The organism is Pseudomonas sp. P7548, assembly GCF_013386585.1.
Taxonomy (GTDB): domain Bacteria; phylum Pseudomonadota; class Gammaproteobacteria; order Pseudomonadales; family Pseudomonadaceae; genus Aquipseudomonas.
The window spans coordinates 1-55,710 of sequence record NZ_JACARO010000078.1; the positions used below are offsets into that span (position 1 = coordinate 1).

General features: G+C 62.3%; 54 protein-coding genes (1 of these 54 only partly in view). 28 read left to right on the top strand and 26 right to left on the bottom strand.

Annotated features, from left to right (window positions below):
• Positions 1-73 precede the first annotated feature (73 nt).
• From HX803_RS26270 to HX803_RS26280, 3 genes are all read right to left on the bottom strand, one after another.
• Entirely contained in the window at positions 74-841 is a 768-nt protein-coding gene (locus tag HX803_RS26270; RefSeq protein ID WP_094952746.1) for an SDR family oxidoreductase, read from the bottom strand.
• 9 nt (positions 842-850) lie between these two features.
• On the bottom strand, positions 851-1,918 hold the full coding sequence (locus tag HX803_RS26275; protein WP_178924726.1) for a phosphotransferase family protein: 1,068 nt from the start codon (positions 1,916-1,918) through the stop codon (positions 851-853).
• Between the two features lie 129 nt (positions 1,919-2,047).
• On the bottom strand, positions 2,048-3,001 hold the full coding sequence (locus HX803_RS26280; RefSeq protein ID WP_178924728.1) for a 2-hydroxyacid dehydrogenase: 954 nt from the start codon (positions 2,999-3,001) through the stop codon (positions 2,048-2,050).
• 456 nt (positions 3,002-3,457) lie between these two features.
• Between HX803_RS26280 and HX803_RS26285 the strand changes: the two genes are divergently transcribed.
• Positions 3,458-3,778, top strand: coding sequence for a hypothetical protein (locus HX803_RS26285; protein ID WP_178924730.1), 321 nt, complete (start codon positions 3,458-3,460; stop codon positions 3,776-3,778).
• Here the strand turns inward: HX803_RS26285 and HX803_RS26290 are convergent.
• Entirely contained in the window at positions 3,775-4,320 is a 546-nt protein-coding gene (locus HX803_RS26290; RefSeq protein WP_178924732.1) for a cysteine hydrolase family protein, read from the bottom strand. The two genes, HX803_RS26285 and HX803_RS26290, sit on opposite strands and share 4 nt — an antisense overlap.
• A 183-nt stretch (positions 4,321-4,503) precedes the next feature.
• Complete coding sequence (locus HX803_RS26295) at positions 4,504-5,118, bottom strand: TetR/AcrR family transcriptional regulator (protein ID WP_178924734.1); 615 nt, start codon at positions 5,116-5,118, stop codon at positions 4,504-4,506.
• Between the two features lie 284 nt (positions 5,119-5,402).
• Here HX803_RS26295 and HX803_RS26300 point away from each other — a divergent pair, with 284 nt between their 5' ends.
• The 3 genes from HX803_RS26300 (at position 5,403) to HX803_RS26310 (ending at position 9,860) form a co-directional block, all read left to right on the top strand.
• Positions 5,403-6,680 carry a serine/threonine transporter gene (locus tag HX803_RS26300; RefSeq protein WP_178924735.1) on the top strand — a complete coding sequence of 426 codons (1,278 nt, stop codon included), beginning with the start codon at positions 5,403-5,405 and terminating at the stop codon, positions 6,678-6,680.
• Between the two features lie 929 nt (positions 6,681-7,609).
• Positions 7,610-8,227 (top strand): ParB-like protein, encoded by a 618-nt coding sequence (locus HX803_RS26305; RefSeq protein WP_178924737.1) that lies wholly within the window; start codon positions 7,610-7,612, stop codon positions 8,225-8,227.
• Complete coding sequence (locus HX803_RS26310; protein WP_178924739.1) at positions 8,217-9,860, top strand: SulP family inorganic anion transporter; 1,644 nt, start codon at positions 8,217-8,219, stop codon at positions 9,858-9,860. The genes HX803_RS26305 and HX803_RS26310 overlap by 11 nt, the downstream gene beginning before the upstream one ends.
• A gap of 51 nt (positions 9,861-9,911) precedes the next feature.
• Here HX803_RS26310 and acnB read toward each other — a convergent pair whose 3' ends face one another.
• On the bottom strand, positions 9,912-12,521 hold the full coding sequence (gene acnB, locus HX803_RS26315; RefSeq protein WP_178924849.1) for a bifunctional aconitate hydratase 2/2-methylisocitrate dehydratase: 2,610 nt from the start codon (positions 12,519-12,521) through the stop codon (positions 9,912-9,914).
• Positions 12,522-12,915: 394 nt separating this feature from the next.
• On the opposite strand from acnB, the gene HX803_RS26320 reads away from it, so the two are divergent.
• Positions 12,916-13,386 (top strand): DUF1289 domain-containing protein, encoded by a 471-nt coding sequence (locus tag HX803_RS26320; RefSeq protein WP_178924741.1) that lies wholly within the window; start codon positions 12,916-12,918, stop codon positions 13,384-13,386.
• Positions 13,387-13,433: 47 nt separating this feature from the next.
• Here HX803_RS26320 and HX803_RS26325 read toward each other — a convergent pair whose 3' ends face one another.
• Complete coding sequence (locus HX803_RS26325) at positions 13,434-14,297, bottom strand: universal stress protein (protein WP_178924743.1); 864 nt, start codon at positions 14,295-14,297, stop codon at positions 13,434-13,436.
• A gap of 153 nt (positions 14,298-14,450) precedes the next feature.
• On the opposite strand from HX803_RS26325, the gene HX803_RS26330 reads away from it, so the two are divergent.
• Positions 14,451-15,053, top strand: a complete 603-nt coding sequence (locus HX803_RS26330; protein WP_105697059.1) for a tRNA-(ms[2]io[6]A)-hydroxylase — start codon at positions 14,451-14,453, stop codon at positions 15,051-15,053.
• Here the strand turns inward: HX803_RS26330 and HX803_RS26335 are convergent.
• Positions 15,009-16,208 (bottom strand): MFS transporter, encoded by a 1,200-nt coding sequence (locus tag HX803_RS26335; protein ID WP_178924745.1) that lies wholly within the window; start codon positions 16,206-16,208, stop codon positions 15,009-15,011. The genes HX803_RS26330 and HX803_RS26335 overlap by 45 nt on opposite strands.
• 157 nt (positions 16,209-16,365) lie before the next feature.
• Here HX803_RS26335 and HX803_RS26340 point away from each other — a divergent pair, with 157 nt between their 5' ends.
• Both HX803_RS26340 and HX803_RS26345 read left to right on the top strand, forming a co-directional pair.
• Entirely contained in the window at positions 16,366-17,073 is a 708-nt protein-coding gene (locus HX803_RS26340; protein WP_178924747.1) for a response regulator, read from the top strand.
• Complete coding sequence (locus HX803_RS26345; protein ID WP_178924749.1) at positions 17,074-18,351, top strand: ATP-binding protein; 1,278 nt, start codon at positions 17,074-17,076, stop codon at positions 18,349-18,351.
• Positions 18,352-18,463: 112 nt separating this feature from the next.
• On the opposite strand, the gene HX803_RS26350 is transcribed toward HX803_RS26345, so the two are convergent.
• The 4 genes from HX803_RS26350 to HX803_RS26365 all read right to left on the bottom strand — a co-directional run bounded on the left by HX803_RS26350 (position 18,464) and on the right by HX803_RS26365 (position 22,602).
• Positions 18,464-19,255, bottom strand: coding sequence for a MipA/OmpV family protein (locus tag HX803_RS26350; protein WP_178924751.1), 792 nt, complete (start codon positions 19,253-19,255; stop codon positions 18,464-18,466).
• A gap of 17 nt (positions 19,256-19,272) precedes the next feature.
• Positions 19,273-21,096 carry a serine hydrolase gene (locus HX803_RS26355; protein WP_178924753.1) on the bottom strand — a complete coding sequence of 608 codons (1,824 nt, stop codon included), beginning with the start codon at positions 21,094-21,096 and terminating at the stop codon, positions 19,273-19,275.
• 94 nt (positions 21,097-21,190) lie between these two features.
• Complete coding sequence (locus tag HX803_RS26360) at positions 21,191-21,679, bottom strand: GFA family protein (protein WP_178924755.1); 489 nt, start codon at positions 21,677-21,679, stop codon at positions 21,191-21,193.
• A 32-nt stretch (positions 21,680-21,711) separates the two neighbouring features.
• Positions 21,712-22,602, bottom strand: coding sequence for a LysR family transcriptional regulator (locus HX803_RS26365; protein ID WP_176995816.1), 891 nt, complete (start codon positions 22,600-22,602; stop codon positions 21,712-21,714).
• Between the two features lie 266 nt (positions 22,603-22,868).
• On the opposite strand from HX803_RS26365, the gene HX803_RS26370 reads away from it, so the two are divergent.
• The 8 genes from HX803_RS26370 (at position 22,869) to dctM (ending at position 31,551) form a co-directional block, all read left to right on the top strand.
• Positions 22,869-23,687: a MaoC family dehydratase N-terminal domain-containing protein gene (locus HX803_RS26370; protein WP_178924757.1), complete on the top strand. Its 819-nt coding sequence runs from the start codon at positions 22,869-22,871 to the stop codon at positions 23,685-23,687.
• 28 nt (positions 23,688-23,715) lie between these two features.
• Positions 23,716-24,879, top strand: a complete 1,164-nt coding sequence (locus tag HX803_RS26375; RefSeq protein WP_176995818.1) for an acyl-CoA dehydrogenase family protein — start codon at positions 23,716-23,718, stop codon at positions 24,877-24,879.
• A gap of 10 nt (positions 24,880-24,889) precedes the next feature.
• A complete protein-coding gene (locus HX803_RS26380) occupies positions 24,890-26,239 on the top strand; it encodes an MmgE/PrpD family protein (protein WP_178924759.1) in 1,350 nt (449 codons plus the stop codon).
• 9 nt (positions 26,240-26,248) lie between these two features.
• Complete coding sequence (locus tag HX803_RS26385) at positions 26,249-27,442, top strand: CaiB/BaiF CoA-transferase family protein (RefSeq protein WP_178924761.1); 1,194 nt, start codon at positions 26,249-26,251, stop codon at positions 27,440-27,442.
• Positions 27,443-27,511: 69 nt separating this feature from the next.
• Positions 27,512-28,327, top strand: a complete 816-nt coding sequence (locus HX803_RS26390; protein ID WP_178924763.1) for a CoA ester lyase — start codon at positions 27,512-27,514, stop codon at positions 28,325-28,327.
• Positions 28,328-28,480: 153 nt separating this feature from the next.
• Complete coding sequence (locus tag HX803_RS26395; protein WP_159956088.1) at positions 28,481-29,464, top strand: TRAP transporter substrate-binding protein; 984 nt, start codon at positions 28,481-28,483, stop codon at positions 29,462-29,464.
• 174 nt (positions 29,465-29,638) lie between these two features.
• Entirely contained in the window at positions 29,639-30,271 is a 633-nt protein-coding gene (locus HX803_RS26400) for a TRAP transporter small permease (RefSeq protein WP_178924765.1), read from the top strand.
• Positions 30,271-31,551: a C4-dicarboxylate TRAP transporter large permease protein DctM gene (gene dctM, locus HX803_RS26405; protein ID WP_178924767.1), complete on the top strand. Its 1,281-nt coding sequence runs from the start codon at positions 30,271-30,273 to the stop codon at positions 31,549-31,551. Before HX803_RS26400 ends, dctM begins: the two co-directional genes overlap by 1 nt.
• Positions 31,552-31,615: 64 nt before the next feature.
• On the opposite strand, the gene ampC is transcribed toward dctM, so the two are convergent.
• Positions 31,616-32,758, bottom strand: a complete 1,143-nt coding sequence (gene ampC, locus HX803_RS26410; protein WP_178924769.1) for a class C beta-lactamase — start codon at positions 32,756-32,758, stop codon at positions 31,616-31,618.
• Positions 32,759-32,887: 129 nt separating this feature from the next.
• Between ampC and HX803_RS26415 the strand changes: the two genes are divergently transcribed.
• Positions 32,888-33,766, top strand: coding sequence for a LysR family transcriptional regulator (locus HX803_RS26415; protein WP_178924771.1), 879 nt, complete (start codon positions 32,888-32,890; stop codon positions 33,764-33,766).
• Positions 33,767-33,839: 73 nt separating this feature from the next.
• Positions 33,840-35,024, top strand: coding sequence for a DUF2252 domain-containing protein (locus HX803_RS26420; RefSeq protein ID WP_178924773.1), 1,185 nt, complete (start codon positions 33,840-33,842; stop codon positions 35,022-35,024).
• A 125-nt stretch (positions 35,025-35,149) separates the two neighbouring features.
• Here HX803_RS26420 and yghX read toward each other — a convergent pair whose 3' ends face one another.
• Both yghX and HX803_RS26430 read right to left on the bottom strand, forming a co-directional pair.
• Positions 35,150-36,037 (bottom strand): YghX family hydrolase, encoded by an 888-nt coding sequence (yghX, locus tag HX803_RS26425; protein WP_178924775.1) that lies wholly within the window; start codon positions 36,035-36,037, stop codon positions 35,150-35,152.
• Between the two features lie 44 nt (positions 36,038-36,081).
• Positions 36,082-36,576: a PaaI family thioesterase gene (locus HX803_RS26430; RefSeq protein ID WP_178924777.1), complete on the bottom strand. Its 495-nt coding sequence runs from the start codon at positions 36,574-36,576 to the stop codon at positions 36,082-36,084.
• Between the two features lie 134 nt (positions 36,577-36,710).
• Here HX803_RS26430 and HX803_RS26435 point away from each other — a divergent pair, with 134 nt between their 5' ends.
• On the top strand, positions 36,711-37,265 hold the full coding sequence (locus HX803_RS26435; protein ID WP_178924779.1) for a YceI family protein: 555 nt from the start codon (positions 36,711-36,713) through the stop codon (positions 37,263-37,265).
• On the opposite strand, the gene HX803_RS26440 is transcribed toward HX803_RS26435, so the two are convergent.
• Positions 37,262-38,152, bottom strand: coding sequence for a DMT family transporter (locus tag HX803_RS26440; protein ID WP_178924781.1), 891 nt, complete (start codon positions 38,150-38,152; stop codon positions 37,262-37,264). The two genes, HX803_RS26435 and HX803_RS26440, sit on opposite strands and share 4 nt — an antisense overlap.
• A 91-nt stretch (positions 38,153-38,243) precedes the next feature.
• Between HX803_RS26440 and HX803_RS26445 the strand changes: the two genes are divergently transcribed.
• A complete protein-coding gene (locus HX803_RS26445; protein ID WP_178924783.1) occupies positions 38,244-39,569 on the top strand; it encodes a PLP-dependent aminotransferase family protein in 1,326 nt (441 codons plus the stop codon).
• 28 nt (positions 39,570-39,597) lie between these two features.
• Here the strand turns inward: HX803_RS26445 and HX803_RS26450 are convergent, their stop codons facing one another.
• Positions 39,598-40,029 carry a nuclear transport factor 2 family protein gene (locus tag HX803_RS26450; protein WP_176995833.1) on the bottom strand — a complete coding sequence of 144 codons (432 nt, stop codon included), beginning with the start codon at positions 40,027-40,029 and terminating at the stop codon, positions 39,598-39,600.
• A gap of 260 nt (positions 40,030-40,289) precedes the next feature.
• On the opposite strand from HX803_RS26450, the gene HX803_RS26455 reads away from it, so the two are divergent.
• Genes HX803_RS26455 through HX803_RS26465 form a run of 3 tightly spaced genes read left to right on the top strand, consistent with a single transcriptional unit; the run spans position 40,290 to position 41,732 of the window.
• On the top strand, positions 40,290-40,508 hold the full coding sequence (locus HX803_RS26455; RefSeq protein WP_178924785.1) for a DUF6434 domain-containing protein: 219 nt from the start codon (positions 40,290-40,292) through the stop codon (positions 40,506-40,508).
• The gene (locus HX803_RS26460) at positions 40,505-40,975 is read left to right on the top strand and encodes a RidA family protein (RefSeq protein WP_178924787.1); all 471 of its coding nucleotides are present in this window, start codon (positions 40,505-40,507) and stop codon (positions 40,973-40,975) included. Before HX803_RS26455 ends, HX803_RS26460 begins: the two co-directional genes overlap by 4 nt.
• Positions 40,976-40,994: 19 nt before the next feature.
• Positions 40,995-41,732, top strand: coding sequence for a CPBP family intramembrane glutamic endopeptidase (locus tag HX803_RS26465; protein WP_178924789.1), 738 nt, complete (start codon positions 40,995-40,997; stop codon positions 41,730-41,732).
• A 98-nt stretch (positions 41,733-41,830) separates the two neighbouring features.
• On the opposite strand, the gene HX803_RS26470 is transcribed toward HX803_RS26465, so the two are convergent.
• Both HX803_RS26470 and HX803_RS26475 read right to left on the bottom strand, forming a co-directional pair.
• Positions 41,831-43,540: an amidase gene (locus HX803_RS26470; RefSeq protein WP_178924791.1), complete on the bottom strand. Its 1,710-nt coding sequence runs from the start codon at positions 43,538-43,540 to the stop codon at positions 41,831-41,833.
• A 55-nt stretch (positions 43,541-43,595) separates the two neighbouring features.
• A complete protein-coding gene (locus tag HX803_RS26475; RefSeq protein ID WP_178924793.1) occupies positions 43,596-44,384 on the bottom strand; it encodes a helix-turn-helix domain-containing protein in 789 nt (262 codons plus the stop codon).
• Between the two features lie 83 nt (positions 44,385-44,467).
• On the opposite strand from HX803_RS26475, the gene HX803_RS26480 reads away from it, so the two are divergent.
• Both HX803_RS26480 and HX803_RS26485 read left to right on the top strand, forming a co-directional pair.
• Positions 44,468-44,773 (top strand): DUF2834 domain-containing protein, encoded by a 306-nt coding sequence (locus HX803_RS26480; RefSeq protein WP_178924795.1) that lies wholly within the window; start codon positions 44,468-44,470, stop codon positions 44,771-44,773.
• Positions 44,766-45,188, top strand: a complete 423-nt coding sequence (locus HX803_RS26485; RefSeq protein ID WP_178924797.1) for an MAPEG family protein — start codon at positions 44,766-44,768, stop codon at positions 45,186-45,188. Before HX803_RS26480 ends, HX803_RS26485 begins: the two co-directional genes overlap by 8 nt.
• A gap of 109 nt (positions 45,189-45,297) precedes the next feature.
• Here HX803_RS26485 and HX803_RS26490 read toward each other — a convergent pair whose 3' ends face one another.
• From HX803_RS26490 to HX803_RS26500, 3 genes are read right to left on the bottom strand one after another with little or no spacing between them, the layout of a single operon-like run.
• Positions 45,298-46,221, bottom strand: a complete 924-nt coding sequence (locus tag HX803_RS26490; protein ID WP_178924799.1) for a sugar ABC transporter substrate-binding protein — start codon at positions 46,219-46,221, stop codon at positions 45,298-45,300.
• Positions 46,222-46,264: 43 nt separating this feature from the next.
• Positions 46,265-47,398, bottom strand: a complete 1,134-nt coding sequence (locus HX803_RS26495) for a phytanoyl-CoA dioxygenase family protein (protein ID WP_178924801.1) — start codon at positions 47,396-47,398, stop codon at positions 46,265-46,267.
• Positions 47,398-48,243: an SDR family oxidoreductase gene (locus HX803_RS26500; RefSeq protein ID WP_178924802.1), complete on the bottom strand. Its 846-nt coding sequence runs from the start codon at positions 48,241-48,243 to the stop codon at positions 47,398-47,400. The genes HX803_RS26495 and HX803_RS26500 overlap by 1 nt, the downstream gene beginning before the upstream one ends.
• A 124-nt stretch (positions 48,244-48,367) precedes the next feature.
• On the opposite strand from HX803_RS26500, the gene HX803_RS26505 reads away from it, so the two are divergent.
• Together HX803_RS26505 and iolG are read left to right on the top strand one after the other, a co-directional pair.
• On the top strand, positions 48,368-49,393 hold the full coding sequence (locus HX803_RS26505; protein WP_178924804.1) for a LacI family DNA-binding transcriptional regulator: 1,026 nt from the start codon (positions 48,368-48,370) through the stop codon (positions 49,391-49,393).
• A gap of 34 nt (positions 49,394-49,427) precedes the next feature.
• Entirely contained in the window at positions 49,428-50,432 is a 1,005-nt protein-coding gene (iolG, locus tag HX803_RS26510; RefSeq protein ID WP_178924806.1) for an inositol 2-dehydrogenase, read from the top strand.
• Positions 50,433-51,037: 605 nt separating this feature from the next.
• On the opposite strand, the gene HX803_RS26515 is transcribed toward iolG, so the two are convergent.
• The 3 genes from HX803_RS26515 to HX803_RS26525 form a co-directional block, all read right to left on the bottom strand.
• The gene (locus tag HX803_RS26515; RefSeq protein WP_178924808.1) at positions 51,038-51,757 is read right to left on the bottom strand and encodes a M12 family metallopeptidase; all 720 of its coding nucleotides are present in this window, start codon (positions 51,755-51,757) and stop codon (positions 51,038-51,040) included.
• Between the two features lie 158 nt (positions 51,758-51,915).
• Positions 51,916-53,085, bottom strand: a complete 1,170-nt coding sequence (locus HX803_RS26520; protein WP_178924810.1) for a GGDEF domain-containing protein — start codon at positions 53,083-53,085, stop codon at positions 51,916-51,918.
• A 108-nt stretch (positions 53,086-53,193) separates the two neighbouring features.
• Complete coding sequence (locus HX803_RS26525; RefSeq protein WP_178924812.1) at positions 53,194-54,405, bottom strand: MFS transporter; 1,212 nt, start codon at positions 54,403-54,405, stop codon at positions 53,194-53,196.
• 98 nt (positions 54,406-54,503) lie between these two features.
• Between HX803_RS26525 and HX803_RS26530 the strand changes: the two genes are divergently transcribed.
• Positions 54,504-55,325: a helix-turn-helix domain-containing protein gene (locus HX803_RS26530; protein ID WP_176995848.1), complete on the top strand. Its 822-nt coding sequence runs from the start codon at positions 54,504-54,506 to the stop codon at positions 55,323-55,325.
• Positions 55,326-55,328: 3 nt separating this feature from the next.
• On the opposite strand, the gene HX803_RS26535 is transcribed toward HX803_RS26530, so the two are convergent.
• A protein-coding gene (locus HX803_RS26535; RefSeq protein ID WP_178924814.1) for a GAF domain-containing protein crosses the window boundary here: on the bottom strand, positions 55,329-55,710 show its 3' portion. The gene runs 122 nt beyond the window's last position; the window shows 382 of its 504 coding nt (coding positions 123-504); its start codon lies beyond the right edge, outside the window; its stop codon occupies positions 55,329-55,331.

Below are 55,710 nucleotides of genomic sequence, written 5' to 3' on the forward strand. Positions count from 1 at the left end.
AGCCCGCTCACTACAAAGCCTGGCCGCCCTTTGGTTCCTTAACTGACCATTGAGTTGGGTGATGCCCGCATTATCAGGACAAGAAACCACCGTCCACATTCAGCGACACGCCCGTGGTGTAGCTGGACGCATCACTGGCCAGGAACAACACCGCGCCGGCCATTTCGCTGGGGTCGGCCACACGCTTGAGGGGAATCTGCGCCAGGGCCATCTTCAGGATCGAGTCGTTCTTAACCAGTGCCGAGGCGAACTTGGTGTCGGTCAGGCCCGGCAGCAGGGCATTGCAACGAATGCCGAACGCCGCGCACTCCTTGGCGAACACCTTGGTCATGTTGATCACCGCGGCCTTGGTCACCGAGTAAATGCCCTGGAACACGCCTGGTGAGATCCCGTTGATCGACGCCACGTTGATGATGCTGCCGCCGCCGTTCTCGCGCATCAGTTTGCCGGCTTCCACCGACATGAAGAAGTAGCCGCGAATGTTCACGTCAACGGTCTTCTGGAACGCACCGAGGTCGGTGTCCAGCACGTTGCAGAACTGTGGGTTGGTGGCCGCATTGTTGACCAGGATATCCAGGCGCCCGAATTGCTCGCGGATACCGGCGAACACCTGGGTGATCTGTTCCATTTCACCGATGTGGCAGGCCACGGCGGTGGCTTTGCCGCCGTCGGCGATGATCGCATCGGCCACATGCTGGCAGCCTTCGAGCTTGCGGCTGGACACGATCACATGGGCGCCTTGCTGGGCCAGCAATTTAGCGATGGCTTCACCGATGCCACGGCTGGCGCCGGAAACGAAAGCGATCTTGCCGTCGAGGTCGAACAGGTGGGTCTTGGACATAGCGGTTCCTTAAAGGGACGATTTGCTGATGACGTTCAGGCTCATCTGCTCCAGCAGCGTGTTCATGTGAATGAACTGCGCAAAGCGTTTGTCCTGGGTCTGGCCATGGAAGAAGCGGTAGTAGATCTGCTGCACGATGCCGGCCAGGCGGAACAGGCCGTAGGTGTAGTAGAAGTCGAAATTGTCGATCTGGATGCCCGAGCGCTCGGCGTAATAGTCGACGAACTGGCGACGGGTGAGCATGCCGGGCGCGTTGCTTGGCTGGCGGCGCATCAGTTGCACCGGCGCCGGGTCTGCCGCTTCGATCCAGTAGGCGAGGGTGTTGCCCAGGTCCATCAGCGGATCGCCGAGGGTGGTCAGCTCCCAATCGAGTACGCCGATGATCTGCATCGGGTTGTGCGGGTCGAGGATCACGTTATCGAAGCGGTAGTCGTTGTGCACGATGCTGGAGGTCGGGTGGTCGGCCGGCATCTTGTCGTTGAGCCAGGCGCGTACGGCTTCCCAGCGCGGCGCATCGGGGGTCAGGGCTTTCTCGTAGCGGTCGCTCCAGCCACGGATCTGACGTTCCACGTAGCCTTCCGGCTTGCCCAGGTCGGCCAGGCCGCAGGCGGTGTAATTCACCTGGTGCAATTCCACGAACTTGTCGATGAAGCTTTTGCACAGGGCCTCGGTCTTGGCCGCATCCAGGCCCAGTTCGGCCGGCAGGTCGGAACGCAAAATGATGCCGTTGACCCGCTCCATCACATAGAACTCGGCGCCGATCACCGACTCATCGGTGCAATGCACGTAGGCTTTGGGGCAATACGGGAAGCCGTCCTTGAGCTGATTGAGAATGCGGTACTCGCGGCCCATGTCGTGGGCTGACTTGGCCTTGTGGCCAAAGGGCGGGCGGCGCAGCACGAATTCCTGGCCCGGGTATTCCAGCAGGTAGGTCAGGTTCGACGCGCCGCCGGGGAACTGGCTGATTTTGGGCGTGCCGCTCAGGCCCGGGATATGGGCCTTGAGGTAGGGATCGATCAGGCTGGCATCAAGTTCTTCGCCTGGGCGAATCTGGGTCGATTGGTCGTTAAGCGCCATGCTTATCCCTTCTGCTTATTCTAAAGGCCTCGGACTATTTCCTAATCTAATGCGCGCAGCCGCCAGGCGACAAGGTCGGGGCGGCTTAATAGGTTAGCGTGTTGGATGATGATCAGCGTGCCTGATCGGTCATTTAGTGGGCGGGGGCAGGGCGACCGGCGTGAGCACCGGGCGGCCGGCGAAGTATTCCACCAGGTTGTCGGCGACGCGCTGCACGGTGTCATGGGCCGCTTCCGGCGACAGGCCGGCGACGTGGGAGGTGAGCACGGTATTGCTCAGCTTCTTGAGCGCGTCGGGCACCTTGGGCTCATCGTCGAACACGTCCAGTGCGGCGCCGCCGATCCGGCGCTGCTCCAGTGCCGCCACCAGGTCGGCGGTGACCACCACACTGCCACGGCCGATGTTCACCAGGTAGCCGTTGGGCCCCAAGGCGTCGAGGGCGTGGCGATCGATCAGGTGACGGGTGCTTGCACCCCCGGGGGTGGCCAGGATCAGGAAGTCCGAGGTGCGCGCCAGTTCCACGGCGGTTGCGCAATAGGTGTAGTCCACGTCATCGCGAGGCTGGCGGTTGTGATAACTCACCTCCATGCCGAACCCGAGGGAGGCGCGCTTGGCGATTTCCATGCCTACCGCACCCAGACCGAGGATGCCCAGTTGCTTGCCGCCCAAGGAAGGGCGCATCACCTTGGGCCATTCGCTGCGGCGCACGGCGGCGTCTGTCTGAGGGATACCGCGCACCAGCGACAGCAGCAGCGCCATGGCGTGATCGGCCACCGACGGCGCGTTCACCCCGGCGCCGTTGGTCACGACAATCCCACGGTTGCTCGCGGCTTGCAGGTCCACGTGCTCATAACCGGCGCCGATCACGCAGATGATCTCCAGCAACGGCAAGGCGGCGATTTCCTCGGCATACAACCCCAGTGGGCCGCGGGTCAGCACCGCCTTGATCTGCCCACCATGGGTCTTGATCGCCTGGGCGCGTTCGGCAGGCGTCGGCGCCAGAATCACATGAAAGTCATTGCTCTCGATGATTTGCAGGTATTCGTTGATGGTTTCAACCAGGACCAGAACGGTGGTGGACATCGGAAGGCTCTTCCTGAAGGGTTTGAGAGGGGCAGTATGCGTGATTTGTAAGACGGAGCGTTTTGTTGGGATAGAAAATTTTCTTCTTTCGTAAGGCCTGTCTGAATTTCAAAACCGTCCGTCCAGGGTGGGTGTACTGAGCCAGACTTTGTCGACTTTCCCACCAGCAGAGACGACATGGATGCTTGTTCCTGCGACACCCGAAGAGATCGAATGGGCGCCATACGGTTACAAACACGGCCCCTCAACGCTTGTCCCCTGGAGAACGGTCATCGCCAGCACAGTGGTCGGCCCGGCCAAATACCGGCCCGGCGTCAAACCCTGGAACGTGATGGAATGCCAGCATTGCATCGGAGCCAGTCATGGAAAACTCAGCCGCTGGGTGCGAGTAGAGCTCAGTGCAGGTGCCATTCATGGCCACCTGATTTCTGAACAGGAATTCATGAGGTTAACAAATTGATCGCGTTCAACTTTAGCGGTGGCACAGTCACCCATGACGATCTGTCACTGCTGCAGGACATTGCGGTGGCAAAACAAACCGACTTGCTGAAAGAAGATATGCTCCAGGTGGAGTTTGCCGGTGGGCTACTTCTGGATGTGGGTTGGTACCCTGAGTTTGATGCTTCGGGTGGTTTCCGGATAAATGTCATCAAGAATTTCGACTGGGATCGTCCGGTCGTGGCATTGACGGCACACGAAACCGCAGAGCTTGTAGAACAACTGAACGTAGCGCAGGACGCCATCAATGGCGAACTGCGCAAGACCTCGGCTTTTTAGTCGGCGGTAGCCACGGCCGAACGCCAGACATCCACCGCTTTGACCTGCTTCACAAATGCTCCCGCCAGCGTCGCATTGTGATGGTCGATGATCGCCTTCGCGGACAGTGCCGGGGTGTCCATGCAGGTATGGCCATCCTCCGGCAACACCACCGAAAACCCCAGCTCAACCGCCACCCGGCACGTGGTGTCGACACAGAACTGCGTTTTCATCCCCACGATCACCAACTCATCGACGTTTGCTGCCGCCAGGCGCTCCGCCAGGTCGGTGCCCAGGAAGCAGCTGGGGCGGGTTTTGTTGAACAGATAATCCCGTGCTTCATCGACCTCAAGGCCAGGCCACAGCTGCCAGAACGGGCTGCCCGCTTCGATGGGCGAGCCGGCCGGGCCGGTGTGGCGGGCGACGAAGATCGGTGCGTGGGCGGCGCGGGCGCGCTGAGTCAGCAGGTTGATGGTGTCGAGTACGCGCGCTCGTTCGAAGGGTTTTTGCGGGCCGTCGTACAGGCCGACTTGCATGTCAATGATCAGCAGGGCATTAGCCATGGTGGTGCTCCTTGTGGGTGCCAGGTGACGGAGCAATAAAAAGGCCCCGTCCATTGCTGGCGGGGCCTTGGGGTGATTCCGGGGTGTGTCTAGTTCACGCACCCACGGTCACCGCACGACCCGCCATAAGCGGTCGTGGTGGTGGTACGGGTGAGGAACAGCTGGATAAGGTTCATGGCCTGATCATGCGGTGGCGGGTAAGTGGCTGTCAACGCAAGTGTCTGTTTTCTTCTCGGGCAAAAGCGTGTTTCGGGCAGCGTCGAGGAACTCTTCTGATAAGCCGCTGCCCCGAGTCGCGCGGGCGAGCACCAAGGCGCCGATCATCATCGCGTAGTCAGCCAGCATGGCCTGGCGACTGTCATCCCGCAGTTGCTCGAAGACGTCCAGCGACTGTTCGACGCCGTTGATGAAGCTGTGCTGCAAGGCGGTGTCGGCAGGTTCATGGCACATGTCCGGGGTGAAGGCCGAGATCGGGCAGCCGTCCCCCGGGTTGTCGCGGTGGTGGGTCGAGAAATACGTGCGCAGGATCGCTTCGCGGGCCGACTGCGTGTCGGCGCTGGCGCTGATCTTTTCTTGCCAGCCGAGGTTTGATTGTTCAAATGCTTTTTGGCACGCCTCGGTGGCCAGGGCTTCCTTGGAGGCAAAGTGCCCGTAAAAACCACCGTGGGTCAGGCCGGCGGCGGCCATCACGTCCGACAGGCTGATGCCATGCAACCCGCGTTCACGGAACAGGCGCGTGGCGGCCTCGACGATGATTTCGCGGTTGAGTTCGGCTTGTTTGCGGGAGACGCGGGGCATGGCGAGGTTCTCGGGATAAAGGCGGGCACTGCGCTAAAAAGTACAGGAATGCCCGGCAATCTAAAATAGATTTGTTGGGGAATGTATTCCCGCAGCGGCGCTGGAGCCGGCGTAAACTGGCGCTTTTAGCCACCCTTGAGCGTCTGCACCGCCTAACCGTTCCTCAGCTAAGTCTTTGCTTATTCAGGAGAATCCCGGACAATCGCGCCCCTGTTATGGTCGGGGCGCTGCCTGTCAGGTTTTTCTGACTCGTCCCGGCTATGGAAATGCGGAGATCCGACCGGATGAATGATCAGGCCAATAGCGTCGACCAACGTTATGAGACGACACCTGCAACCCTCACAAGCTGGAGCCGCCAGGACACCACCTGGATGCTTGGCCTGTTCGGCACCGCCATTGGCGCCGGTACTTTGTTCTTGCCCATCAACGCCGGCCTGGGGGGCTTCTGGCCGCTGCTGATCCTGGCGGTGCTGGCGTTCCCGATGACGTTCTTTGCCCACCGTGGCCTGACCCGTTTCGTCCTGTCCGGCCGTGAAGGCTCCGACATCACTGACGTGGTCGAAGAGCACTTCGGCATCAAGGCCGGCGCGTTGATCACCCTGCTGTACTTCTTTGCGATCTTCCCGATCCTGTTGATCTACAGCGTCGCACTGACCAATACCGTCAGCAGCTTCATGGAGCATCAACTGCACATCATGCCGCCGCCCCGGGCGATCCTGGCGTTTGTGCTGATCCTCGGCCTGTTGGCCGTGGTACGTTGCGGCGAGCAAGTGATCGTCAAGGCCATGAGCCTGATGGTGTATCCGTTTATCGTGGCCTTGCTGTTCCTGGCCGTGTACCTGATCCCCCACTGGACCGGCGGCATCCTCAGCACTGCAAGTGAAGTGCCGGCCCCCTCGGCGCTGCTCAACACCCTGTGGCTGGCCATCCCGGTGATGGTGTTCTCGTTCAACCACTCGCCGATCATCTCGGCGTTCGCGGTGGACCAGAAGCGCCAGTACGGCGCCCACGCCGATGAGCGCAGCTCGCAGATCCTGTCCCGCGCCCATCTATTGATGGTCGTAATGGTGCTGTTCTTCGTGTTCAGCTGCGTGCTGACCCTGTCGCCGGCGCAGTTGGCCGAAGCGAAAGCGCAGAACCTGTCGATCCTGTCCTACCTGGCCAACCACTTCGACAACCCGACCATCGCCTTTGCCGCGCCATTGATCGCGTTCGTGGCGATTGCCAAGTCGTTCCTGGGCCACTACATCGGCGCCAGCGAAGGCCTCAAGGGCCTGGTGGTCAAGACGGGGCGCCGCCCGGCACCCAAGGCGCTGGACCGCATGACCGCAGCCTTCATGCTGGTGGTGTGCTGGATTGTCGCCACGCTTAACCCGAGCATTCTCGGCATGATCGAGACCCTGGGCGGTCCTGTTATCGCGTCGATTCTGTTCCTGATGCCGATGTATGCCATCCGTAAGGTACCGGCCATGGCCAAGTACCGTGGGCAGGCGTCCAACGTGTTTGTCACGGCCGTTGGCTTGGTGGCGATCACCGCGCTGATTTATTCGCTGCTGTCCTGATTCCAGGCGGCAACGACACAGGCCGATTCGCGCATACCGCGAATCGGCCTTTTTTGTGCGCGCAGCACGGGGGCAATCGATTCAAACGGTGGGGGCGGCGGTGCGACGATTCGACTGGCTCGCGAAGGCGGCCTGTCAGGCGATTTAGTGTTATTGGATGTACACGGTCCTAATGTGTGGGCTTGCCTGCGATGGCGGCCACTCAACCAACCCACCCCTACCTGACACCCCACATTCCAACTGTGGGAGCGGGCTTGCTCGCGAAGGCGGCCTATCAGGCGATTTAGTGTTATTGGATGTACACGGTTCTAATGTGTGGGCTTGCCTGCGATGGCGGCCACTCAACCAACCCACCCCTACCTGACACCCCACATTCCAACTGTGGGAGCGGGCTTGCTCGCGAAGGCGGCCTATCAGGCGATTTAGTGTTATTGGATGTACACGGTTCTAATGTGGGAGCTGGCTTGCCTGCGATGACTGTGGGCTGGACGCTATAGATTTTTGGTCGGAGTACATATCCGTTGCTGCGGTCACGGCGGCTTAGGGTTCCGCCCTTACGGCGGGTCACTTTCGAACAGCGCGAAAGTAACCAAAGCGCTCTTGCCCCACCACTCGGTTTCTCGCCTAGGCTCGACATGCCCGAACGAAGGCTTGAATCCGTGGGCCGCCGTCATGGGCCATCCCTGGCCCAGGAAGGCTAACCCGGCGTCCTGCCGGGTTACCCACGGATTCAAGCCTGCGTTCGGCCAGCGTGGTTAACGGGGCGCCTCAGATCCAGATCAAGATCAAGATCAAGATCAAAAGCCAAAGCCAAAGCCAAAGCCAAAGCCAAAGCCAAAGCCAATGGCTGGGGCCGGAGTGTCTATAGATACCTGCGTTGCAATGAGGGCTAAGCTTGTCGGCTTACAGGTTCCTTTTTGGAGTTGTCCATGGCTCGGCCCCGCCCGCAACTGGTCACCGGCAAGCTGGAAAAGCTGCACCCCACGCAACTCACTGTCGGCCTGGCTGAGGTCGCCGCCAAGCGCGAAGCCTGGACCAAGCTCAAGCGCAAGGAGCGCGCCGCTGCGCTGGATAAACACTGGTTCCCCTGCGTGTTGGGGCCGGACGAGCGTTTTTACATCACCGATCACCACCACTTTGGCCTGGCCCTGCTGTTGGAAGAGGTCAAGAGCGTGTCGTTGCTGATGCTCAAGGACTTGTCGTTCGTCGAGCGCAGCACGTTCTGGAATGTCATGGCGTTCAACCAGTGGGTTCACCCTTATGATGCCCGGGGGCTGCGTCGTTCCTACGAGGCTATCCCCCGAAAGATTACCGACTTGCAGGATGATCCCTATCGCAGCCTGGCGGGCCTGCTGCGTACGGCGGGCGGTTACGCCAAGGACGCTACGCCGTTCAGCGAGTTTCTCTGGGCTGATTTTTTCCGCTCCCGTATCGGTAGCGATGTGGTCAGCCAGCCGAGTGCCAAGGTGTTGGCCAAGGCTATGGTCCTGGCGCGCAGCCAGGAAGCACGTTATTTGCCGGGATGGGTAGGGCCGATTGAAAACTGAAACCAATGCCCCTGTTGTTGCATCACCCAGCCGTATCCAGGACCTGCTTGCCGGGTTGTCCATTGCCGGGTTGTTGCTGCCCGAAGCGGTGGCGTATTCCAGCATCGCCGCATTGCCACCCCAGGCTGGGGTGATTGCCCTGTTTGCAGGGCTGCTGTGTTACGGCCTGTTCGGCACCAGTCGCTTTGCGATTGTTTCGGCCACCTCGTCTTCGGCGGCGGTATTGGCGGCGGCTACGGCCAGCCTGGCCGGTGGTGATCCGGCGTTGAGGCTGTCCCTGGCGTTCGGCCTGGTGCTGATCACTGCGGTGCTGTTCCTGCTGGCGGGGTTGTTCAAGCTGGGGGGTGTGACGTCGTTCATCGCCAAACCGGTGTTGCGCGGCTTTGCCTTCGGATTGGCGCTGACCATCATCCTCAAGCAGTTGGCCAGCGTGGTCGGCGTGCACCTGACCGACAACAACCTGATCCGCTTCCTGCCGCAATTGCTCGAGCAGTTGCCTCGCTGGAACTGGCCGGCCGCGACGGTGGCCGGGGTGGCGTTGCTGGTGCTGTGGGTGTGTGCGCGGATTCCTCGCTTGCCGGGCGGGCTGTTGGTGGTGCTGCTGGGCATCGTTGCCGGGCAATACCTGGACCTGCAGGCCCACGGCGTTGCCCTGATCGGTTTGATCGATCTGCGCCTGGCGTTGGGGCACTTCCCGGATTTGCCGTTCGCCGACTGGCTGCGGTTGGGCGAACTGGCGTTTGCCTTGGTGATGATCCTGTATGCAGAGTCGTACGGCTCCATCAGCTCGTTTGCGCTTAAACACGGCGATCATGTGTCATCCAACCGCGACCTGCTGGCCTTGGGCGCGGCCAACCTGGTATCCGGGTTGTTCCACGGCATGCCGGCCGGTGCCGGGTATTCGGCCACCTCGGCCAATGAAGCGGCGGGGGCCAGCTCGCGTCTGTCGGGCATTGTCGCGGCCTTGGTGGTGCTGATGATCGTGCTGACCGTGCTGCCGTATGTGGCGCTGACCCCGGAGCCTGTGCTGGCGGCCATCGTCGTGTATGCCTTGGCGCGGGGCTTGAGTCTGCAACCCCTGGGGCGTTATTTCCTGTGGCGGCGCGACCGTTTGCTGGTGGTCTGTGCTGTGGCGGCGGTGCTGGTGTTGGGCGTGCTGGATGGTTTGCTGCTGGCGGTAGCGATCAGCGTGGTGTTGATGCTGCGTCAGATGTCGTCGGCCGACATACAAGTGCTGGGCCGCCTGGGCGATAGCCATGACTTTGTCGACTGCCAGCACCACGCCGATGCGGTGGCAGTGCCCGGTGTGTTGATCGTGCGGCCCAGCGAGGCGCTGTTCTTCGCCAATGCTGAACGTATCCTCGGCGCCGCCTTGCGCTTGATGCGCCAGTCGCCGGTGGACGCAGTGGTGTTGAGCCTGGAAGAGTCGCCGGACCTGGATGGCACCAGTATTGAAGCTCTGGCGGCGTTCTTTGCCCAGGTGCGCGGGGAGGGCAAGCGCCTGGTGCTGGCGCGTGTGCGGCATCCGGCGATGGACGTGTTGCAGGCATTGCCTGAAGCGCAGGCGCCGCAGGTTCAGCTCTGCGCCCTGAGTGTCGATGGTGCCGTGCAACTGGCCAAATCCCAGGCATAAAAAAACGCCGCGTATCGTGGAATACGCGGCGTCCTTTTACGTCAACACACCTTAGGCTTGAATCACCGGGATGTTGGCGCTTGCTGCGATCTTACGGAACTCGGCGATCTGGTCGAAGTTCAGGTAGCGGTAGACGTCACTGGCCATGGTGTCCAGTTTCGCTGCGTAGCCCATGTACTCTTCGACGGTCGGCAGGCGACCCAGAGTGGAAGCAACAGCCGCCAGCTCAGCCGAGGCCAGGTAGACGTTCGCGCCGTCACCCAGGCGGTTCGGGAAGTTACGGGTGGAAGTCGACACAACGGTCGAGTTCGGCTCTACACGTGCCTGGTTACCCATGCACAGCGAGCAGCCCGGCATTTCCATGCGCGCGCCAGCCTTGCCGTAGATGCCGTAGTAGCCTTCTTCGGTCAGTTGGTGAGCGTCCATCTTGGTCGGCGGCGACAGCCACAGACGGGTTGGCAGCTGACCCTTGACCTGCTCCAGCAGCTTACCGGCAGCGCGGAAGTGACCGATGTTGGTCATGCACGAACCGATGAACACTTCGTCGATCTTCTCGCCTGCAACGCTCGACAGCAGACGGGCATCGTCCGGGTCGTTCGGTGCGCAGAGGATAGGCTCGTTGATTTCCGCCAGGTCGATCTCGATGATTTCGGCGTATTCCGCGTCGGCATCGGCTTCCATCAGCTCAGGGTTCTTGACCCAGGCTTCCATCGCTTGAGCACGACGTTCCAGGGTACGTGCATCGCCGTAGCCTTCACCGATCATCCAGCGCAGCAGGGTGATGTTGGAGTTCAGGTACTCGGTGATGGACTCTTTGGACAGCTTGATGGTGCAACCGGCAGCCGAACGTTCCGCCGAGGCGTCGGACAGTTCGAACGCTTGCTCCAGCGTCAGGTCGTTCAGGCCTTCGATCTCCAGGATGCGGCCGGAGAAGGCGTTCTTCTTGCCTTTCTTCTCTACGGTCAGCAGGCCCGACTGGATCGCGTAGTAAGGAATGGCATGAACCAGGTCACGCAGGGTGATGCCAGGTTTCATCTTGCCTTTGAAGCGCACCAGGATCGATTCCGGCATGTCCAGTGGCATCACGCCAGTGGCTGCGGCGAACGCGACCAGGCCAGAACCGGCCGGGAACGAGATGCCCATCGGGAAACGGGTGTGGGAGTCACCACCGGTACCCACGGTGTCCGGCAGCAGCATGCGGTTCAGCCAGCTGTGGATGATGCCGTCGCCTGGACGCAGCGATACACCGCCACGGGTCATGATGAAGTCAGGCAGGGTGTGGTGGGTGGTCACGTCGATCGGCTTTGGATAGGCCGCGGTGTGGCAGAAGGACTGCATCACCAGGTCGGTCGAGAAGCCCAGGCACGCCAAGTCTTTCAGTTCGTCACGGGTCATCGGACCGGTGGTGTCCTGGGAGCCCACGGTGGTCATCTTCGGCTCGCAGTAGGTGCCAGGACGAACGCCTTTGCCTTCCGGCAGGCCGCACGCCTTGCCCACCATTTTCTGTGCCAGGGTGTAGCCCTTGCCAGTGTCGACAGGTGCTTCAGGCAGCTTGAACAGGTCGGTTGGGCCCAGGCCCAGTTCGGCACGTGCCTTGTCGGTCAGGCCGCGACCGATGATCAGCGGGATACGGCCGCCGGCACGGACTTCGTCCAACAGCACCGGGGTCTTCATTTCGAAGGTGGTGATGACTTCGTCGGTGCCGTGTTTGCAGACTTTGCCAGCATGCGGGTACAGGTCGATCACGTCGCCCATGTTCATGTTGGTAACGTCGAATTCGATTGGCAGTGCGCCGGCATCTTCCATGGTGTTGTAGAAGATTGGAGCGATCTTGCTGCCGAAGCAGAAGCCGCCGGCGCGCTTGTTCGGCACGTATGGCACGTCGTCGCCGAAGAACCACAGCACGGAGTTGGTGGCCGATTTACGCGACGAACCGGTACCGACCACGTCGCCCACGTAGGCGATCGGGAAGCCTTGGCCGCGCATTTCTTCGATCTGCTTCATCGGGCCGGTCTTGCCTTGCTCGTCCGGCACGATGCCTTCGCGCGCCATTTTCAGCATGGCCAGGGCGTGCAGCGGGATGTCCGGGCGGGACCAGGCGTCAGGCGCAGGGGACAGGTCGTCGGTGTTGGTTTCGCCGGTGACCTTGAAGACGCGCAGGCTGATCTTGTCGGCCAGGGTAGGGCGGTTGCGGAACCACTCGCCGTCAGCCCAGGACTGGATCACAGCTTTGGCGTGTTCGTTGCCGTTACGGGCTTTTTCAGCCACGTCGTGGAACGCATCGAACATCAGCAGGGTGTGCTTGAGTTGGGCGGCGGCGACAGGAGCCAGGGTGGCGTCGTCCAGCAGCTCGACCAGGGTCACGATGTTGTAGCCGCCTTGCATGGTGCCAAGCAGTTCAACGGCGCGCTGTTTGCTGATCAGGGGGGAAGAGGCTTCGCCCTTGGCCAGGGCAGACAGGAAACCGGCCTTGACGTAGGCAGCTTCGTCAACACCTGGTGGAATGCGGTTGGTGATCAGGTCAACGAGGAATTCTTCTTCGCCAGCCGGAGGATTTTTCAGCAGCTCGACCAGGCCTGCGGTTTGTTCGGCGTTAAGCGGCTGGGGAACGATACCCAGTGCTGCACGCTCTTCGATATGTTTGCGGTAGGCTTCAAGCACAGTTATTACCCTCATCAGTGGTCCCACGGGACGCTCATCCAGAAATGAACGGCACGCATGCGCTCGGGGGCTTTTTGGGCCGCAAAGCCAGCGCTGCCGGCATTCCTCACAGAAGCTGCTTTCAAAGTTTTACGCCTGCAGAGCGGAGCTGATGAGGGTTGGCGCTGGCTATTTACCGCGTAAATAACCGTCGCCAACACCGCTCTGAAGGAACGACTGTGCTCGTGACGCTTTGAAAACAGCTTCCAATGGACTATTGGCGCCTTACAAGGCCGGATGATTCTACGGCAAAAAATTTCTAAAGGTAAGTTGCCTAACCAAGTTTGCGGGGTGATAGCCGTTAGACAAAGGGCTAACATGGCGCATTGTTTCGCTGATCGGCGTGTTGTTGCCCATGTCCAACCAAACCATCAAGACCCCCTGCGTCGGCCTGTGCTCCACGGTTTACGGCGATCTGGTGTGCCGTGGCTGCAAGCGCTTCCATCACGAGGTGATCCAGTGGAATGGCTATAACGAGGAAGAAAAACGAGCGGTCTGGCTGCGCCTGGAGCAACTGCTGGTGCAGGTGATGGCCGGCAAACTGGAGGTGTTCGACCCCAAGGCCCTGCGCGGGCAGTTGGAGCAACGCAAGATCCGCTTTGTGCCGCACCAGTCCGAGTACTGCTGGGCCTACCAGTTGATCGCCCGGGGCGCGCGGGTGATTTCCAACCTGGAGGCCTATGGCATGGTGCTATTGCCGGAGTTTCGCGGGTGGACGTTGCCGGATTTGCGCGATGCCATTGACCGGGAGTTTTTCATCCTCTCTGAAGCGCATTACCAGCGCTACATCGCCCCCGGGTTTCTCAAGGATGTATTTTCCACCTGACACCACACGAAACACCTGTGAGAGCTTCACGGTTTGAAAGGGCAGTGTCAGGGCTTGCTGGCCAGTTCTTCCAGATGATCCATCAACTCCTGCGGCTTGAGCACCAATACATCGCTTTCCAGCGTATCCAGCACGACCTCTGCAGTGTTGCCGATCAATGCCCCGGAAATACCCGTGCGGCCCACGGTGCCGATGATAGTGACCGCCGCCTGCAGCGTGTGGGCGAGATGCGGTATCAACACGTCCGCCGGCCCTTCCTCGATATGCAGATGTTTGTCATCCACATCGAACTCCGCCTGAAACGCCCTGCATTGCTCGCGATAACGCGCCTCGATGGTCTCCTTGAGCTGGAAGGTCGGGTCGGCCGCTGACAGCATCGGCGACGGGTGGGCGCTGATCACATGCAGCTGCGCCTTGGCCAAATGCGCGATGTCGAAACCGTGATCGATGATCGAATTATGCAGTGAGCGGTGTTCACCGTCGTTGTTGCCCACGTCGATGGCCGCCAGGATCACCCGGCCCGCCCACGGTGTGGCGGTCTTGACCAACAGCACCGCAGTCGGGCAATAACGCAGCAACTTCCAATCCGCAGGCGTCAGCAGGGCCTTTTTCAGCGCGCTGTCAGGGAAGTGCTGCTTGATCACCAGCCCGCAGCCCTCGGCCTGCTGCACATCGATGATGGTTTCATGCAGGCTGTCATTCCAGGCCTGCTCGGTGGTGACGCTGTAGCCGTCCTCCTGCAAACCGGCCTTGAGCAGGCTCAGCAGCGCCGAGTGCTCGTGTTTCTTGTCGCACACCAGTAAATGCAAGTGCGCGCCGGTGACCCCGGCGATCAGCTTGGCACGCTTGAGGGCCAGGCTTTCCGAATGCTCGGGCTCGATGACCACCAGGAGGCTGCGGATGGCTTGCATGGTCGGGAACTCCAGGAAGAGGGTGGGCGTGCAACAACTATAGTTGCTGCCACGCTGCCGTCATGTTGATGCACATCAAGGGCGGTGGCTGGTGGTCTGCGGCGTGGTCGGTATAATCGGCGCCCTTTTGTGATCCTTTTGCCCGTGAGCCCGATGAACCTGCCCGAAATCCACGAATTCCTCGGCTGCCGCACCCCCGACGCCTGGGTCCAGGCCGCACTGGCCGATCAGGAAACCCTGCTGATCGACCACAAGAACTGCGAATTCAAAGCGGCCAGCACCGCCCTGAGCCTGATTGCCAAGTACTACAGCCATGTCGACCTGATCAACATGATGTCGCGCCTGGCCCGGGAAGAACTGGTGCACCACGAACAAGTCATGCGGCTGATGAAAAAGCGCAAAATCGAGCTGCGCCAACTGAATGCCGGGCGTTATGCCTCGGGTTTGCGCAAAGTGGTGCGCACCCATGAACCGGTCAAATTGGTGGACACGCTGGTGGTAGGCGCGTTCATCGAAGCGCGCAGTTGCGAGCGTTTCGAAGCTCTGGTGCCGCATTTGGACGAAGAACTCGGCAAGTTCTACTTCGGCTTGCTGAAAAGCGAAGCCCGGCACTTCCAGGGCTACCTGAAACTGGCCTACCAGTACGGTGACGCCAAGGATGTCGCCCAAGTGATCGAGCGGGTGAGGGCGGCCGAGCAGGAGCTGATCGAGTCACCCGACGTCGAGTTCCGCTTTCACAGTGGCGTGCCAGCCTGACGCCACGGCCACGCCGATCAGCGCGGTGATTCCGGTCAGCAGCAGGATCACCGTCTGCGTGCCCAGGGGCGCCGCCAACACGGCAATCAGCAAACCGGCCAAGGGCTGGGCCAGGTTGTTGAACAGGGTGATCACGCCCACCGTCTTGCCAAAATCCTGCACCGGGATCACCCGCTGCCGGGTGCTGCGCATGTACACGTTGAACATCTTGTCGAAGCCGGTCACCAGCAGGAACCCCAGGGTGTAGGCCCAGAGATTGGGGCTGATCGCCATGATCAGCGCGCCCACGGCAATCATCGTATACGACAGGCCGCCCAGCACCTTCAGGGGCAATGTGGCGCGCGCCAGGTAAAACAGGATGGCGATGGTTACCCCGGCACCGGCCGCCTGCAGCACGGCATAGCCATCCTTGCCCGCGCCAAACTGGCCGGTGACCATCGCCGCCGAAGTCGCCAGGGTCACGCCGATGATCAGGTTCACGCCCACCGCCAGGGTGATCACGCGTTTCAACTCCGCCAGGTTGCGGATATGCCCCAGCGCCGTGCGCAGCGGCTGCAGCCAGATATCCCGATGCTGCACAAAGACTTGCAGGTTCACTGTGCTGTTGCGTTGCCACACGCGCATCGCCACGTCGGCCATCACAAACAACCCGGCCACCCCCAGTACCACGAGGTGCCAAGGCCACACCTCCAGCATCAGCGCCGCCACCAGCGGGCCCAGCACCAGCCCGCTCTGGTCGGCGATTTGCGAGTAGGACAGGGTCTTGGCATAGCTGTATTGGGAGAATACATGGGGCATCAGCACTTCTCGGGCCATGATGCCCTGGGTGGTCAACACCCCGCACAGCGCCGAGAGCAGCACGATCCAGTGGATCCCCTCGAACAGGCCGTACAGCGTCACCGCCATCACGCAGGCCAGTGCCCGATACACCTGGCTGATATGCAGGATGCGCGCGGGCGGGTACTTGTCGCACAATGCCCCGCACACCGGAAATGCCAGGTAGCGCGGCAGCGACTCGACAAAAAATGCCAGGCCGGCCCAGGAAACGCTCCCGGTACTCTGGAACACGATCAACGGCACGATAAACAGCAGAATCTGGTCTGCCAGTCGCGACAAAAACAGCGAAACAAAGAACGCCAGGTAATCCTTGCGCATACAACTCCCTGTGAATGGCGTTAAAGAGTGCGGGGTATTTGTTAAAAACTCTTAAAAGCATGAAGCTTCGTCGGCGCGTAATGGCCAACCGCTTCTGTGCACCGGCTTGCCACCTATAATGCGCACACTTCAATTCGCGCATCCACACTGAGAATTTATGGAAAACCTGGGTCTGGGCAAGGTTCTGCTCGTCGAGGACGATGAAAAGCTGGCGGGGCTGATCGCGCACTTTCTGTCGCAACACGGTTTCGAGGTGCGTGTGGTGCACCGGGGCGATGAAGCCTTGGCAGCGTTTCTCGATTTCAAGCCGAAAATCGTCGTGCTCGACTTGATGTTGCCGGGCCAGAGCGGCCTGCACGTGTGCCGCGAAATCCGCAATGTGTCCGACACGCCCATCGTGATCCTCACCGCCAAGGAAGATGACCTGGACCACATCCTGGGCCTGGAGTCCGGTGCCGACGACTATGTGATCAAACCCATCAAGCCACCCGTGCTGCTCGCCCGTTTACGTGCCTTGCAGCGTCGCCAAGTGCCCGAGCCCACCGTGCGCGGCTTCCTGGAGTTCGGCCGTTTGTCGATTGACCGCAGCTGCCGGGTGGTCAGCCTGGGCGACGAGAAGGTCGACCTCACCACCATGGAGTTCGAGCTGCTGTGGTTGCTGGCCAGCCACTCCGGCACCATCCTGTCGCGCGACGACATCCTCAACCGCATGCGTGGCATCGCCTTCGACGGCCTCAACCGCAGCGTCGACGTGTACATCAGCAAGCTGCGCGGCAAGCTCAACGACAACCCACGGGAACCGGTGTGCATCAAGACCATCTGGGGCAAGGGCTACCTGTTCAATCCGTTTGCGTGGGAGGCCTAGATGCTACGGCTGTTTTTGCGCCTGTACGTCATCCTCGCGCTGGGGTTGGCCGGGGCGATCTGGCTGGTCAACTACACCTTCGACGAGCTGCTGCCCGAAGCCAACGAAGTCTATAACCGCGAAGCGCTGCGCGGCCCGGCTTATGGCGTGGTGGAGCAACTGCGCCCGGTGCAGGGCGCGGCCCGCGAGGCGCGCCTGGCGGAGCTGCAACCCCATTACGGCTTGCACCTCAAGCTGGTGGAACGCGATGCCATGGCCCTCAACGAGCGCGAGCAAAAGCTGCTTGCCGACGGCCAGTTGGTGGTGCGTGGCGACTTCATGGAGTTCATCACCAATATCGACGGTGGCCCGCAACTGCTGGACATCAAGTTGCCGGAAGAACCCAAGTGGTTGTACCTCTGGGCCTATAGCTTCCTCGGGGTAAGCCTGGCGATCGTGTTGTATTTCTGGGTACGCCCCCATTGGCGCGACCTGGAGCATATCCGCCTGGCCGCGCAGCGGTTTGGCGATAACGACCTGGGTTCACGCATCCTGCTGCCGCGCCGCTCCACCGTGCGCGAACTGGCCGGGCACTTCAACCAGATGGCCGAGCGCATTGAAAGCCTGATCGCCAACCAGCGTGAGCTGACCAATGCAGTCTCCCACGAGCTGCGCACGCCGATTGCGCGGTTGTCGTTCGAGCTGGACCAGCTCAAGCAACAGGCCGACCCGCGCCAGAGCCGCGAGCTGATTTCCGATATGTATGCCGACCTCGGCGAGCTGGAGGAAATGGTCTCGGAGCTGTTGACCTACGCCAGCCTGGAGCGCGGCGCCACCCAAGTCACCCGCGAAAGTATCGAGGCCCACAGCTGGCTCGACAGTGTGATCGGCAGCGTGGCGCTGGAGGCCGAGGCGGCCGGTGTGCAGTTGTCGTTACGCACCTGCGAGGTGGATTTCATCCAGATCGAGCCGCGCTTCATGGCCCGTGCGGTGATCAACCTGCTGCGCAATGCCATCCGCTATGCCGAGCGCCGCGTGGAAGTGTCGCTGGTCAAGTTCGGCAGCGGCTACGAAGTGCGGGTCAACGACGATGGCCCGGGCGTACCGCTGGACGGCCGGGCCAAGATCTTCGAACCCTTCATGCGCCTGGACGCCAGCCGCGACCGCCGCACCGGCGGCTTTGGCCTGGGCCTGGCGCTGGTGCAGCGTGTCAGCCAGTGGCACGGCGGGCAGGTGGAAGTGCTGGATTCGGAGTGGGGCGGGGCATCATTCCGCATGACCTGGGCATATGCCGAGTGAATGTGTAGACGTTCTAATGTGGGGCGGGCTTGCTCGCGAATGCGGCCGATCAGTCGAAGTATCTTTGCCTGACACACCGCCTTCGCGAGCAAGCCCGCTCCCACCTATCAGGTCAGAAGGTGTACTCGACCATCCCCATCACCGACGTCTGCAACCGCCGCTCCACAATCGGGCTCTTGCCCGCTTCATCTGCCAGGTACTGCACGTCCAGCAAGGTCGAGAACTGGGTGTGTTCGCTGATTGGCACGCTCCAGGTCAGGTTCATGCCGTTGCTGATGTTGCCCGCGCCAGCCTTGTAGGCCTTGAAGCGGCTTTGCGCGGCCTGGCCGGTGGTCACGCCGTACCAGGTCTGCAAGTACTCACGGTCGCCGAAGTGGCTGCTCAGGCCAGCATCGACTGAACCATAGCGGCCTTCATACAGGTTGGTACCCAGGCTCAGCTCCAGGTGGGTATAGGCCTTGCCGGTGTCCTTGTGATCGTTTTCCTTGAGCGCATGCTCCAGGGTCGCCCCCGCGATCACGCCGCCCAGGTTGTAGCTGGCACTGACGCCCAACTGCGGGCGTGACTTGATCTCGCCCATGCCCTTGAGGCGTTTGGAGCCTGCGTGCAGGCTGTCATTTTTATCTTTGCGTGAACCGCTGGCGCCCACGTAGGCGCTGAAGCTCAGGGCATTCCCTTCATAACCCCAACCCAGGCCTTTGTCGGTGTCGAGGAAGATGCCCCAGGGGCTGACGACTTTGCCGCCCAGCACTGGCGCGGTCATGCGTTCATCGCTGCCGCTGTAGCGCGGCGCATTGGCCACGCCCGCCTTGAGGCTGTATTCCCAGTCGTCGGCGAATGCCGTGTTGGCGCCCGCAAGCAGGCACAGCGAGGTCATCGACAGGCAAAGGTTTCTTGAGCGCATCAGGGTGGTCTTCCGTATTAAAAAATCAGAGGGTTATTGGGGGAGTGCGTGCGTTTGAAGGAGTAGCCCGAAGCGCTCAAGCCGTTGACCTGGCGGCTCACGGTGTCGCCCAGGCCATAGCCGTTCCCGGCCAATACCGCGTGGGCGTTGTCGACGGGGAGCAGGATGTAGTCGGTCAGTGGCTCGTCATGCAGTTGGCCGCGAATCACCAGGAAACCTTCTTCCAGGCGCACGCTGATCCCGCTCAAGGGCGCGTCGGGCTCATGGGTATTGAGCACTTGATAGGTGCCGATGGTGTCGGCCCAGGCCAGGGGCAGGGGCGGCGGGTCGATGCGTTCGCCAATGGCAATGCGCTGGCCGTGGCTGCGGGCGGTAAGCATCTGGCGGCCCTGTACCGTCACCACATCCAGCTGCACGCGGCCCAGTTCGCCGAGGTCCTTGAGCCAGAAGCCGAGGATTTTCTTCTGCGCACGCAGCCAACCGTGATCGTCACGCAGCAGTTCGAAATCGTACCCGGCCAACTCGCCGGTCAAGCGATCAGGCTCATCCTTGATCCGGAACACCCCCCAAGCCGTCGCATAAAACCCGGCCAGGCGCTTGCGGTCGACGGCGGCCGGCACATGGCGCAGCTTGAGTCCGTGGGTGGGCGCCTGGCAGTCGTCGGCGCACACCGGGTCGCCGGTTTGTGCCTGCAGCATCAGGCGCAGGGCATCGGTGGACAACGACACCACCATGTCCTCAGCGTTGCTGTCGTTGGCCATGATGATCACGGCCAGTTGCTGGTCGGGCAGCAGGGTCAGTTGCGCGGCAAAGTCATCACCACCGCCGCTGTGCTGGTAGGTGCGTACGCCTGCGCCAATAGGCTCGTCACCGCAAGGCGCGAGGAACCAGGCCAGGCCTATCTGGCAATCGAAGTCCAGGGCATTGCCGGTGTTTTGCTGGGTGAACATGTCGTCGATCGAGGCGCTGCTCAGCACGCGATTGCCCTTGTAGGTGCCCTGGGCGAACAGCATCTGCACGTAGTGAGCGAGGTCTTTGGGACTGGTCCACAAACCGCCCGCAGCGAGGTCGCGCACTTGGGCGTCGGTACTGGCGACGCCATCCTCGTAACCCAGCGCGCGATAGCCGAGTTCGGCGCGGGTGCCGACAAAACTCGACTGCTTCATCTCCAGCGGCTTGAGCAGGCGGTTTTGCAACTGGGCTTCAAAGCTTTTGCCGCTGCTGCGCTCGATGGCGGCGCCGACCAACGAGTAACCGAGGTTGGAATAGGCCACCTGGGAGCCGGGCGGGCTGCTCAGCCAAACCCCTGATATGCGTGCCGGCATCTGCCCCATCGCAAAGCTGCTGCGCAGGTCACGCAGGTGTTCGCTGGGCAAGCCGGATTGGTGGCTGAGCAATCGGCGCAGGGTGATATCGCGGTCAGCGGCAGCCTGGTCGGTGTGAAAGCGCGAACGCACGTAGAACTCGCGCAAGGTCTGCTGGATCGGCGCATCCAACGCCAGGCGTTGCTGTTCCACCAGTTGCAGGGCCGCCGTGGCGGTCAGCAGCTTGGAGATGCCCCCGGCGCGAAAGGCCGTATTGGGCGTGACCGGTACACCCTGGCTTTTGTCAGCCAGGCCAAAGCCACGGGCCCAGATCAGCTCCTGGCCATTGACCAGGGCAATGGACAGCCCGGGCACATTCTCCCGGGCCATGTCCCGGGGAATGCGGGTTTGCAGGTAACGGATGATCGCGCTGTAGTCACCCTTGGGAATCGGCGGCGGGGCAGGCGGTTGCCCATGGCACCCGATACTGCCCAGCAGGCAACCCAGCAGTGGAATACCGCGCAATGTGCGAAACATGAAGAGCACCCGGATGGTGATGTGGATGCTCGAATGCTAGGGCCGTGCCCGCCCACAATCTTTGAGAGCTTTGTCGGGAAACTGTCAAAGACTGTTAACGGGCCAATCCCAATCGCGCATGCCACTGGGCGATGGACTCCTCGGGGTATTCGTCGAATTGCAGGTCGCCCTTGCGCACGCTCACTTCAACCCAGGGTGCCTTGGAGCCCAGCATCAAGTGGGTGTGCTCCGGCGGCACCGGCAACGGCGTGTCGATGGCCGAGGCAAACGGGTGGATCAGCTCCGGCCACTCGGGGCTGAACAACCACAAGGCACTGGCGCACTGCGAGCAGAAGTGTCGCTCGGCCGTGCTCGCATGGGCGCGGCTGGCGCCGTCCGGCTTGAGCTTGGCGTGGTAGATCGAAATGTATTTGCGTCCGCGTACTTTCAGGCTTGAAGCGTCGCCGCCCAGGTTGATCGCGTAGCCGCCACCGCCCCCGGTCTTGCGACAGATCGAGCAATAGCAACGCTGGTAAGGGTAGGGGTGGGCGCTGGTGAGGCTGAACGTCACGGCGCCGCAATGGCAGGATCCTTCTAAGTGCATGGCTGTCTCCTTTGGCAAGGTGACTGTTGAGCTTAGGCGCTCTCGGGCATCAAGGTGGCGATCAACGCGCGGATCGTCCCCGGCAAGGCTTCCAGCTCGCGCACCAGGATGCTGCGCTCGCGAATCGCCCAGGGCTCATCCAGCTTGACCGCCACCAGTTGCATGGTCCGGCTGTGCCGCACGGCGGCAGACTCCGGAATGATCCCGATGCCTACACCGGCCTCGACCATCCGGCAGATCGCCTCGAAGCTCGACACCTGGATACGCAGCGACAAATGCTTGCCGATACGCTCCACGTGTTCACGCAAAAAACTCAACAGCGTGCTGCCTTCATGCAGGCCGATGTGCTGGTAGGCGAGGGTCTGTTCCAGGGTGACTTTGGCGTGGCCAGCCAAGGGATGATCCACGGGTACCATCAGCACCAGTTCGTCGGTGCTGAAATGCAGCACCTGCAAACCTGCCGCTTCCACGGGGCCGGCGATGATGCCCATGTCGCTGGTGCCGTCCAGCACGCCGCGCACGATATCTCGGGACAGGCGCTCCTGCAGGTCCACTGTCACCCCGGGGCGCTTGGACAAGAAACCCGCCAGCACTTCCGGCAGGAACTCGGTGACGGCCGTGGTGTTGGCGAAGATGCGGATGTGCCCGGCCGAATCCACGCCGTACTGGGTGAACTCGCTTTTGAGGTAATCCACCTGGCGCATGATCAACCGCGCATGGTGCAGCAGCCGCTCGCCGGCCGGGGTGATCTCCACGCCCCGGCTGTCACGGTAGAGCAGGCGCGTGTCCAACTGGCCTTCCAACGCCTTGATCCGCGCACTCGCGGCGGCCGGTGAAAGAAACGCCCGCTTGGCGCCCTGGGTGAGGCTGGGGGATTCGGCGATATGGATAAACAGGCGCAGGTCAGCAAGATCGAAGTGCATGGCGGCTCCAGGTTGAACATGACTCTCATCACAATGGAGATCTCATTGTGGGAGCGGGCTTGCTCGCGAAGGCGGTGTCTCAGTCAATGAATGTGTATCGGGCAAACCGCTTTCGCGAGCAAGCCCGCTCCCACAGGGAATCGCCTCGTACATAAGAGTGGCGTTCAGCATAACCGAACGCTGGTTTATTGAAATGCAAATTCTCAGAACGGGCACGCGCTTGCATGATCCGGGGCAGACACCCACTGCCAGAGGACCTGCACCTGATGAGCGCCACAGACTGGATCGGCCGAAGCGAAACCGCCCACGACCATTTGAGCCATAACCTGCTCAAACGCATTGCCGCCACGTTCGGTGAGCCAGTGCCTGAAGATGGTGCGCCCGTGCCCCCGCTGTGGCAGTGGTGTTTTTTCCAGGACCCGGTGCCAGAAGCGGCGCTGGGCAGCGACGGCCATCCGGCCCGAGGCGGCTTCCTGCCGCCGGCTGACAACCGCAACCGTATGTGGGCCGGTGGGCGCCTCGAATTCCTGCACCCCCTGCGTGCCGGCGAAGCGGCCACCCGCGTATCCACCATCACCCAGGTCGAAGAAAAGGCCGGTCGCAGCGGTTCGCTGTTGTTCGTCACCGTGCGCCACGACTACTCCCAGCAAGGTCGCCTGGCCATTCGCGAAGAACAGGACATCGTCTACCGCGAGCCCACGCCACCCAAGCAGGGCAGCGGTGAGGCGCTGGCGGCCGGCGAATGGCGTGAAGCCGTCGAGCCCACCCCCACCTTGCTGTTTCGCTACAGCGCCGTGACCTTCAACGGCCACCGCATTCACTACGACTACCCCTATGTCACCGGCACCGAAGGCTACGCCGGGCTGGTGGTGCACGGGCCGCTGATCGCTACCTTGAACCTGCGTGCCTTCTGCCGTGCCCACCCCGACAAGACCTTGCGCCGTTTCGCCTATCGCGGTGTGCGCCCGCTGATCGCGCCGCAGGCTTTTGAAGTGGGTGGGCGCCTCACTGAAACCGGCGTTGCCGAGCTGTGGGCCGGTAACGGCGATGGCCTGGCGCAGACCGCACACGTGCATTTCGAATAATCAAAGAACAACAGGCGGAGAGCCGTTAATGAACCCCCATGACAATGAAGAACTCAACGCCATCCGAGAAGGCGTGCGCGCCTTGTGCGCCGAATTCGATGCCGCCTACTGGCGTAAGATCGATGAAGAAAAAGGCTTCCCGGAAGCCTTCGTCAAGGCCCTGACCGATGCGGGCTGGCTGTCGGCGATGATCCCCGAAGCGTACGGCGGTTCCGGCCTGGGCTTGGCCGAAGCCTCGGTGATCCTTGAAGAGGTCAACCGTTGCGGCGGCAACTCCGGCACCGTGCATGGCCAGATGTACAACATGTTCACCCTGTTGCGTCATGGCAGCGAAGCGCAAAAAAGCTTCTACCTGCCCAAACTGGCCAGCGGCGAACTGCGCCTGCAATCGATGGGCGTTACCGAGCCTACCACCGGCACCGACACCACCAAGATCAAGACCACCGCGATCAAGCGCGGCGACAAGTACGTGATCAATGGCCAGAAGGTGTGGATCTCACGCATCCAGCATTCCGACCTGATGATCCTGCTGGCGCGCACCACGCCGTTGGCCGAGGTGAAGAAAAAGTCCGAAGGCATGTCGATCTTCCTGGTGGACCTGCGCGAGGCCATCGGCAACGGCCTCACCGTGCAACCCATCGCCAACATGGTCAACCATGAAACCAACGAGCTGTTCTTCGACAACCTGGAGCTGCCTGCCGACAGCCTGATTGGCGAGGAGGGCAAGGGCTTCAAGTACATCCTTGACGGCCTCAATGCCGAGCGCACGCTGATCGCTGCCGAATGCATCGGTGACGGCCGCTGGTTCATCGAAAAAGCCAGCGCCTATGCCCGCGACCGCGTGGTGTTTGGCCGGCCCATCGGGCAGAACCAAGGCGTGCAGTTCCCAATTGCCGAAGCCCATATCGAAATCGAGGCGGCCGACCTGATGCGCTGGCGTGCCTGCGAGGAATACGACAGCGGCCGCAATGCCGGAGCCAGCGCCAATATGGCCAAGTACCTGGCGGCCAAGGCATCGTGGGAAGCGGCCAACGCCTGCCTGCAAACCCACGGCGGCTTCGGGTTTGCCTGCGAGTACGACGTGGAGCGCAAATTCCGCGAGACCCGCCTGTACCAGGTGGCACCGATCTCCACCAACCTGATCCTGTCCTACGTGGCCGAGCACCTGCTCGAACTGCCACGCAGTTTCTGAGGGCCCGACCATGAGCCATACCCAAGCGCTGTGCCGGTTCCTCGCCGCATTGAATTACGAGCAATTGCCCGACGCCGTGCTGGCGCGCACCGAAGACCTGTACCTGGACTGGTTGGCCTCGGCCCTGGCCAGTAAAGGTGCGCACCCGATCCCGTTGTTCGAACGTTATGCGCAGAAGATGGGCCCTGCCAGTGGCCCAGCCCAAGTGATCGTCAGTGGCGGCAGCAGCAGCGCCTATTTCGCTGCGCTGGTCAACGGTGCGTCGTCCCACCTGGTGGAGCAGGACGACCTGCACAACAGCTCGGTGCTGCACCCGGCCACCGTGGTGTTTCCGGCGGCGTTGGCCGCAGCACAAGACCTCGGCAAATCCGGCCGCGACCTGCTGCTGGCATCGGTAGCCGGCTATGAAGCGGGCATTCGCATCGGCGAATTCATGGGGCGTTCCCATTACCGCATCTTCCACACCACGGCCACCGTCGGCACGCTCGCAGCTGCCGTGGCCGTGGGCAAGCTGCTGGGTTTCAACGAAGAACAATTCATCAACCTGCTCGGCAGCGCCGGCACCCAGGCCGCAGGGCTGTGGGAGTTCCTGCGTGATGCCGCCGACTCCAAGCAACTGCACACGGCCAAGGCGGCGGCGGATGGGTTGCTGGCCGCTTACCTGACGGCCGACGGGCTGACCGGTGCGCGCAATATCCTGGAAGGTGACCAGGGCTTGGCGGCGGGCATGTCCACGGATGCCGAACCTGCCAAGCTGTCCGGCGGCCTCGGTAGCCGTTGGGCGCTGTTGGAAACCTCGTTCAAGTTCCACGCCTCGTGCCGCCACACCCACCCGGCCGCCGATGCCTTGCTCGGCCTGATGCAACGCGAAGGCCTGCACGCTGAACAGATTGCACGCGTGCAAACCCATGTGCACCAAGGCGCCATCGACGTGCTGGGCCGCGTGAAGGTGCCGGCCTCGGTGCACCAGGCCAAGTTCTCCATGGGCACCGTGCTCGGCCTGATCGCTGTGCATGGCAAGGCGGGCCTCACTGAGTTTCACGAACTGGCGTTGAACGACCCGGCTGTCGCTACCTTTCGCGACAAGGTCAGTATGACCCTCGACCCCGAAGTCGATGGCGCCTACCCGCAGCGCTGGCTCGGCCGCGTCACCGTCACCACCACGGATGGCCGCACGCTGCGTGGTGCCATCGACGAGCCCAAGGGCGACCCGGGCAACACCCTGAGCCGGGCAGAGCTGGCGGACAAATTCCAGCGACTCATCCACTTCAGCGCTGCCCGCACCCCGGCCCAAGCCAACGCCCTGATCGAGAAGGTCTGGGACTTGCGCAACACCGCGTCCATGGCCCACTGGCTTTGAGGGATCATCATGACTAACCAACGACCACTGGACGGCATCACCGTCATCAGCCTGGAACATGCGATTGCCGCGCCATTCTGCACCCGCCAATTGGCCGACCTGGGGGCTCGGGTGATCAAGGTGGAGCGCCCGGGCGCCGGCGATTTTGCCCGGGGCTACGACGAACGCGTGCGCGGCCTGGCCTCGCATTTCGTGTGGACCAACCGCTCCAAGGAAAGCCTGACCCTGGACCTCAAGCAGGACGAGGCGGGCGCGATTCTCGAGACCCTGCTGGCCGACGCCGACGTGCTGGTGCAGAACCTGGCGCCCGGCGCAGCGGCGCGCATGGGCCTGTCGTTCGAGGCGCTGCATGAGCGTTTTCCACGGTTGATCGTCTGCGACATTTCCGGCTATGGCGAAGGCGGGCCGTATGAAAAGAAGAAGGCCTACGACCTGCTGATCCAGAGCGAAGGCGGCTTTCTGTCGGTGACGGGCGGGCCGGGCGAAGACCAGATGGCCAAGGCCGGCTGCTCCATCGCCGACATCTCGGCGGGCATGTACGCCTACAGCGGCATCCTCTCGGCCTTGTTGTTGCGCGGCAAAACCGGCAAGGGCAGCCGCATCGACGTGAGCATGCTGGAAAGCCTGGTGGAGTGGATGGGCTACCCGATGTACTACGCGTTCGACGGCGCGCCGCAGCCACCACGTGCGGGCGCCGCGCATTCGACGATCTACCCCTATGGGCCGTTTCCCACCGGTGACGGCGGCACGGTGATGCTCGGTTTGCAGAATGAACGCGAGTGGGCGGCGTTCTGCGACAAGGCGCTGCTCACGCCGGAACTGGCGACGGATGAGCGTTTCTCGGCGAACTTCAAGCGCTCGGCCAACCGCGAGGTGCTGCGCCAGATCATCGTCGACCGCTTTGCGCAGCTCGATGCCGAGGCCGTGATCCAGCGCCTGGAGGAGGCGCAGATTGCCAGTGCACGGGTCAACGACATGCAGGGCGTGTGGGAGCACCCGCAGCTCAAGGCCCGCGACAGCTGGCGTGAGGTTGATAGCCCGGCCGGGCCGTTGCCTTCGCTGCTGCCGCCGGCACGCAACGCGGCGTTCACCCCGCGCATGGACGCCGTACCGGCACTGGGGCAACACAGCCAGGCCATCCTCGACAGGCTCGGTTACAGCGCCGACGCCATCGAAACCCTGAAAACCCGCGGCGTCATCTGACCCGCATCCCCTTTGTAGGCGCCGGCAAGCCGGCTCCTACGGGGGCTGTGATAACAAGGAAATTCTGTGATGCCCAAGCCATTAGTGCGCTCTGCGCTGTTTGTACCCGGCAGCCGCCCGGAACGATTTTCCAAAGCCTTGGCCAGTGGTGCCGATGCGGTGATCGTGGATTTCGAAGACGCGGTGGAAGAACCCCTCAAGCGCCAGGCACGGGACAATCTCGGGGCCTTTCTCAGCGCCAACCCGGCGGCCCAGGTCTGGGTGCGCATCAACGCGCCGGAACATGCCGAGCACTTTGAGGACGTGGCGTTCTGTAAAGCCCACCCGAATGTGGCGGGTGTGCTGTTGCCGAAGGTCGAAAGCGCAGCCCAGGTGGCGGTGGTGGCCGCCACCGGCAAAGTGATCTGGCCGATCATCGAAAGTGCACGGGGCTTGCTGGCCGTGGCCGAGATCGCCCACGCCCCTCAGGTGGAACGCCTGTCGTTCGGCGGCCTGGACCTGGCGCTGGACCTGAACCTGAGCAGCCATTCGCCGGCCGCCCAGTTCGCCCTGGACCAGGCGCGCCTGGCGCTGATCGTACATTCCCGCGCAGCCGGGTTAGTGGCGCCGCTGGACGGCGTGCACCCGGCCATCGACGACCCCGAGGGCCTGCGCCGCTCGATCCGGCACGCCTATGAAATGGGCTTTGCCGGGGCGCTGTGTATTCATCCCAAGCAGGTGGCGGTGATTCATGAGGCGCTGGCGCCCAGTGCCGAGGATCTGGCCTGGGCTAAGCGCGTGGTGGAAGGCGGCGCCAGCGGGGCAGGGGCCTACCAGATCGATGGGCAGATGGTGGATGCACCGGTGTTGCTGCGTGCCCAAAGATTGCTGGCCGCCCAACCCTGACTGACACCACCTACTCAAAAACTGTGGGATCTCCATTGTTCTTTGGATTGGTGTTCGGCCAGGCCGAACGCAGGTATCAAAAAATCGAAATTCACTACACGCGCCACATCAGGCACCTTGCCCTACAACACAACAATAAGAAGGTGATTTCCCATGCTCAAGCTTTCCCGGGCGCTGCTGTGCGCCGCCACCTTGTTTGCCGCGGGCCTGGCCCAGGCGGCGGACCCGATTGTCATCAAGTTCGCCCACGTCGTCGCCGAAAACACCCCTAAAGGCCAAGGTGCGCTGCTGTTCAAAAAGCTCGCGGAAGAACGCCTGCCGGGCCGAGTGAAAGTCGAGGTGTACCCCAACTCGTCGCTGTTCGGCGATGGCAAGGAAATGGAAGCGCTGCTGCTGGGGGATGTGCAGATGCTGGCGCCGTCCCTGGCCAAGTTCGAGCAATACACCAAGCAAGTGCAGATCTACGATTTGCCGTTCCTGTTCAACGACCTGGCGGCCGTCGACCGCTTCCAGGCGGCCCAGGGCAAGGCGCTGCTGACCTCCATGCAGGACAAGAACATCCTCGGCCTGGCCTATTGGCACAACGGCCTCAAGCAATTGTCGTCGAACAAGGCCCTGCATGAACCCAAGGATGCCCGGGGCCTGAAATTCCGCGTGCAGGCGTCCAGCGTGCTCGAAGAACAGTTCAAGGCGATACGCGCCAACCCGCGCAAGATGAGCTTTGCCGAGGTGTACCAAGGCTTGCAGACCGGCACCGTGAATGGCACCGAGAACACCTGGTCGAACTATGAAAGCCAGAAGGTCAACGAAGTGCAGAAGTACTTCACCGAGTCCAACCATGGCTTGATCGACTACATGGTGATCACCAACGCCAAGTTCTGGAACGGCCTGCCACCGGATATCCGCACCACCCTGGAGCAGATCATGGCCGAGGTCACCGTCGAGGTGAACAAACAGGCCGAAGCGCTGAACCAGTCGGCCAAGCAAAAGATCATCGACGCCAAGACCAGCGAAATCATCGAGCTGACCCCCGAGCAACGCCAACTCTGGCGCGAAGCCATGCGCCCGGTGTGGCAGAAGTTCGAGGGTGAGATCGGCGCTGATCTGATCAAGGCGGCGGACGCCTCCAACCAGTGATTCCGGGTTGTACCGAGATCCAATGTGGGAGCGGGCTTGCTCGCGAATGCAGTCTGTCAGTTGATAGAACTGGTGACTGACACACCGCTTTCGCGAGCAAGCCCGCTCCCACATTTAGCTCCGGCTTACACCCTGAGCCTTGCACAATCCATCTCTTTTACGCGAGGTTTTGCCATGCAAACGCTAAGGCGCGTCTGGGAGCACCTGGAGGAAGGTTTTATCGCTTTCCTGCTGGCCGCCATGACCCTGGTGACGTTCGTCTACGTCATGCTCAACAACATCTACACGCTGTTCTTTGCCCTGGCTGACAAGTGGGCGTTCAGCAGCGGCTTCTTCAACGCCCTGGGCGACGGCACCATGACCTGGGCCCAGGACATGACCTGGAGCGTGGCACTGACCAAGGCCATGTTCGGCTGGCTGATTTTCTTTGGCATTTCCTACGGCGTGCGCACCGCTGGCCACCTGGGGGTGGACGCGCTGGTCAAGCTGACCAAGCGCCCGGTGCAGCGCATCCTCGGCATGCTCGCCTGCCTGTGCTGCCTGGCCTATGCCGGGCTGTTCATGCTCGCCAGTTACAAGTGGGTGAGCGCCGTGATGACCGCCCACATCGGCGCCGAAGACCTCGACCAATACGGCGTCGACGTCGGCGACATCGTGCTGATCGTGCCCATCGGTTTTGCCATGGTGTTCATCCGCTACCTGGAAATTTTCTACCGCATCTTCACCCACCGTCAGGTCGGGTTGGGGCTGGCCGATGAAGCCGGTGAGGCCAGCAAGTTGGCCGGCAGCCATGAGGAGCGTCACTGATGGCCGTGCTCTGTCTGTTTCTGCTGTTGTTCGTGTTCATGTTCCTCGGCGTGCCGATCGCGATTTCCCTCGGCTTGTCCGGCGCGGTGTCGATCCTGATGTTCAGCCAGGACTCGGTGAGTTCCCTGGCGATCAAGCTGTTTGAAACCTCTGACGCCTACACCTTCCTGGCGATTCCGTTCTTCCTGCTGTCCGGTGCGTTCATGACCACTGGCGGCGTGGCGCAGCGGCTGATCGACTTTGCCAACGCCTGCGTCGGGCATATTCGCGGCGGCCTGGCGATTGCCGCGGTGCTGGCGTGCATGCTGTTTGCGGCGCTGTCCGGTTCGTCACCGGCGACGGTAGCGGCGGTGGGCTCGATTGCCGTGGCGGGCATGGTGCGTTCCGGTTACCCGAAGGAGTTCGGCGCGGGGATCATCTGTAACGCCGGTACTTTAGGCATCCTGATTCCGCCGTCGATTGTGATGGTGGTGTATTCGGCGGCCACCGAGACCTCGGTGGGCAAGCTGTTCATGGCGGGTGTCATCCCGGGGCTGTTGCTGGGCTTGATGCTGATGGTGGCGATCTACATCGTCGCGCGCATCAAGAAATTGCCGGCCCAGCCACGGGCGACCTTCCGCGAGTGGCTGACCTGCGCACGCCGGGCGTTCTGGGGCTTGCTGCTGCTGGTGATTATCCTCGGCGGTATCTACAGCGGCATGTTCACCCCGACCGAAGCGGCGGCGGTGGCGGCGGTGTACTCGGCGTTCGTGGCCTTGTTCATCTACAAGGACATGAAGTTCCGTGACTGCCCCAAGGTGCTGCTGGAGTCCGGGCGCCTGGCGATCATGCTGATGTTCATCATCGCCAATGCCATGCTGTTTGCCCATGTGCTGACCACTGAGCAGATCCCTCAGGAAATCACCGCGTGGGTGATTTCCGAAGGGCTGACGCCGATCGGCTTCCTGATCATGGTCAACGTGGTGCTGCTGGTGGCGGGCAGCTTCATGGAACCGTCCGCCATCGTGCTGATCCTGGCACCGATCTTCTTCCCGATTGCCATGAAGCTGGGCATTGACCCGATTCACCTGGGCATCGTGATGGTGGTGAACATGGAGATCGGCCTGGTACACCCACCGGTGGGGCTGAACCTGTTCGTGACATCCGCCGTGACCGGGCTGAGCCTGGGGCAGACCATCCGTGCGGCGCTGCCGTGGCTGATGATTTTGCTGGTGTTCCTGATCATGGTCACCTACCTGCCGTTCATCTCGCTGGCGTTGCCGCACTGGCTCGGCATGTAACTCGCGCCCCAAACAATGTGGGAGCCGGGCAAGCCCGGCTCCCACATTTAGTTGTTGTTCGACGTTAGTGGTCGAGCGCGCTCAAGATCGCATGGGCCAACTTCACCCGCTCCGCATTCGGGTAGTTCTTGTTCGCCAGGATCACCACACCTATATCCTTGCTCGGCACAAACGCCACGTACGCACCAAAGCCTGCGGTGGAACCGGTTTTGTTGTACAGCACGTTGGCGGGTTGCACCTGCGGTGTCGCGAGCCAATTGGCCTTGTGCGGCTCCATGGCCATCGGCGTGGAGTTGCCATCGATCAATGCCTGCAGCGTGATCGGATAGGCGTAGTACTCCCAGCCGAGACCCTGGGTCATGTCGTTGACGGTGTAGTAACCGGTATGCGTGGTGGCGATGGCTTGTTGCAGAGGTTTTGCCAGCGTCTCAGTGTGCATGTTGACCATCACGTAGCGCGCCATGTCTTGGGTGCTGGTCTTGATGCCATAGGCTTCACTGTCCAGCGCACCGGGGCCGACACGTACAGGTTTGTGCTGCTTGTCGTAGCCCTGGGCATACTGGCCGGCCTTTTCGGCGGGGACGCTGACATGGGTGTTCTTCAGGCCCAGCTTCGGCAACAGGGTGCGTTCCATGGCCACGTTGAATGGCTGATGAAGGCTTTGCGCGGCAAGGTAGCCGAACAAGCCGATGCTCGGGTTGGAGTACAGCCGCTGGACGCCGGGTGCGTAAGTGGGTTTCCAGTGCTGGAAGTAGCCGAGCATGGCGCCCGCATTGTCGGCGGCATCCGGAAACTGCAGTGGCAGGCCCCCGGGCGTGTAGGTGGCCAGTTGCAGCAGGCTGATACGGTCAAATGCGCTGCCATAGAGGGTGGGCAGGTACTGGCTGGCGTTGTCGGTCAATTTGAGTTTGCCCGTGGCCTGGGCATAGCCGCCGAGGGTGGCGGTAAAGGTTTTGCTGACGGAACCGATTTCAAACAGGGTGTTCTCGGTGACAGGCTGTTGGGTGCTTTTAGAGGCCACGCCGTAGTTAAAGTATTGTGCCTGCCCATTTTTCACCACCGCCACCGACAGGCCGGCAATGCCTTGTTGCTGCATCAGCGGTTCAACGCGGCTGTCGACGACCTGGCGCAGGCCCGTGTCCGCCATGCAGCTGCCGCTTGCGAGCAATAACGCCGAAATCATTAAGGCGTGTACGTTACGATTCATGCTGATTCGCTTCCCTATAAAAACGCAATGAGAGGATGGCCTGCGCAGGCGCCGCAAATCTAGGTAGATTTCAGCCGTGGGGCAAACGATGATATCTCGCACCAGCCATTAGATAAATTTGGGTCAGACATGCTGCGTTCCCATCTTCCCCTCAACGCCCTGCGTGCCTTTGAGGCTTCCGCCCGGCATTTGAGCTTCACCCGGGCCGCCATCGAGTTGTGCGTCACCCAGGCCGCGGTCAGCCATCAGGTCAAGAGCCTGGAGGCCCAGTTGAACGTCACCCTGTTCAAGCGCCTGCCCCGAGGCTTGATGCTGACCAGCGAAGGCGAAACCTTGCTGCCGGTGGTGCGCGAGTCCTTCGACCGCATTGCCCAGACCCTCAGCCAGTTCGAAGGCGGCCACTACCGCGAAGTGCTCACCGTGGGCGCGGTCGGCACCTTTACCGTGGGCTGGCTACTGCCGCGCCTGGCGGATTTCCAGGCGCGCTACCCCTTTATCGACCTGCGCCTGTCCACCCACAACAACCGCGTCGACGTCGCCGCCGAAGGGCTCGACTACGCCATCCGTTTCGGCGCCGGTGCCTGGCACGGCACAGACGCCTGCCAACTGCTCGAAGCCCCGCTGACCGTGCTGTGCGTCCCTCAATTGGCCGAGCAGCTGCACACGCCCGCCGACCTGTTGAAACATACGCTGCTGCGCTCCTACCGTGCCGATGAGTGGACCCAATGGTTCCACGCCGCCGGCTTGCCCGCCGACACGCCTGTGCCGCGCAGCATCATGTTCGACTCCTCCCTGGCGATGATGGAAGCCGCGCTGCAAGGCATCGGCGTGGCCCTGGCCCCGGCGATGATGTTTTCGCGGCAGTTGGAAAACGATGCGATCCGCCAGCCGTTCGACGTGGGCATCACCACCGGCAGTTACTGGCTGACGCGTTTGCAGTCACGGGCAGAGACGCCGGCGATGTCGGCCTTCAAGGGCTGGCTGACGGAAGTCATCGGGCAGGCATGAAATTTTATTCGTGAAACAAAATGAAACATTTGTGCCGGGCTAACCTCTACCGTACCCCGACCTGAGTGCATTCATGAAAAGTCCGCGTCCCTCCGCCCGCATCCCTCACCTCACTCAACTGCGTAACCTGAAAATGGCGCGTTCCGCCCACGCCTACGTGCGTGGCAGCACCGTGCAGTTCTACGAGTGGCTGCACAGCCAGCGCGGCCGGCGCTTGCCCCATGGCCCGGCGATCTGGATCTGCGGCGATTGCCACGCGGGCAACCTGGGGCCGACCGGGGACACCAAGGGTCGTATCGACATGCATATCCGTGACCTTGACCAGACCGTGATCGGTAACCCGGCCCATGACCTGGTGCGCCTGGCGCTCTCATTGGCCACGGCGGCGCGTGGCTCGGACCTGCCCGGCGTGACCACCGCACGCATGCTTGAAGAAATGATGGTGGGTTACGAGCAGGCTTTCAAAGACAAGCCTGATGAAGTGCCACCGCGCCCGTCCCAGGTCAAGGCGGGTATGCGCAGTGCGGTAGAGCGCACCTGGAAAAACCTGGCGCGTGAACGCATCGAAAATGCCCGGCCGACGATTCCGTTGGGCAAGCATTTCTGGTCGTTGTCGCGGGCAGAAAAAAGCGCGCTGGCCAGCGTCTGCGCTTCGGACGAGATCCACCAGTTGGTCACCTCTCTCAAGGGCCGCCCCAAGGACGCCAAGGTCGAACTGCTGGACTCGGCCTATTGGGTCAAGGGCTGCAGCTCCCTGGGCCTGTTGCGGTATGCCGTGCTGTTGGGCGTGGGCGACAAGGACGATCAAGAATACTGCCTGATCGACATCAAGGAAGCCGTCGGCGCCGCTGCGCCCCGTGCCCCGCGCGCGAAGATGCCACGGGACAATGGCCGTCGCGTGGTGGAGGGCGCCCGCCAGCTGTCCCCCGGACTTGGCGAGCGCATGGTAGCCACGCGGTTCCTGGACCACGGTTTTTTCATCCGCGAACTGCTGCCCCAGGACATGAAGTTGGAGCTCGATGAGCTGAGTGAAATCGATGCCATGCACGCGGCCGGTTACCTGGCGCGAGTGGTGGGGATTGCCCATGCCCGGCAGATGGACCGCGACACACGCAAGGACTGGATGGCAGTGCTGCAGGAAAACCGCTCCAAACAGCTGGATGCGCCGTCGTGGTTATGGACCAGCGTGGTGCAGTTGGTGGGCAGCCATGAGCAGGGGTATCTCAACCATTGCCGGCGGTATGCCCTGGAACACTAATCTTGAGGACAACGACGTTCAAATGTGGGAGCGGGCTTGCTCGCGAATGCGGTTCGTCAGTCACTGAAGATGCAGCTGATCCACCGCATTCGCGAGCAAGCCCGCTCCCACATGTTTGATTGCAACTAGACCAGGTATTTGCGAAACCAGCCCAAAGTCCGTTCCCACGCCAGGTTCGCCGCCGCTTCGTCATAACGCGGCGTCGAGTCGTTATGGAAACCGTGGTTGGCCCCCTTGTAGATAAACGCCTCGTACGTGGTGCCTGCCGCCTTCAAGGCCTTCTCATACGCCGGCCAACCTTCATTGATCCGTGTATCCAACTCGCCGTAGTGCAGCATGATCGGCGCCTTGATGCGTGGCACGTCCTTGGCCGCTGGCTGGCGCCCGTAGAACGACACCGCGGCGCCCAGTTCCGGGTAGGCCACCGCCGCCGCATTGGTCACGCCGCCGCCATAGCAAAAGCCGGTGATGCCGACTTTGCCGGTGCTGCTGTCGTGGTGCATCAGCCATTCGATGGCGGCGAAAAAGTCGTTCATCAGCTTTTCGGGGTCGACTTTCTGTTGCAGTTCCACGCCTTTTTCATCGTTGCCCGGGTAGCCGCCCACCGAGGTCAGCCCATCCGGCGCCAGGGCGATGAACCCGGCCTTGGCCAGGCGCCGCGCCACGTCTTCGATATAGGGATTCAGGCCACGGTTTTCATGCACCACCACCACGGCCGGCAGCTTGCCGCTGGCCTTGGCCGGGCGCACCAGGTAGCCGCGCACCGTGCCGTTGCCCTTGGGCGAGGGGTAGGTGATGTAGTCGGCGACGATGTCCGGGTCGGTGAACTTCACCTGTTCGGCCAGGGCGTAGTTGGGGCTCAGGGCGGCGAGCAGGGCCGAGGCGGTGAGGCCGCCAAAGGTGAACAGCGCAGCGCGGTCGAGAAATTCACGGCGGTTGATCTTGCCGTGGGCGTAGCCGTCGTAGAGTTCCAGCAATTCGGGGGCAAAGTCTTTCGCGGTAAGACGAGTCATCGGTGCAATCCTCGATTAGCGGTGGCCGTCAATGTAGACCAGGTTCAACCCTCGCGGCCATGGGCAGCGGCGGCCAACTGCGCGGTGTCGACGCGCACGAACACCGAATCGCCAATGGCCGTCAGCACGTCACTGGCGTACACCTCGCAGACCACGCGGCTCTTGCGCCCCACATCGCCTTCGACGCGGGCGCGCAAGGTCAGCGTAATGCCCATGGGTGTCGGCTTGATGAATTTAATGCCGAGGTTGCCGGTCACGCAGTCGATGCGCGGCGCACTGCCGGGCTCGCGCCCCTCGGCGCGATAGTGGTAGGCCATCGCGGTCCAGTTGGAATGGCAGTCCACCAGCATGGCGATCAGGCCGCCGTAGACCAGGTCGGGCCAGCCGGTGAATTGAGCGTCCGGCAGATGCTCGGCGATCACGTGAACGCCGTCGGCATCCCAACGGCTCTTGATGTGCAGGCCGTGCGGGTTGCTCCCGCCACAGCCGTAGCAGATGCCTTCGGGTGCGGTGGTGTCCTGCAGGGAAGGGGCGTGCATGAGAGGTCCTTATCTTTCTGGGGCGACTACTCTGTTTAGCAGGACACGCGCCGGATGGGAATAAATCCATGACATGGGGTGTTAGCTCAGCACGTGTGTCCTTTTCTCTTGTGGAGTGTTCCCTGATGCGTCGAATGGCCCCAGTCGTCCTGCTGGCTCTTGTCTTCGGCTGGTTGTCCAGTGCCCAGGCCGTGGAGTACCAGGACGTCAACCGCACCGCCAGCCAGATCAGCTTCACCTTCCAGCAGTTTGGCCAGCGGGTGTACGGCACCTTCAGCCAGTTCGAAGGCACGTTGACGTTTGACACGCAAAAGCCCGAGGCGGGGCATGCCTTGCTCAAGATCCAGCTGGCCAGCATCGACGCCGGCAGCCCCGATGCCAATGACGAGTTGCAACGCGCCTCGTGGTTCGACACCGCGACCTATCCGGTGGGGGTCTACGAGTCCACCGGCGTCAAGGCCTTGGGCGACAACCGCTTCAAGATCAGCGGCAACCTGACGATCAAGGGCATCACCCAGCCGGTGGATATCGATGTGCTGCTCAAGGAGCAGAGCGGCATTGGCGTGTTCGACGGTGAGTTTGTGCTCAAGCGCGGCGACTTCAAGATCGGCGAGGGTGAATGGGCGGGGAACAGCGTGGTGTCCGACGCCATCAACATCAAGTTCAAGATGGTTGCGCCTCAGCGCTAGCGCGCAAACTTCTTGGCCCCGGCCACGCAGCCGATCACCGCAACGGTCACCAGCACCATGCCCAGGCTGACCTGCTCATGCAGCAGGCCGGCGGCCAGCGCCAGGCCAAAGAAGGGTTGCAGCAACTGCAACTGGCCAACGGCGGCAATGCCACCCTGGGCCAGGCCGCGGTACCAGAACACAAAGCCGATCAGCATGCTGAACAACGACACGTAGCCCAGGCTGAGCCAGGCGGGCAGGCTGATGCCGGTGAGGCTGTGTGGCGCCAGCACCAGGCTGAATGGCACCACTATCGGCAGCGACACCACCAGCGCCCAGCAGATCACCTGCCAGCCACCCAGGCTGCGCGACAGCTTGGCGCCTTCGGCGTAACCCAGGCCGCACACCAGCACGGCCAGCAGCATCAACAGGTCGCCGGCCGGTGCCGCGCTCAGGCCCTGGGCCAAGGCGTAGCCCATCACCAACAGGCTGCCGAGGACTGAAAACAGCCAGAACACCGGGCGCGGGCGTTCGCCACCGCGCAGCACGCCGAACACGGCGGTGGCCAACGGCAGCAGGCCGATAAACACGATGGAGTGCGCCGAGGTCACGTATTGCAGCGCCAAGGCGGTGAGCAGTGGAAAACCGATCACCACGCCCAGGGCTACCACTGCCAGGGGGACCCACTGGTGGCGTGCGGGGCGTTTTTCCTTGAAGGCCTTCAACAGCAGCAGTCCCAGCACAGCGGCGAGTGTGGCGCGGATCATGGTCAGGAACACCGGGTCGAACTCCATCACCGCCAGGCGCGTGGCCGGCAATGAGCCGCTGAAAATCACCACGCCGATAAAGCCGTTGATCCAACCCTGGGTGCGGGTGTCCAGGGTGCTGAGTTGTGAAGTACGTTCCATGGGGAGAGGCCCGAAAAAAGAAAGGTTGCGTGGCGCTCATCCTAGGATTGAAGATAAAGACAATCAAAGAATTGTCATGGATACATCGCCCATGCCTCGCGCTCGCTACAAGTCCTTGGTCGACGCCTTTGCCCAGAGCATTCGCTCCGGCGAAATGCCCCCCGGCACGCGCTTGCCCACCCATCGCCAATTGGCCGCCGACCACGGCCTGGCGCTGGTCACCGCGAGCCGGGTGTACACGGAATTGGAAGCCATGGGCCTGGTCAGCGGTGAAACCGGGCGCGGCACTTTCGTGCGCGAGATCGCCTTGCCGCCAGGGCAGGGCAGTGGGCAGATGACCCTGGCCACCGGCATGCTCGACCTCAACTTCAACTACCCCTCACTGCCAGGCCAGGCGGATCTGTTGCGCAGCGCCTTGCGCCAATTGGCGTTGTCCGGCGACCTGGAAGCGCTGTTGCGATACCAGCCCCACGCCGGCCGCTTGCATGAGCGCGCAGCGGTGGCGCGTCATCTGGTGAGTCGGGGGTTGGTGGTGGAGGCCGAGCAGGTGCTGGTGGTCAGTGGCGCCCAGCATGGCTTGGCAGTAGCGATGATGACGTTGCTCAAGCCTGGGGATGTGATCGCGGTCGATGCCTTGACGTATTCGGGGTTCAAGGTGCTGGCCGAAACCTTGCACCTGGAAATCGTCGCCGTCGCGGTGACGCCCCACGGCCCGGACCTGGACCATCTGCACAGCCTGTGTCGCAAGCGCCCGGTGCGGGCGGTCTACAGCATTCCCACCCTGCATAACCCGCTGGGCTGGGTGATGAGCCTGGAGCAGCGCGAGCGGTTGGCGGCGATTGCTCGTGAACATAACGTGACGATCATCGAAGACGCGGCTTACGCCTTCCTGGCGGAGGATGCGCCGCCGCCGATGGCGACGCTGGCACCTGAGCGCACGGTGTATATCGGTGGGTTTTCCAAAAGCGTTGCCACCGGTTTACGGGTCGGTTTTATCGCCGCGCCTTCAGCCTTGGTGAAGGGCCTGGAACGCACCATCATGGCCACCACCTGGAACGTGCCGGGGGTGATGAGTGCGATTGCCGTAGGCTGGATCGAAGACGGCACCGTCGCGCAGTTGGAAGCCCAAAAGCGCCAGGACGCTCAGGCTCGGCAAGCGCTGGCGGCGCAGGTGTTGAAGGGGGTGGATTACATCAGCCATCCATCGTCGTACTTTTTATGGCTGCCGCTGGCGGAAGACATGCGCGCCGATCAGATCACCATGGCGCTACAACGGGAAAACATCTCGGTGTCCACTGCCGAGCCGTTCGCGGTGTCGGCGACGGTGCCTCATGCGCTGCGCCTGGCATTGGGGTCGGTCACGATGCCGGCGCTGCGCGAGGCACTGCTGGCGGTGCGCAAGGTCGTGGTGTGGTGAGCCGACGGGCGCGGCTCACCCACAGGCCTCAGTACTTGTAAGCCTGACGGCCGATCAGCAGCCATTTGCCTTTCTGTTTCTGCCAGACCTGGAAGTTGTCGATGTCAGTCGGCACTTCGACGCCGCTGTTCACCGCCAGGGCGTGGAAGTGGTTGCGCACCAGGGCGGTGTCGCCATCCAGGGTGATGGTCTGGTTCTGCATCTCAAGGGTCTTGAATGCGCTGGTGTGGGTTTCCAGGTCGGCGATGAATTGCGCCTTGTTCTGCACCTTGCCGCTGGAGTGGCCATAGGTGAGTTTGTCGGAGGTCAGCGCGTGCAGTTGCTTGAGGTCCAGGTGCAGCATGGCTTGGGTCAGTTGGTCGACCGCTTGGGCCACATCCTTTTCGGCAGGGGCAGGCGCTGCTGCGACGTAGCCGGTGAACAGGCACAGAAAACCGATCAGCACTTTGACGTTTTGCATGGGTGTTTCCTTATTGTTGTGGGGGGCGACACGACGGCTTAAGTCGTCGTACAACCATGCAATATTTACCGTCGAGAAGGAAAGTGAAATTTTGAAATATCTCGAAAATATTCAGCGATAAGCTGTTCTAAGCAAAGTTTGATCTTGTACGACGTCCCAACACGTTGAGTTCTTCAGACGTGCAGTGCGTGCGGCTTCCTGCACCAGTAGCACATCGCTATGCTATGGCCGAAACAACAAACCATCCCCCGAGGGACAGTATGGATTTTGACTGGCACAGCGGGTCCATCACCCGCGCCACCCCCGTGACCCCGCGCTATAAAAACACCCAGAATGTTCGCCGCTTCATGCTCGAACACTGCGGCCCCGGGTTCAAATTCGACCGGCCATTCATGGCCTGGATTCGCAACGGCCAGCCCAAGACACTGGGCGATGTGGTGCAAGAATGGCAACGACGAAACCCGGAGATACGCCCATGACACGCGACGAAAAATACCAGGCCGCCCAGCAACGTCTCGGCTATCTGCTGGAGGCGTTCAAGGTCGGTGGCAACTACACGCCGTTGGTGCGCGACGGCAACCACCTGTACATCAGCGGCCAGATCCCGCGCGTCGGCGACACGATTGTGCTGCCGGGCAAGGTCGGCGAAAGCCTGACCCTGGCCCAGGCCCAGGTGGCTGCCGGTATCAGCGTGCTGCGCTGCCTGGGGCTGCTCAAGCAGGCGCTGGGTTCGCTCGACCGGGTCAAGGCGATTCCGCGCATTGGCGTGTATGTGCGCAGTGCCGAGGACTTCGACCAGCAAAGCGAAGTGGCCAATGGCGCCTCGGACCTGCTGCATGAAATTCTCGGCGAGGCCGGGGTGCATACGCGTACCTCGGTCGGCGTGTTCCAGCTGCCGAAATCGGCCGCCGTCGAAATCGAAATGCTCGCCATCGCCCACGCCTGACCCCAAGGATTGATAACCGATGATCACCGAAGGAATGGTGGTGCTGGTGCGGTACGCGGCTCATCTGGCCCCGGGGCTTGCGCTGTTTGGCCTGTGGTTCGCGCTCACGCCCAGAGCGCTGACCGCGATGCGCATCCTGATTGTGCTGGCGGCGTTTGTGCTGATGCGCGACGCGATGACACCTTTGGGCATGTGGCGGCTGGGCAGCGAGGTGCAGATCGCGTTCACCGCCAATGCGTTTGTGTTGGCGGCGCTGGGTGGTTTGTCGGTGCTGTTGATCCTGCTGTTGTCACGTGTGGCGCCGGAGCTGTGGCGGCTGATTCGCTGGTCCATTGGCAACCCGGTTGCCGGTCTGGCGGTCGGGTTGGCGGTGGGTGGCTTGATTGGCGTGCCGTTGCGGATTTACCAGGGGATCGACGCTGCCGATTTCCACGGTTACTGGGTGTGGTTGCCGGGCATGGTGGTGTTGGCCTATGGCGCCAATGCGTTGGAAGAAGTGCTGTTTCGCGGGTGCTTGCAGGGTTATCTGGAACAGCAGGTCTCACCCCTGCGGGCGGCGTTGATCAGCGGCGTGGCCTTTGCGGCCTGCCATGCGTTCCTGGCGTTGAGCGTGACCTCGCTGGGCTGGCCGATATTGGCCTTCACCCTGATCGAAGGCCTGGCCTGCGCGCTGGTACGCCTGCGCTACGGCGTGCTGCCCGCCACCGTGGCCCATGGCACGGCAATCCTGCTGATCGCCGTGCCGTACATGGCTTGAGGTGAAACCCGACCCAACTGTAGGCGCTGGCTTGCCAGCGATGGCGGTGAATCAGACAGACCGCAATCGCCGGCAAGCCGGCTCCTACAGGGACCGTGTTAGTCCGTGGTCAGCGCCGGGGTGCGGGGTGGGATCTGGCGTTTGCTGCCGGTGGCTTCATAGGCGGCCGCGAGGCGCAGCAAGGTGGAGTCGTCATAGGCACGCCCCGCAAACGTCAGGCCTACCGGCATGCCAATGTCCGCCATCACGCCCATCGGCACGGTCACAGTCGGCACGCCCAGGTGGCGAATGGCGAGGTTGCCGTTGGCCACCCAGATGCCGTTGCTCCAGGCGATGTCGGCGGAGGCTTCGTTGACGTCGGCGTCGGCCGGGCCCACGTCGGCCACGGTGGGGAACAACACGGCGTCCAGCCCCAGGGTGTCCATCCAGTCTTCCAGGTCCAGGCGGCGGGTTTGTTCCAGGCCGCGCAAACCGTCCGGCACGGTGCTGATTTCATTCCAGGGGGTGATGCCGCGCTGGGCCATGCGTACGTATTCGTCCATGCCCGCGGCCAGGTCGTCTTCACGGTTGGGTAGGGTGCCCGGGTCGTGGGGGAAGATCTTCGGCCCGTCCACATCCGCCAGGCGGTTCAAGGTCGGGTCGCCGTTGGCCCGCAGGAAATCATCGAACGCCCAGGCCGACAGTTCCCACAGCTCATCGTGCAGGAACTCCTTGGACACCAGGCCACGGGTGAACACCGTCGGCGCGCCGGGGCGGTCGCCTTCGCAGTTGGACACCAGCGGGAAATCCACCTCGATCACTTCGGCACCGGCCGCTTCCAGTGCCTGGCGTGCGCCTTGCCACAACGCGATCACCGATGCGCGGGTGTTGATCTTTTGCCCGGTCGGCCCGCCGATACCCGGCTTTTCGCTGGTGCCGGCTTCGGGGTCGGCATTGATGTACATGCGCGGCACGCCGAAACGCTTGCCGGCCAGGGCGGCGCTGCCAACGGCCAGTTCGGCGTAGGACGCCGGGCGTACCGAGGCCACGCTCGGGATCGGTACCCAGGGTTGCAGGCGCCACAGGTCACCACGGGTGTCGGGGTCTTCGGCGACCACCACGTCGAGCACTTCCAGCAGGTCGGCCATGGTGCGGGCGTAGGGCACCACCACGTCCATGGTTGGCGTCAGTGGCCAGTTGCCGCGTACCGAAATCACCCCACGGGACGGGGTGTAGGCGCACAGGCCATTGTTGGAGGCCGGGCCGCGACCGCTGGACCAGGTTTCTTCAGCCAGGCCGAACGCCGCAAAGCTGGCGGCGGTGGCGGTGCCGGCGCCATTCGAGGAGCCGGAGGCAAATGGTGCGGTGAGGTAATCGGCGTTGTACGGGCTTTCGGCGCGGCCATAGACGCCACGCTGCATGCCGCCATTGGCCATCGGTGGCATGTTGGTCTTGCCCAGGCAGATGGCGCCACCGGCGCGCAGGCGTTCAATGGTGAAGGCGTCACGATGGGCGGTGAGCTTGGCAAATGCTGGGCTGCCCGAAGCGGCCGTGAGGCCCTTGACCAGGTAGCTGTCCTTGGCGGTATACGGGATACCATCCAATGGCCCGAGGGTTTCGCCCTTGGCCCGGCGCGCGTCGGAAGCCTGGGCCTCTTCCAGGGCCTTGGGGTTGCGCACCACCACGGCGTTCAGTGCGGTCGCGGTCTGCGGGCCATCGTAGGCATCGATCCGCGCCAGGTACGCCTGGACCAGTTCAACGGCAGTGGTCTGGCCGGTTTCCAGCGCAGTGCGCAATTGGGCAATGGAGACTTCGGTAACTTGCATCACGTTTTTTTCGCCGCCTTCAAGTGGGAGGTATGGCGGCAGTCTACGTACAGATATTTCACAAAACCAGCGCCGCATGGTCGGCATATGCCGCACGCATGACCTGCCAGGTGTGCTCGTTGGCGGGAATCAGGTGTTCGATTCGCAGCGAGGTCAGCGTGATGTCCTGGGGCATGCCGAAGGTGGTAAAGGTCGACAGGAAGTTCAGCTCGCCCTGGGTTGAGCGGATGCGCGTCAGCACCAACGGCGGCATTTGCGCGGGCAGCTCGGTGCTGTCGGGCACCGGCAAGGTTGCCAGCAAGGCAGCCAGTTCGGGGTTGCCCAGTGCTTCGCGGGTTGCCCGTTGCCAGGCGAGGGTGCGGACCTCTTCGGCATTGATCAGGTGGTCGCCCAGGCCGCCCGTTTGCAGCAGGGTGGTGAGCAGGTTCAAGCCATCGGCCGCGTCTGGCTGCAGGCCGACCAACGCGAACAGCACGCCAGCGCTGGCATTCGCCGCCAGCACTTCCCAGTGGCTGCCCAGCAAAATCGCCGGAGCGGGGTTGTTGGCATGCAGCACGTGGTGGACCGCTTCGCGCACTGCCGCCATGGCGGGCGAGGCGAGCGGGGTGGCGGCGTAGCGCGGGGCGTAGCCGGCGGCGAGAAACACCCGATTGGCTTGTTCCAGCGGCGCATCCAGAGCCGTCAACACCCGGTGCAGCGTGCCAGGGCTTGGCGTGGCACGGCCGGTTTCGATGCAACTGAGGTGGCGCTGGGAAACACCGGTGATCAGGGCCAGGTCCAGCTGGCTCAATTTGGCGTCGCGGCGCAACTGGCGCAGCAGTTCGCCGGTAGGCGTGGGCGTGTCCATGAGGGTTTCATGACCTCCGAGGTCATTGCGAGGGTCGCCACCTTATCACTAGGGTGGGCCTCGATCACTTCAAGGACGACACCATGCGCAGACCTTATCTCGCCCTCGCTGCATTGCTCGGCTTTTCGCTGTACACCCTGGCCACGATGCTGACGGCGCAGCAATCGTTGTGGGCGTTCGGGCTGGAACTGATGTCACGGCCCGACACCGCGCAGGTGGTTATCGACCTTTACCTGATGGCGGTGCTGGCCTGTGTGTGGATGTACCGGGATGCCCGCCGGCGTGGGCGTTCGGTGGCGTCGTTGGTGCCGTACGTTGTGCTGACGGCGGTGTTCGTCTCGGTGGGGCCGCTGCTGTATCTGGTGATGAATGGAGGCCGGGATGAATGACCTGCTGAAGGTGTATGCGCTGTGTGTGCTGGCGCTGTGCCTGAAGATGTTTGTGATTTCCTGCTACCAGGGGTTCTTCCGGCTACGGGGCTTGGCGTTTACTCATCGGGAAGATGCGGCGTTTTTCAAGCGTGCGGCCCAGCCAGAAGAATTGCCGCAGGTCGCCCGGGCGGCGAGGGCTTGGGCGAATGATCTGGAGAATATCCCGCTGTTTTTTGTGTTGGGTGGGTTATGTGTGGTGTTGAACGTCCCAGACGTTGCCGGTGCCGGGTTGTTCGGCGGTTTCACCGTGGCGCGGTTGCTGCACACGCTGGCGTTCCTGGCGGGATGGCAACCCTGGCGCACGCTGGCCTACATGGCCGGCGTGGCGTGCCTGTTCGGCCTGGGCACCCTGGTGACGGCTGGGGTGTTGTAGTGAGCGGGCTTGCCCCGCGCCGGCACCCCCGAGATCCCGATTTGCCCGCTTAATGGCGGTGGCCGGGTTGACGCGGGCGCGGGGCAAGCCCGCTCACTACAGGACGCGATTATGGGTTGAGGAAGGCTTGGTAGTTGTCCTTGGTGATCTGCTGGTAAGGGATGGTCAGTTCAGCGGTGTAGGGTTGTTTCTTCACCATCTTTATCGCCAGGTCGATGGCGCCCACGGCCTGGCCCTTGTTGTCCTGGTACGCCGTCACCAGCAGCTGGCCTTTTTTTACGGCATCCAACCCGGCGGTGCCGCCGTCGCTGCCGGCGACCAGAATGTCCTTGCCCGGTTGCATGCCCGCCTGGCTGATCGCCATGGCGGCGCCAATCGCCATTTCATCGGCGTTGGCGGCCACCGCATCGATCTTGGTGCCCGAGACGATCCAGTTGTTCATCAGGTCGATCGCCTTGCTGCGCTGCCATTCGGCGCTTTGTTCCTCGACGATCTTGATGCCCGGATATTCCTTGAGCACGTTCTTCACGCCCTGGGTGCGGTTGTGGGTGGCGTTGTTGGACAGCAGCCCGAGCATGATCGCGAGGTTGCCCTTGCCGCCCATTTTTTCCGCCAGGTAGCGCATCTGGATCTCACCGGCCTTGATCTCGTCGGAGCCGACATACCCCACGCCCGCCGGCACCTCCTTGAACTCAGGGCGACGGTTGACGTACACCAGTGGCGTCTTGGCCTGCTGGGCATTGACGGTCATCTTCTGGGTGGCGGCGGTGTCCACGGCGTTGACGATAATCGCGTCCATGCCTTGGGCGGTGAAGTTTTGCACCTGGTTGAGCTGGCGCACCACATCGCCCTGGGCGTCTTCGAATTGCAGGGTCACGCCGGGCAGTTCCTTGGCGTGGGCGGCCATGTAGTCACGCATCTGCGCGAGGAACACATCGTCGACCTGGGCGATGCTCACGCCGATCCGGATATCCGCCAGCGCCCACGGGGTGATCGCCAGGGTAAAGAGTGCCGCAAGGAGTTGCTTCTTCATGGGGGTGCTCCGTTATTTTTTGTTGTTGTTCAAACAGAGTGATTCACGCCTGGCGTTTGGCGCGCAGCTGCTCCACGGCAGCGGCGAAGTGCGCCAGTGACCAGCGTTCGTTGAGGGCCTGCACCATCAGTTGCTGCCCGGTTTGCGGTGCCAACCCGTGCAGGGGTGGGTCGGTGTCGAGGTTGGTGGGGAAGGAATAGCCGTCGGCGGTGCAGGCGATCACGGCCTCTACGGCGCTGGCATCCAGCGCGGTGTTTGCCAGCAGCACCGGGTACACCGCCAGCATCATGCGGTCGCGGTCGAGGGCTTCCATGGGTTTGCCGAACGCCGAGGAAATCTGCAGCAGGTTGGCCATGCGCTGGCGGTCGGGTGTGCGGTTAGTGCCGGCCGCGTGAAACAGCGCCGGGTTGAAGAACAGCAGGTCGCCCTTGTTCAGCGGCAGTTGCACGGCGTGTTGCTGGAAGTAGTCGATGAATTCCGTACGGCGCCACGCCAGGTAGCCCAGGGCGTACTGCTGGGAAAATGGCAGCAACTGGGTAGGGCCGGTTTCCAGCGGCATGTCCGAATGGGCCACCGCGCCTTGCAACGTCAGGTACTGGGACAGCACGTGCAGGGGCAGGGGGAAGCGCTCCACCACGTCGGTGGTCTGGAAGCCCAGGTGATAATCGCGATGGGGCTGCTGCGCCTGGCCGCCGGGGTGCACCACGTTGACCTGCGCGGTGACCTGAAAGCTCGGGCCCAGCCATGCCTCGGCGATCAGTCCCAGCAACGGGTTGGCGTAGTACTCGACAAACGATTCAGGCGATTGCAACGCGGCCTTTTGCAGGGAATTCCAGATACGCCCGTTGCTGCCGGCCTTGGCGAAGTGGTCGGCGGCCACACCTTGTGCGGCTTCGTTGGCAAAGATCGCCTCGAACACCTGGCTATGGCGGTCGACCACCTCAAGGTCTTCGTAGGCGCCGCGTACCACCATCACGCCCGGGCCATCGCGGAACAGGCGGTGCAGTTCATTCATCACGCTCAGGCGGTCGGTGTGACGCAGGGTGTGCGCCTGATAGATCGGCACATTGCTCAGCACCTCAGCGCACAGCGGGTAATGCTCCTTGACGGCGCGTTGCGCGCAGAGGCGGCTGAAGTCCGCCAGTTGAACGGCGTCGCCTGTGACAAACGCCGACATCACACACCTCCCGCCAGGCTCAGGGCCTGGTGCGGTTGCGGGGTGCTGCTGTCGGTGCAACCGACCACGCCTTGCTCCAGGTCGATCACCGCGCCGGTCATCATGCCCGACTCCCGGGACAGCAAAAACGCCACGCTTTGCGCCACTTCCTCGGGCTTGAGCAGGCGGCCGAAGGGCTGTGCGCTTTCGGCCTTTTCCAGCCAGCCGTCCTCGGCACCGTGGTACTGGCGCTGGATCTCATCCTCGTGGGGCGTGTCCATCCAGCCGATGTTCAGGCCGTTGACCCGAATACGGTTGCGCAGGGCACTGAACGCGACGTTCTTGGTCAGGATCGCCAGCGCGCCCTTGGACGCCGCATACGCGCTCAAGAACGACTGGCCACCATGGCCGGTGACGCTCTGGATATTCACCACGGCGCCTTCCACGCCGGTGCTGATCATCAGCTTCAACGCTTCCTGCATCAGGAAAAACGGCGCGCGCACGTTCACCGCAAACAGGCGCTCGAACAGTTCGGGCGAAGTGTCGAGGATGGTGCCGCGGTCGGACATGCCTGCGCAGTTCACCAAGCCATGCAGGGTGCCGAAGTGGGTGCGTGCGGCCTTGATGATCGCGCGGCAGTCCTCGACGTTTTCCAGGTCGGCCTCGACAAAAAACGCCTGGCAATCGAGCTGCGCCAGTTGCCGCACCTGCTCTTCACCCTGGGCGCGGCGGCGACCGCACAGGATCAGCCCGGCGGCGCCGCGCTGTGCCAGGGTATGGGCCACCGCAGCGCCGAGGCCCTGGGTGCTGCCGGTGACGACAAAGTATTGGCCGCTGAACGAGGTGGCGAGATCGGTGTGGGGCATGGGGTTCTCCTGAAATTTTTGTTGTTGTGCATCGCCCGGCTCGACGGCGGGCAAAACTGAGACTAGCATTGCGAAACCTCAGTAACGCCCAAAAAAGACCTCAAAAACACCTCAGGCGAACCCCATGCTCGAACGCGCCAAACACTTCTCCATCAAGCAACTCGCCACCCAGGCGGGTGTGAGCAAAGCCACGGTCGACCGTGTGCTTCACCAGCGCGGCAGCGTGCACGGACAGACGCGGCGGCGTATCGAGCAGGCGTTGGATGAGTTGGAGGCCCAGGAGAAAAACGGCCTGGCGGTGGGGCGCACGTTCCATGTCGACGTGATCATGCACACGCCCCAGCGTTTCAGCGCGGCGGTGCAGGCGGCCATCGTGGCGCAATTGGCCAGCCTGGCGCCGTTTCGCATCGCGCCGCGTTTTCACCTGTTCGAAGAGATCGAACCCCAGGCCATGCATGACCAGTTGCTGCGTTGCCTCGACACCGGCAGCCAGGGCGTGGTGCTCAAGGCCGCCGATGAGCCGGCGGTGAACCAGGCGGTCAAGCAATTGATCGCGGCGGGCATTCCGGTGGTGACGCTGGTCACCGACCTGCCGCAAAGCGAGCGCATCGGCTACGTGGGCATGGACAACCGCACGGCAGGGCAGACCGCTGCCTACCTGATGTCGCGCTGGTTGCCGGTGCAACCTCAAGACGTGGCGGTGGTGATCGGCAGCGAGTTGTTCCGGGGTGAAGAAGAGCGCGAGATGGGCTTTCGCGCCTGGCTGCGCGGTCGTGCAGCGCACCTGCGGGTGATGGATATCAGCGGTGGTTACGGCGTGTATGACCGCACGTTCGAGCGCGTCACCCAGGCCTTGAAACTCAACCCTGAGCTGAAAGCGGTGTACAGCGTGGGCGGTGGGAACCGGGCGATTGTCGACGCGTTCGCCGCGCTGGAACGGCCGTTGGAGGTGTTCATCGGCCACGACCTCGACGAAGAAAACCGCCAGTTGCTGCTCGAAGAAAAAGTCGCCGCGATCATCGACCACAACCTGCAGATCGATGCCCGCAGTGTGTTCCTGCACATCCTGCAATACCACCGGCTGTGGAAGGCCGGGCCGATTGCGCCGTCCCAGGTGCAGATCGTCACGCCGTTCAATCTGCCGGACTAAGCACTCCCTCAATAACAACACCAGGAGTTCGACCATGCTGAGAATCGCCGTTCTGGGTGCCGGGCGCATCGCCAAGATCCACGCCGCCAACGTCGCCGCCCACCCGAATGCCACGCTGGTACTGGTGGCCGACCCCTGGCGCGAAGGCGTCGATGCGCTGAGCACGCAGTTGGGCTGCGAGGCGGCCTACGATTGTGCGGCGGTGCTGACCCGCAAGGACATCGACGCGGTGGTGGTCGGCACGCCCACCGACACCCATATCGACCTGTTGCTGGCAGCGGTGGCCGAAGGCAAGGCGGTGCTCTGTGAAAAACCCATCGACCTGGACATTGCCAAGGCCCGCAGCGCCGCCCAGGCTGTCGAGCGCCAGGGTGGGCGGGTGATGCTCGGCTTCAACCGGCGTTTCGATCCCGACATGCTGCGCCTGCGCCAGGCCCTGGATGCCGGGCAGATCGGCGCGGTTCGCCAGGTGATCATCACCAGCCGCGACCCCGGGCTGGCCCCGCGTGACTACCTGGCACACTCCGGTGGCATCCTGCGGGACATGACCATCCACGACTTCGACACCGCCCGCCACCTGCTCGGCGAAGAACCTGTGGAAGTCAGCGCCATCGCCAGCCGCCTGGTGGACCCGAGCCTGGCCGAGATCGACGATTACGACAGCGTGATGGTGCTGCTGCGCACCGCCTCCGGCAAGCAATGCCACATCAACTGCTGCCGCCAGGCGGTGTATGGCTATGACCAGCGGGTGGAAGTGTCGGGGACCAGCGGCGTACTGCTCACCGACAACCACCGGCCCAGCACCTTGCGCCACTGGAGTGCCAAACACACCGAAGCGCTGGAGCCGTTACAGCACTTTTTTCTGGAGCGGTACGCCGATGCCTACCGCAATGAGCTGACGCAGTTCATCGACGCGCTGAACAGCGGCAACCCGCTGCCCACAAGCGTGCGCGACGGCCTGTACGCGTTGCATCTGGCCGATTGCGCGCTCGAATCGGTGAAAACCGGGCGTAGCGTTGCGGTGAACTACGACCTCTAACCGCACGCCGCCCCCCTGTGGAAGCGGGCTTGCCCGCGAAGGCGGTGGCCCAGCCAAAGAAGATGTCGCCCACACCACCGCCTTCGCAGCCTCGCTAAAGCTCGACAGCTCCCACAGGGAAAATGCTGGCACGCTTAAAACACTGTGGAGATCAAAGGTGGGAGCCGTCGAGCCTTAGCGAGGCCGCGAAGGCGGCGGCACAGTCGATACATTTGCTGACTGACCCGCCGCTTTCGCAGCCTCGCTGAAGCTCGAGTTGCTCCCACAGGGAATTGTGCAACGACGAAGAGCCACTGTGGGAGCGGGCTTGCCCGCGATAGCGGCGGCACAGCCAATAGAGATGCCACCTGACCCACCGCCTTCGCAGCCTCGCTAAAGCTCGACAGCTCCCACAGGGATTTGTGCAACGACGAAGAGCCACTGTGGGAGCGGGCTTGCCCGCGATAGCGGTAGGTCAGGCAAAGGATATTCAACTGACGGGGCGCCGTCGCTGTTGGCGACCAGGATGTCCTCTCCTGGTTGCATGACCGCCTGGCTGATTGCCATTTCGTCGGCATTCACCGCAACCGCATCGATTTCGCGCGCGGCCACGATCCGCCTTTTGTCTAAGCCTCGCGGGCCGGTAGATACAGTGAGGCCAGAAAATCCTTATCGCCTTGTGACAGCTCGTCATTGGCGGGGATGGCCTCGTTGTTGGAGGTAGAACTGGCGGAAAACGGGTAGTGCATCACTGATGTCTGATCATAGTCAGACGTTGTCACGCTGGCACGGTTGAGAGAGGTGAGTATGTTTGGGCCGACGTATGCTCTGGAGGTGCCACCATAGCTTCTGTACACCTCAGCGGGGTTGAAAGAAAAAGGCCGGTCCGGATGTTGATGTTCATGTTCCAAGCCCAAGGCGTGCCCAAACTCATGAAGTATTTTGCGTTTAATCGCTTTCTCGTCAAAACCCAGCGTGTCCACATTCAAGGTCGCCTCATCGGGCGCACTATGGAGGGCTGCAACGCCTCCCTCTGACCAATCGCCTTGGTTTTTTTCAGTGGCAATGCGTATTTCACCGTCGTTCCCGTCAACAAACTTGAACTTCAGGTTCACGTGCGGGGCGAATGACTCAATGGCCTTTTTGAAAATGCCTTTATCTTTGTCCGACACATCCATGAAGGAAATCGTGATGGTTTTGTTTTGAGGCCATAGCTTGCGAGTGCTGGCGACACCGCGTTTACGACGTACGACGGTTTGCGCCTCGGACGTTTCAGAATTGCGCAGTGTGCTGGCTGAGTCAGTCGGATAGAAAGTGTGATTCACCGCAGGGGAGATCGTAGTCATGCAATATTCTCCTCAGGTAGCGAGTGACTTCAGTCACTGTCGATTAGCCTCGAATAGGTGGCACGGCAGGTGATCAAGTTCCTTTGCAAAGCAGGAGATCATCCAGCAGCAAGGACGAAAGTCGAAGCGCATTCCGGGGGGCTGAAGGAGTCATACGGTTATGGGCGGTAATGGCCGACGCCGGTACGGTCCACCAATCGAATGCTGTCACGCCCGCCGCGCTTGCTCTCGTAGAGTGTGGTGTCGCCTTGCTCGATCAGTTGCGCGAGGGTGGCAGGTGGCTGGTCGAACAAATGGGCACCGATACTCAAGGTAACCGGCGCCGGGGTGGCGAAGGTGTGCGCGGCCAGGTGCTGGAACTGCTCGCGCAAGCGGCTGCCCAGGTCGACGATTTGCGTGGTCGATGCATTGTTGAGCAATATCACGAACTCGTCGCCGCCCAAACGCGCCGTCAGCGCGCCGTGGGGCACCTTGCTACGAATCATCTCGCTCAGGGCGATCAGTAAACGGTCGCCGGCGGTGTGACCGTAAAGGTCGTTGACCCCTTTGAAATTGTCGATATCAATCAGTAGCAAGGCGCCCGGCTCAGCCGCCGAGACCTGCGCCAGCAGACGTGGCGCATGCACGTCCAGAGCACGGCGGTTGTACAGCGCCGTGAGCGGGTCGCGGGCGGCGAGTTGAGCGATCTGCTGTTCGCGGCGGTAGCGTTCGGAGCCGGTCATCGACAGCGCGATCAGCATGATTGCCATTGCGCCTTCCACCAGGGAAATCTGGATGATCTCGCCCTTGAACGCGGCCAGGTCAATCAAAGTGCCCGGGATCAAGACCGACAGCGCCTTGGCCACATAAAACGCGCCGTGAATCAGCAAGACGAAGCGCAACTGCACCGCGCCGATGCTCAGGGACTTGCCGTGGGGACGCAGCAGGAAACTGGCGCGCAGGGTGGGCAGCGCCACCAGCAGCGACTGCACCCCCAGCATGACCTTGGACCACGACGGGTCGGCCGGCAGCATCAGCATGCCCAGCCACACCGCCAGCATCAGCAGCCACAGGGGCGACAGGCGCGTCTGGGTAAAGCGCGCCACGCCGAGCAAAAACAGGAAGTGTGCGGTCACCAGCAAGCCGTTGGCGAACCAGATGCCAATCATCAGGTAGCCATTGAGGCGCAAGAGGGCGAGGGTGGAGCCGACGGTGATGGTGGCGAACCCGGCGCTCCAGTAGAGCAACGAAGGTTCGCGCACACTGCGCCATTCAACGGCCAGGTACAGCGCGGCAGCGGCGGCCAGGGCCACGGTGAGGGCCAAAATCGTAGGGGGGTCGAGCGTCATGTCTTGCCGGATCTGCCTGGTGTGCGTTTAAACCGGGATTGTAAGCGCACACGCAGGTTTTTCAGAGCAACTTTCGTGATGGCATACAGCCATCCGATAATCGGCCGGTCAGGCGCCCTTGGTCGAGGGCAGCAAGACCGTCAGGATGCCCACCAACGGCAGGAACGAGCACAGTTTATAGACGTACTCGATACCGTGGGTATCGGCGAGCAAACCGAGCAGCGCGGCACCAATCCCGCTGAAGCCGAACATCAGGCCGAAGAAGATCCCGGCGATCATGCCCACGTTGCCCGGCACCAGTTCCTGGGCGTACACCACGATGGCCGAGAAGGCCGAGGCGATGATAAAGCCGATCACCACGCTCAACACCGCCGTCCAGAACAGGTCGACGTAGGGCAGGGCCAGGGTGAACGGCGCGGCGCCGAGGATCGAGAACCAGATGACTTTCTTGCGCCCGATCTTGTCGCCAATCGGGCCGCCCGCGAACGTGCCGACGGCCACGGCGCCGAGGAACAGGAACAGGTACATCTGCGAGCTGGCGACCGACAGCTGGAATTTTTCGATCAGGTAGAACGTGAAGTAGCTGGTCAGGCTGGTCATGTACCAGTATTTGGAGAACACCAGCATGGCCAGCACGATGAGTGCAAAGGTCACCCGGCCCTTGGACAAACCATGGGTCGCTTTGCCGCCGGTCTTGAGCTTGAACAGGTTGAGGTGGTTGCGGTACCAGCGGCTCAGGCCGTACAGCACCAGGATCGCGAACACGGCAAACAAGCCGAACCAGGCGATATGGCTTTGGCCGTAGGGGATGATGATCGCCGCTGCCAGTAACGGGCCAAAGGCGCTGCCGGCGTTGCCGCCGACCTGGAAGGTCGATTGCGCCAGGCCATAGCGACCGCCGGACGCCAGGCGTGCGACACGGGAGGTTTCCGGGTGGAAGGTCGACGAGCCGACACCCACCAGGCCCGCGGCCAGCAAAATCGCCGGGAAGGTGCCGACAAACGCCAGCATCAGGATGCCAATCAGCGTGCAGACCATGCCCGCTGGCAGCAGCCACGGCTTGGGATGGCGGTCGGTGTGGTAGCCGATCCACGGTTGCAGCAGGGACGCGGTCAGCTGGAAGGTCAGGGTGATCAGGCCCACCTGGGTAAACGTCAGGCCGTAGTTGGCCTTGAGCATCGGGTAGATCGACGGCAGCACGGCCTGGATCAGGTCATTGATCAAGTGCGCCAGGGCGCAGGCGCCGAGGATGCGCATGACCAAGGGGCTGGCTTGGGGTGTCGTGGTTGCGGCGGCGGGTGACGCAGTGAGGGTCGACATGCGGGCATTCCATACAAGGCAGCTAATCAAAGGCGGCGACTGCTTACGGTCGCCATCCATTACAAAATGATTCGGCGTTCATGCTAGATTCGTCAGGAATGCCTGTCTCGCGTAATTCGGGCGACAACCATCGCAAAAAGGGCGAAATGATTAAACCACTCAACGAATTCCTCCAGGAAATCAACGAAGGCGACTGGGCCGTCATCAGTTCAGCCACGGACTACCCGGAAAACTGGGTGATCCCCGACCACAGCCACGAGAAGCACCAGTTGCTCTACGCCATCGAAGGCGTGATGGTGGTGTACTCGGCGTTGAACCAGTGGACGGTGCCGCCCAATCGCGGCATCTGGATGCCGGCTGGGCAAGTGCATTCCCTGCGTTGCGTAGGCACGTTGAAGATGCGCAGCGTGTTTGTGCGCCCGGATCGTTTTCCGAACATGCCGGGCGAGCCGAAGACGGTGAGCATCTCGCCGCTGCTCAGCGAGCTGATCAAGGCCTCGGTGAGCTTGAAACCGCCGTATGCCGAGGATTCGCGAGACGCACGGATCATGCACCTGATCCTCGACGAACTCGCCATGTTGCCGGCCTTGCCGCTGTCTTTGCCGCAACCGGCGGACCCGCGCCTGCAGCGTATTTGCGTGGCGCTGCAAGAAGAGCCGGGCGACGCCTCCACGGTGGCGCACTGGAGCGAGCGCCTGAACCTGGACCAGAAAACCATCCAGCGCCTGTTCCGCAAGGAAACCGGCATGACCTTTGGCCAGTGGCGCCAACAGGCCAGGTTACTGCTGGCGCTGGAGCGCATTGCGGTGGGGGAAAAGGTGATCGATATCGCCTTGGAGCTGGGCTACGAAAGCCCCAGCGCGTTTACCAGCATGTTCAAGAAACAGTTTGGCAAGACGCCGAGCCATTTCTTCCGGTAGCGCCTAGCGGCCGTCCGCCAGGTTGGCGAAGAAGATGCAGCCCACCAGCCGTGCGAACAGGCTCAAGGTTTCCGGCAGGTTGGGGTCGTCAAACAGCATCGCCCGCGAGTCCAGGGCGCACAGTGCACCGTACAGTCTGCCATCGGGCAGGAAGATTGGCGCCCCGGCGTAGCTTTCGATTTCAAACTGCTTGACCACCGGGCGCGTAGCGAAGCGGCCGTTTTTGCTGATCTCGGGAATGAACAGGGCCTGTGGATTGATACAGAACTCACTGCACAGGGTGGTTTCCAGGTCGAGCACGTCGTGCACGTTGATGCCCATCTGCAACGGGTCGTAGACCGAGCACACCACCCATTCCAGATCGGTGAACTTGGCGATCCCGGCA

Bases quoted from the DNA above. Each gene is read 5' to 3' on its own strand.
- HX803_RS26270 (WP_094952746.1), bottom strand. From the start codon at position 841: ATGTCCAAGACCCACCTGTTCGACCTCGACGGCAAGATCGCTTTCGTT.
- HX803_RS26275 (WP_178924726.1), bottom strand. From the start codon at position 1,918: ATGGCGCTTAACGACCAATCGACCCAGATTCGCCCAGGCGAAGAACTT.
- HX803_RS26280 (WP_178924728.1), bottom strand. From the start codon at position 3,001: ATGTCCACCACCGTTCTGGTCCTGGTTGAAACCATCAACGAATACCTG.
- HX803_RS26290 (WP_178924732.1), bottom strand. From the start codon at position 4,320: ATGGCTAATGCCCTGCTGATCATTGACATGCAAGTCGGCCTGTACGAC.
- HX803_RS26295 (WP_178924734.1), bottom strand. From the start codon at position 5,118: ATGCCCCGCGTCTCCCGCAAACAAGCCGAACTCAACCGCGAAATCATC.
- HX803_RS26300 (WP_178924735.1), top strand. From the start codon at position 5,403: ATGAATGATCAGGCCAATAGCGTCGACCAACGTTATGAGACGACACCT.
- HX803_RS26305 (WP_178924737.1), top strand. From the start codon at position 7,610: ATGGCTCGGCCCCGCCCGCAACTGGTCACCGGCAAGCTGGAAAAGCTG.
- HX803_RS26320 (WP_178924741.1), top strand. From the start codon at position 12,916: ATGTCCAACCAAACCATCAAGACCCCCTGCGTCGGCCTGTGCTCCACG.
- HX803_RS26325 (WP_178924743.1), bottom strand. From the start codon at position 14,297: ATGCAAGCCATCCGCAGCCTCCTGGTGGTCATCGAGCCCGAGCATTCG.
- HX803_RS26330 (WP_105697059.1), top strand. From the start codon at position 14,451: ATGAACCTGCCCGAAATCCACGAATTCCTCGGCTGCCGCACCCCCGAC.
- HX803_RS26335 (WP_178924745.1), bottom strand. From the start codon at position 16,208: ATGCGCAAGGATTACCTGGCGTTCTTTGTTTCGCTGTTTTTGTCGCGA.
- HX803_RS26340 (WP_178924747.1), top strand. From the start codon at position 16,366: ATGGAAAACCTGGGTCTGGGCAAGGTTCTGCTCGTCGAGGACGATGAA.
- HX803_RS26345 (WP_178924749.1), top strand. From the start codon at position 17,074: ATGCTACGGCTGTTTTTGCGCCTGTACGTCATCCTCGCGCTGGGGTTG.
- HX803_RS26350 (WP_178924751.1), bottom strand. From the start codon at position 19,255: ATGCGCTCAAGAAACCTTTGCCTGTCGATGACCTCGCTGTGCCTGCTT.
- HX803_RS26355 (WP_178924753.1), bottom strand. From the start codon at position 21,096: ATGTTTCGCACATTGCGCGGTATTCCACTGCTGGGTTGCCTGCTGGGC.
- HX803_RS26360 (WP_178924755.1), bottom strand. From the start codon at position 21,679: ATGCACTTAGAAGGATCCTGCCATTGCGGCGCCGTGACGTTCAGCCTC.
- HX803_RS26365 (WP_176995816.1), bottom strand. From the start codon at position 22,602: ATGCACTTCGATCTTGCTGACCTGCGCCTGTTTATCCATATCGCCGAA.
- HX803_RS26370 (WP_178924757.1), top strand. From the start codon at position 22,869: ATGAGCGCCACAGACTGGATCGGCCGAAGCGAAACCGCCCACGACCAT.
- HX803_RS26375 (WP_176995818.1), top strand. From the start codon at position 23,716: ATGAACCCCCATGACAATGAAGAACTCAACGCCATCCGAGAAGGCGTG.
- HX803_RS26380 (WP_178924759.1), top strand. From the start codon at position 24,890: ATGAGCCATACCCAAGCGCTGTGCCGGTTCCTCGCCGCATTGAATTAC.
- HX803_RS26385 (WP_178924761.1), top strand. From the start codon at position 26,249: ATGACTAACCAACGACCACTGGACGGCATCACCGTCATCAGCCTGGAA.
- HX803_RS26390 (WP_178924763.1), top strand. From the start codon at position 27,512: ATGCCCAAGCCATTAGTGCGCTCTGCGCTGTTTGTACCCGGCAGCCGC.
- HX803_RS26395 (WP_159956088.1), top strand. From the start codon at position 28,481: ATGCTCAAGCTTTCCCGGGCGCTGCTGTGCGCCGCCACCTTGTTTGCC.
- HX803_RS26400 (WP_178924765.1), top strand. From the start codon at position 29,639: ATGCAAACGCTAAGGCGCGTCTGGGAGCACCTGGAGGAAGGTTTTATC.
- dctM (WP_178924767.1), top strand. From the start codon at position 30,271: ATGGCCGTGCTCTGTCTGTTTCTGCTGTTGTTCGTGTTCATGTTCCTC.
- ampC (WP_178924769.1), bottom strand. From the start codon at position 32,758: ATGAATCGTAACGTACACGCCTTAATGATTTCGGCGTTATTGCTCGCA.
- HX803_RS26415 (WP_178924771.1), top strand. From the start codon at position 32,888: ATGCTGCGTTCCCATCTTCCCCTCAACGCCCTGCGTGCCTTTGAGGCT.
- HX803_RS26420 (WP_178924773.1), top strand. From the start codon at position 33,840: ATGAAAAGTCCGCGTCCCTCCGCCCGCATCCCTCACCTCACTCAACTG.
- yghX (WP_178924775.1), bottom strand. From the start codon at position 36,037: ATGACTCGTCTTACCGCGAAAGACTTTGCCCCCGAATTGCTGGAACTC.
- HX803_RS26430 (WP_178924777.1), bottom strand. From the start codon at position 36,576: ATGCACGCCCCTTCCCTGCAGGACACCACCGCACCCGAAGGCATCTGC.
- HX803_RS26435 (WP_178924779.1), top strand. From the start codon at position 36,711: ATGGCCCCAGTCGTCCTGCTGGCTCTTGTCTTCGGCTGGTTGTCCAGT.
- HX803_RS26440 (WP_178924781.1), bottom strand. From the start codon at position 38,152: ATGGAACGTACTTCACAACTCAGCACCCTGGACACCCGCACCCAGGGT.
- HX803_RS26445 (WP_178924783.1), top strand. From the start codon at position 38,244: ATGCCTCGCGCTCGCTACAAGTCCTTGGTCGACGCCTTTGCCCAGAGC.
- HX803_RS26450 (WP_176995833.1), bottom strand. From the start codon at position 40,029: ATGCAAAACGTCAAAGTGCTGATCGGTTTTCTGTGCCTGTTCACCGGC.
- HX803_RS26455 (WP_178924785.1), top strand. From the start codon at position 40,290: ATGGATTTTGACTGGCACAGCGGGTCCATCACCCGCGCCACCCCCGTG.
- HX803_RS26460 (WP_178924787.1), top strand. From the start codon at position 40,505: ATGACACGCGACGAAAAATACCAGGCCGCCCAGCAACGTCTCGGCTAT.
- HX803_RS26465 (WP_178924789.1), top strand. From the start codon at position 40,995: ATGATCACCGAAGGAATGGTGGTGCTGGTGCGGTACGCGGCTCATCTG.
- HX803_RS26475 (WP_178924793.1), bottom strand. From the start codon at position 44,384: ATGGACACGCCCACGCCTACCGGCGAACTGCTGCGCCAGTTGCGCCGC.
- HX803_RS26480 (WP_178924795.1), top strand. From the start codon at position 44,468: ATGCGCAGACCTTATCTCGCCCTCGCTGCATTGCTCGGCTTTTCGCTG.
- HX803_RS26485 (WP_178924797.1), top strand. From the start codon at position 44,766: ATGAATGACCTGCTGAAGGTGTATGCGCTGTGTGTGCTGGCGCTGTGC.
- HX803_RS26490 (WP_178924799.1), bottom strand. From the start codon at position 46,221: ATGAAGAAGCAACTCCTTGCGGCACTCTTTACCCTGGCGATCACCCCG.
- HX803_RS26495 (WP_178924801.1), bottom strand. From the start codon at position 47,398: ATGTCGGCGTTTGTCACAGGCGACGCCGTTCAACTGGCGGACTTCAGC.
- HX803_RS26500 (WP_178924802.1), bottom strand. From the start codon at position 48,243: ATGCCCCACACCGATCTCGCCACCTCGTTCAGCGGCCAATACTTTGTC.
- HX803_RS26505 (WP_178924804.1), top strand. From the start codon at position 48,368: ATGCTCGAACGCGCCAAACACTTCTCCATCAAGCAACTCGCCACCCAG.
- iolG (WP_178924806.1), top strand. From the start codon at position 49,428: ATGCTGAGAATCGCCGTTCTGGGTGCCGGGCGCATCGCCAAGATCCAC.
- HX803_RS26515 (WP_178924808.1), bottom strand. From the start codon at position 51,757: ATGACTACGATCTCCCCTGCGGTGAATCACACTTTCTATCCGACTGAC.
- HX803_RS26520 (WP_178924810.1), bottom strand. From the start codon at position 53,085: ATGACGCTCGACCCCCCTACGATTTTGGCCCTCACCGTGGCCCTGGCC.
- HX803_RS26525 (WP_178924812.1), bottom strand. From the start codon at position 54,405: ATGTCGACCCTCACTGCGTCACCCGCCGCCGCAACCACGACACCCCAA.
- HX803_RS26530 (WP_176995848.1), top strand. From the start codon at position 54,504: ATGCCTGTCTCGCGTAATTCGGGCGACAACCATCGCAAAAAGGGCGAA.